The organism is Mucilaginibacter terrigena (assembly GCF_004168255.1).
Taxonomy (GTDB): Bacteria; Bacteroidota; Bacteroidia; order Sphingobacteriales; family Sphingobacteriaceae; genus Mucilaginibacter; species Mucilaginibacter terrigena.
Genome location: NZ_SEWG01000004.1, coordinates 115,344 through 172,674, shown reverse-complemented (window position 1 = coordinate 172,674; position 57,331 = coordinate 115,344). Strand labels below are relative to the sequence as shown.

The following is a 57,331-nucleotide window of genomic DNA, read 5'->3' as shown; positions in this document are numbered from 1 at the left end:
TTGATAAGTTTCGGTAGCGTGATCGATGCGGCAATAGTAATGTTGCAAGCCATTGCTTACTACCATCAATTGCACCTTGTGCACCATATTATAGCGTGCAGCCTGGTCAAAGGTAGCCTGCGTAATGGCAACCGACGGGGCCTTGCATTCAACCAGTAAGATCTTTTTTCCTGATGAGTTAAAAACCACAATATCGGTACGTTTAGCCATGCCGTGCAGTTTTAAACCGCCTTCGAGCTTTATAAGCGAGCGGGGGTACTGCTTTTGGTTAATAAGATATTGAACAAAATGCTGGCGTACCCACTCCTCGGGGGTGATGATGATATTTTTCTTCCGCAGTTCGTCGAACACCGTAAGCTGCCCGTTTTGTTCGGTAAGCTTAAAAGGGTAGGGTGGTAAATTGAGCGGGAGTAGTAGATCCATGTTATTAAAGTCAAAAGTAAAAATACAAAAGTCAAAACAAGGTGCGGCTGTAATTATCTTTAAGTTTATTAGTCGACAAGCAGGACTTTTTACTTTTAAGTTTTTCGCGTTATTATTTTTCGTTTTAGTGCTCAAGAGTGCTTCGCAATTTCTACTTTTGACTTAAAGATGGCCGCTCCTGATATTATAAAAGACCTTAAGAACCATAAGTTTAAACCCCTGTATTTACTGCACGGAGAGGAGCCTTATTATATCGACCTGGTGAGCGATTATATCGAGAACAACCTTTTATCCGACGCGGAGAAGGGTTTTAACCAAACTATACTATACGGCAAGGATACGGATATTATGACCGCCATTAACGCCGCCAAGCGCTACCCCATGATGAGCGATTACCAGGTGGTGATGGTAAAAGAAGCGCAGGATATGAAATGGGGCCGGGATGATGACGACAAAAAAAGCATCAACCCCATACTTAGCTATCTGGAAAACCCGCTGCCAAGCACCATTATGGTATTTTGCTACAAATACGGGAAGTTTGATAAACGTAAAAAGACTTACAAAGCGATTGAAAAGAACGGGTTGATATTTGAATCGGCGGCGTTATACGATAGCAAGATACCCGGCTGGATAGAAAGCTATATAGCCGAAAAAAAATACAAAATAAACCCGCAGGCATCGGTCATGCTGTCAGAATATTTGGGGAATGATCTTTCTAAAATTGCCAACGAACTGGACAAGCTGATACTGAATATCAGCGCCGGGCAGGAGATAACCCTGCAGCTGATACAGGATAACATAGGCATCAGTAAGGAGTATAATGTTTTTGAACTACAGGGAGCTTTGACGAAAAAGGACGCCTACAAGGTTAACCAGATAGTGAACTATTTTGAAGCCAACCCTAAGGCCAACCCTATTGTGCTGGTGCTGGGCAATCTCAATAATTTTTTCAGCAAGGTGCTGGCCTATCATTATGTGAAAGATAAAACACCGCAAAATCTAGCAAGGGAACTTGGTGTTAGCCCATACTTTTTAAAGGATTATGAGCAGGCAGCGCGTGGTTACAATCTTGGCAAAACCTTCCAGGTGATAAGCTACCTGCGCGAATACGATCTAAAAAGCAAAGGCGTTGAATCAAACACCGGCCATGGTGGTTTGATGAAGGAACTGATGTTTAAAATATTGTACTAAAGCCAAAGGCCTACTTTAACGTTTTTTCTACCCGGGTATTGATATCCTTTATGATATGATCCAGCTCAACAGCGCTTAGTTTAAGCATTTTTAAGGGCTGCTCTAAATGCTCTTCATCATGCGGCGCGCATTCTAAAGAATTAATGATACCTAATATATTGGCCAGCGGCTTTCGTATCAAATGCGAGTTGATATAGGCTATCTGATCAAGGCTTTTGTTTTTAAGGTTTATCTGCTCCTCGCCATGTTTTTGTCCGCTAATATCCTGAAAGTATACCGCCAGTCCATCACTGCCGGGGTAAACCGTAAAGCACACCCATTTATTTAACTGCGGGATATGTTCTTCAAACTTTATCGTTTCTTTATGATCTAACGAGTAATTAAACCGTTTAAAAACGTTTAGCTCGCGATAGTAAGGGTATAACTGCCATAACGTTTTGTGCAGTACCGCGGCCCTGTCTGTAGCCAGTATGCGCTCTGCTTCTTTATTCCAGTAAGTTATCCGCAGTTTGCGGTCGAGCGTTATAAAGCCATCAGTGATGCTTTCCAGGGTCTCGTTAATTTTATCTAAGGCCTCGGTAAGCTTTATATCCTTATGCTTTTGCAGGGTGATGTCATTAATAATAACCATGCGGCAACGGCACCCATAATAGGTAACGTTGTACGATGTAATGTTTACATAAATTACGCTTCCATCCTTTTTAACGTGCGTAAGGTCCTTTTTTATGGTTTGGCTGTGCTTTATACGCTTGATAAGAGCAAGCATATCCTGCTGCTCGTGCACCGGCCGGATGTTCGATAGTGTTATTTGGTTTAAAAACTCCTCGCGGCAGTAGCCATAATGTTTTATAGCGGCATCATTTACCTCTTTAAACTGAAGCGTATCAACCTCCACGATCCACATTGGGTTGGGATTGTGATGAAACAACACATTAAAGCTGGCATCATCATTATTGATCTGTAAAGGCATACTTGTATACGTTCAAGGCAAATGGTATACTACAATTATATATATTATCGTATTAAGATTAGCTACAAAATAGTTTTTCGTAAGAAGAAAAATAGATGTTTAAACGCGTTTAATAATTAATTTTAGTTTTTCGCCGTATTTTGTCACCTTTACCGCGTCCGGAGAAAATAGCAAATTCAACCACTCCGTACATAGTTTTTATATGAACCATTGGCTTGTAAAATCCGAACCGTTTAAATATAGCTGGGATAAATTCAACAAAGAGGGCCGTACCTTTTGGGATGGTGTGCGCAACTACCAGGCCCGTAATAACCTAAGGCTGATGAAGGAAGACGACCTGGTAATGTGGTACCACAGCAACGAAGGGAAAGAAATTGTAGGCATAGCCAAAGTTGTAAAAGAGTTTTACCAGGACCCAACAACCGAGGACCCTAATTGGGTTGTTGTAGACCTTGCACCTGTAGAGCCGCTTAAAAAGCCCGTAACCCTCGAACAAATTAAAGCCGATGAACGCCTTAAAGATATTGGCCTGGTAAGACAAGGCCGCCTATCTGTAATGGGGATGACGCGCGAAGAATTTGACCGGATACTGGAATTGGCAGGGGAGTAATTAATGATTTAACCACAAAGCGCTTAAAGATTATATTTTATATCACAAGGTCACGGAGCTTACTTCGTGACCTTTGTGCTTTCGCTTGGCGCTCTTTATAGCTAATTATTTAACAGCCGTTTATACAGTCCGTAATTCTCATCATCAAAACAAATAAATATCACTTCTTCCATATCCCGGTTAGTATGTAAAAAGGCATCAACGGTTTTTACCGCTATCGATGCCGCTTTATCTTTAGGGAAACGGTAAACCCCGGTGCTGATATTTGGGAAAGCGATGGCTTTGATCACATTACCCGCAGCAATTTTAAGGCTGTTGCTGTAACAATTGGCCAGCAGTTCTTCTTCGTTGTGCTTACCGCCGTTCCAAACAGGGCCAACGGTATGTATCACGTACCGGGCGGGTAGTTTGCCGCCCGTGGTTATTACCGCGTTGCCGGTTTTGCAGCCGCCCTGCCGGTTAACAATCTGTTTGCATTCTTCCAATATCTGCTTGCCGCCGGCACGGTGTATGGCACCATCAACACCCCCACCACCCATCAGGCTGCTGTTTGCGGCGTTTACAATAGCATCAACCTGTAGTTTGGTGATATCGCCTTGCTGTAGTTTTATACGATCATCCATAAATAAATAACGGATAGGGTAGTAAAGATGTTTTTGAGGCTATTTGGTTACGCCAAAAAACAATGCCTTTAGCTCGGTAGCATCATCAGGTTTCATTTTGCCGCCTAATATCAGCCTTAGCTGGCGGCGGCGAAGCGCACCTTCATATAGTTCAACTTCTTCGTCGGTTTCGGGCAGCATAGGTGGCACGGGTATGGTACGGCCGTTTTGGTCTAAAGCTACAAATGTATAATAGGCCTCGTTACTTTTAACTTTCGTACCGGATGGTATGTTTTGCGCATATACATCCAGCCGCACCTCGACAGAGGTAGTAAATGCGCGCGAAACCTTAGCCTCGATGGTAATTACATCACCAAGTTTTATAGGGTGCTGAAAGGAAACATTATCAACAGACGCAGTTACCACTATACGGTTGCAGTGTTTTTGTGCCGATATAGCTGCCGCGATATCCATCCAGTGTAATAAACGGCCTCCCATTAAATTGTTAAGGGTGTTGGTATCGTTAGGTAATACCAGCTCGTTCATAATGGTGAATGATTCTTTGGATGATTTTCCTTTCATGCTGCAAAGATAAACTTTAACAGGAAAGTATCGACCGTAAAAGTTTGTAAGCCAATATTGCTATTGCCTTGCCGTAGTTAATAGATTATAACCCACCAATTGCTCGTAGCGGGCCCCGGTTTGGCGGTAGTAAACCAGCAACTGGTATTCGTTCTCGGTTTCAAAATAATTGCCTTCAAGTGCGGTATCGTCGGGCTTTTTGGTGGCGTTGCTCACCCAAACGTACTGGTAATCGTAAACCCCCTGTTTCAACAGCAGATCGGTGTACCAGCGGCCGCGGTCGTCATACGTGAGCCTGCTGTTAGCGTCGAGCTTATAATCATTAAACTGCCCTACAATATAGGCCGTACCATCGGCCTGCGATTTATTGGCTGCCAAACTGAAATACATATGCGCGTAGTCGGCATCGCGGCGCGGGTCGTTGCCATCCTGGTTAAGGATGAAAAACTTACCATCAATATCATACAGCAAAGTATAATTGGGCAGGTCGCGGTTTGGGTCGCCAAGCAGTACAACCGTATTGGCGGTATCTTTATAGATCTTTGAGATCCGTTCCGAGTTGAGTTTTAATGTACGTGTGTCAAAATGCCTGAACTCGTTACGGCCTGCAAAATCGTTAATGTTAACATCGTTATAAACAAGCTGCGTGCCACGTATGTAGGTTGGTTTATTGTTCATGATCCCGGTTTCGGGCCTTGCATTTTGCATCAGGAAAGCGCGGATATCGGTGGTTGGGTTTTGAACGGCTAACCCTGTATAGTCGATATTGAAATTTACCTTTTGGTTTGTGCGCCTTGCCGAAACCGTGTTAGACGCGGTGATATTGGCGCTTACCGATACGCGTTTGCCCACCACATAAAGCCTGCGGGTAAGTATCAGTTTAGTTGGGTCGCCATCCTCATAAACCTTTAAAATGTAATTGCCTGATATTTTAGGCGCGATGTTACGGTTTGGGATCTTAACCTCGTAGTGGGTGTATTTTTGGAACGTACCCGATGAATAAGTGTAATCGTTCAGGCGGTCGTCGGTAAAGCTTTCCAGGTACTCGGCAGGCGACAGGCTGGAAGGGTTCCAATTGGCATCGCAGTGCTGCAGGGTGTAATTAAAAGTACGGCTTGCACCGCTCAGGTCATCAAAACCCAGGGTAACAGTTTCGCGCCCGCCCAACTCAATAACCGGGAACGAAGCCGTTTTTTTTGAATTATAAAACTCAACGCTTTTTATCTCGTGGCGATAAACGCTGTTATCAAAGGGTGGAGTTTGGGCGAAACAGGATATGCTTACAAAAATGCAAAGCAGTAAAAAGCAGAAACGGGTTTTCATCAACACAAGGTAGAAAAAAGTCACGTTATGCCGAATTTATTTCATTTACCGCGGTTTAGCGCAACTGAAAGCTCGCGGCAGCAATGATATTTGCTTAAAGGCAACTGCTACTGCAACTGCCTCCTAAAAAACTTTTTATTCTACGCTTCCAGTTCCATGATCTGCTCGGCAAGGGCCTCCCAGCGACTTTGATTTTCCCTAAGCTCCAGCTTTTTAAGTTGATAGTTATCGCTGATCTGCTTTAGCTTTTCGGCTTGGTTGTAGATGGTGTCGTCGGCCAGTTGGGTTTCCAGCTGTTTTACTTCTTTTTCTAAAGCCGAAATATGCTCTTCCATTTTGCTCAGGTCTTGGTTAAGCTTTTTTAGCTGCTGGTGTTTGTTGTCGCTTTGCGGCTGTTTAACCGGCTCGGGCTTTTTCTCTTCCTTTTTTGGCTGAGGGGCAGGCGCAGCCACTTTAGGGTCAAGTTTTCGCTTTGCGTTCCATTCGTCGTACTCGGCATAGGTGCCGGGGTATTGTTTTATCTTTTGGTCTTCGATGAACCAGATCTTGTTGGCTACATTATCCAGGAAATACCTGTCGTGCGATACTACGATCACCGTGCCTTCGTACTGCTGCAGGGCCTGTATCAATATATTAACCGATGCCATATCCAGGTGGTTGGTAGGCTCATCCAGTACCAAAAAGTTTGCATCAGCAGTTAATGCTTTTGCCAGCGCTACACGCGATTTTTCGCCACCCGATAGTACTTTGATCTTTTTGAAAACATCATCGCCGGTGAACAAAAACGAACCTAATATCGAGCGCAACTCGGTATCGGTATGTTTTGGGGCGAAGGCCTGGAGTTCCTGTAGTATCTGATGTTCTAAATGAAGGCTCTCTAACTGGTGTTGGGCAAAAAAGGTTTGTGTAACATTATGCCCTGTAACGGCAGTACCTTTAAACTCCTTATCAGCGCCGGCTACGATACGCAGTAGGGTCGATTTACCTTTACCGTTGGCACCTATCAGGGCAATCTTATCACCTTTTTCTATGATCGCTTCGGCATCTTCTAAAATATCAATTGAGGGATATTTTTTGGTGATATGCTCTAAAGTAGACACGTGGCGGCCCGATTGCTTGCTGAAACGGAAGCTGAAGTTAACCTCCGGGTTATCATCGTCCACATCTTCAACACGCTCCAGTTTATCAAGCATTTTTATACGCGATTGCGCCATTTTTGCTTTTGATGCCTTGGCGCGGAAACGCTCGATCAAACGTTCCTCTTGTTTTATTTTCGATTGCTGGTTCTTAAATTCTCCACGCTGAACTTCGGCCCTTAAGGCTTTCTCTTCCAGGTAAAAAGTATAATTGCCGGCATAAACATTCAGTTTACCTTTACGCGATTCCACCGTGCGATTTATCACCTTATCTAAAAACCATCTATCGTGCGATACGATGATGATAGCGCCGCTAAACGCCTTCAGGTAATCTTCCAGCCACTGTATCGATGGTAAGTCGAGGTGGTTGGTAGGCTCATCCAATAATAGGATATCGGGCGCCTGTAAAAGAATTTTGGCAAGCATTACACGCATGCGCCAGCCCCCGCTAAAGGTGCTTAATTTACGTGCGCAATCAGCCTCGCTAAAACCAAGGCCGGCTAAAATTTCGTGTGCTTTATATTCAATATTATAACCGTCAAGCAGTTCAAACTCGTGCTGTTTATCGCTTAGTTTGTGCAGCAGCTCTTCGCTGTAATCTGTTTCCAGTTTTTTAAGCAAAACCTCAATTTCATCGTGCAGCTGGTTTTGGCGCTCAAACGCTTCCATGGCAACATGTACGATGTTTTTATCGGACGAGTAGGATAGCAGGTCCTGGTTAAGGTAGCCCATGGTAAGGTCCTTAGCCATTGAAATGGTACCCGATGTAGGTGTGTAATCGCCCACAATGATCTTTAACAGCGTAGTTTTACCCGTACCGTTAGCGCCTATCAGGCCAATTTTTTCACCTGGTTTTATATGCCAGTTGGCTTCATCATACAAGGCACGCGCACCAATCTCGAACGTAAGGTTATTTATAGCTATCATTTCGGGCGCAAAGATACGCTTTTGGGCTGAAAGGCTAAAGCTCAAAGCTGAAAGCTTTACAAAGGGAAGATACCAAGCTTTTAGCTTTAGTCTATTAGCTTTCGGCTTATTTCACCGTTTCCATCCACCCCTGTGCCATCAGTTTTGCGCCGGCAAGGCTGGGGTGCACGCCATCCAGTGTCCAGTAGGTGGCGGGCGCTTGTTTAAGGGCGTTATCAAATATGGTTTGATATGGGATAAACGGGAGGTTGTATTGATTGGCAATATCACGCGCTGCCTTACGGAAAAGGTCAAACGTTGGGTACCATTTGGCATCAACCGCACGGGTGCCTGTCATGGCAAATGGCTCGCCGATAATTATTTTTATGCCTGGCAGGGCTGTCTTGGTTCTCTCAATCAGTTTTCTGTAATCGGTAATGTAAGTATCTATGGTGCCGGTATAGCCGCCGCCAAGGGTATGCCAAAAATCGTTAACACCAACATGGATGCTTAGCACAGTTGGTTTTAGGGCAAGGGTGTCGGTATCCCACCTTTCGGCCAGTTGGTATACTTTGTTGCCGCCTACACCTTTGTTGTATATTTTCAGGTTTTTGGCCGCGTGTTTTTCCAGCAATTCGGCAGCGGTTAATAAAACGTAGCTGTTGCCCAAAGCGCTGTTATCGTTAGGTTCGGTTTTATTACGGTCGCGGCCCCAGTCGGTAATGGAATCACCCTGAAAAAGTATTACATCATTATCGTTCAACTGTACCTTTTTACTGCCAAAGCTGTTGGCCGAAGCTGATACGATCTGCGGGATGCTGATAGCCGCGACCGCACCCACGGCGGTAGTTTTTATAAAATTGCGGCGGGAGTTTTTGTTAGTATCTTTCATAAATTAGGTTATAAATATCCGTCTTAATGACGGTTAATTGGTAAGCCAAAATACAATATTCTTATCTAAGTTTAAGCTTAATTATTAAAAACGGTAAATTCGCGCCATGTATCAATTGCTTAAACCCCTGTTGTTTCAGTTCGACCCCGAGAACGTGCATTATTTTGTAACCCGCAACCTTCAACGTTTTAACCGTTTCCCGGGCGGCCCGGCATTAAGTAAAGCCATTTGGGGCAGCAGCGATAAACGGCTGGAACGCGTGGTTTTTGGCCTGAAGTTTAAAAACCCGGTTGGCCTTGCCGCCGGTTTTGATAAAAATGCCGAGCTGATAAGTGAAATGGGTAACCTGGGCTTTGGTTTTGTGGAGGTGGGTACGGTAACCCCCTTGCCACAGCCGGGTAACGATAAACCACGCATGTTTCGCCTGCCGGCAGATGGGGCGCTGATAAACCGTATGGGTTTTAATAACCATGGTGTTGATATAGCTGCCGAACGTATTGCAGCTTACCGCAAAAGCCTAAAGCCGGGGCAGCAGGCTCTTATAGTTGGTGGTAACATAGGCAAAAATAAGGTAACCCCTAATGAGGATGCTGTAAACGATTATATCAAATGCTTCGACAGGCTTTTTGACGTGGTAGATTATTTTGTGGTTAACGTAAGCTCGCCCAATACCCCCGGCCTGCGCGAGTTGCAGGAAAAAGAACCGCTGATGCATATTTTAAACACGCTGCAGCAACGTAATAGCAAGAACGGTATAAGCAGGCCTATCCTGTTAAAAATAGCGCCCGACCTTACCAATGAGCAGTTAAATGATATTGCCGATATTGTGAAACAAACAGGCATAGCAGGTATTATTGCTACCAATACAACTATCAGTCGCGAGGGCCTTACCTCGGCACATAAAGGGGAAACCGGCGGGTTAAGCGGCAGGCCGTTAACCAAACGGTCTACCGAGGTGATCAGCTATCTGCACAGAGTATCAGGGGGCTCGTTCCCTATCATCGGCGTGGGTGGCATTCATTCGGCTGAAGATGCGGTTGAAAAATTAAATGCGGGCGCATCATTGGTGCAGTTATATACCGGATTTATTTATGAGGGGCCGGGATTGATAGGGAGGATAAATAAGAGAATATTGCAGCGATAGGATTGACCCGCCCTGTGTCATTTCGATGAGCAGTGGGCGGGAAAGTGAGGAGGCGCGAAGAAAAATCTTATACGCCATGCTTTCACTCGTCGTATAAGATTTTTTGCTATCGATCAAGAGGCAGTTTCTCCTCGCACCTCGTCCGAAATGACAATTTAATCAACAAAAAAAGGCGTATCAATACATTGATACGCCTTTTTAATTTCTTAAAAAGAAGGATTATTTGCCTGAAGCAGCAATAGCTAAAACAGCATTGTTTTTTGCTATCTGGCTATCTTTTTTCTCTGCAGAACGGTCACCTAACTCAATGTTGGTAGCCAATTTTAAAAACTGAACTTCTAAACGTGAAGTAGTTTTGTTCCTTCTATCTTTTCTTTTTAAACGAGTAACGCCCATGACTTTTTATTTAAATGTTTTTAACCTTGAGGTCGGGAGCGGATTCGAACCGCTGTAGGAGGTTTTGCAGACCTCTGCCTAGCCACTCGGCCACCCGACCAATTTTAAGGATTGCAAAAATAGTAATTATTTGTTGCCAATCAATTTTTATTTGTACGATTTTGCCGCCAACTGCGAGCAGCATATGGCCGTAGCTATGGCCACATTCAAAGATTCGGCCCTGCCAACGCGCGGAATAGTAATGGCTTTTGTCACTAATTGCTGAATATCAGGCCTTATGCCATTACCCTCGTTACCCATAATAATTAAACCTTCGGTGCCAAAATTGGTGGTATAAATATTTTCGCCATTTAATAAAGCCCCGAAAACAGGCAGCTTTGCGACCGAAATAAGGCCAGGCAAATTGGTATAAGTGACATTTACCCGCGCCAACGAACCCATAGTGGCCTGTACTACCTTGGGGTTGTAGGCATCAACGGAATCTTCCGAGCAAATAATGGTGCTGATACCAAACCAATCGGCCGTGCGAATGATGGTACCCATATTGCCGGGGTCCTGCACGCCATCCAACACCAAACTAAACTTATTTTTTAGCGTTGTGTAGTTTAAGCCGCCCCATTGGGGTATATTAACCGTGGCAATTGCATCGGCCGGGCTTTTTAGGGCGCTTATTTTTTGCAGGTCGTTTAAAGAAATCTCCTGAAAGTTTATTTTTCGGGATAATTTAAGCAATTTTGGGGCTGTATCAGGCGTATGATATATGGTATGGATTTGATAATCAGAATCGGCAAATTCAGTTATCGATTTGTAACCCTCTACCATAAACAAACCATGTTCCCTGCGAAACTTTTTATGTTGTAAGGACGTTAGTAAACTGATCTGAGATTTTGAAAGCATATAATACACCCGGGAATATCCGTCTTGCAATATTAAGTATTTTAGTGGTTATTATTGGTGCCGGCTGTAGTGTTACACGCGGACTTACCGATAACCAGGCTATTGTGCGCAAAGTTACCATCAAAGGTATCGACAAGGAATTTTCGGAAACAGCTATCAACTACGTAGATAAAGAACAGCAGCCCAACAACTGGCTTAACCTTCAGTTTTATTATTTATTTAGTAGCAAAGGTAAGCGTAAAATAGGCGAACCACCGGCTATACTTGATAGCAATTTAGTAGAGTTTTCGCGCCTGCAAATACAAAAATACCTGATAAACAAAGGCTTTTTAAAGGCAAAGGTTACCGATTCCATAGTGGTAAAAAAGAAAAAAGCCAGGCTGTTTTTTACCGCTACCGAAGGCCCGCTTTTTAAAATACGTAACTTTAGAGATAGCATTGCCGACCCAAAAGTGCAGGAATTGTACCGTGATACGCGTAAGCAGTATACGCATTTAAATGTTGGCAGCCGGTTTGACACAGACAGCCTTGCCTATGACCGCGACCAGTTTTACCAGGTAATGAAACGGAACGGCTATTACGATTTTTTCCGCCAGTACATTAATTACCTGCCCGATTCCAGCTTTAACAAAAGTGTGGTTGATGTGGTGATGACCATTGATAACCCCGAAGGCAAAGCCGAACACCCTGTATATACCATTAACAATACATTAATAACCATTGCCCGCAGCAACGGCCGCACCACAGGCAAGGCAGATACCATTCAGGTTGATTCGCAGTTTAGGTTTGTCGACTTTTCGGGCAGGTTTAAGCCCCGCACGGTTACCAGCTATATTTTTCAACGCAAAGGGGAATTATATGATATTGATAAGCAAACATTAACCACGTCGCGCCTGTCGGAATTGAATGTGTTCAGGAACGTGCCCAACCCAACCTACGAAAAGCTATCAGACAGTACCAACCGGCTAAACACCAAAATTGATATCGTCCCCCTTAAACGCATGACAGACCGCGTAGAGGCGGAGTTTTTGTTTAACCAGGGGCGTTTTGGCTATAACCTGGGCAATACATTTACAAACCGTAATATATTTAAACAGGCGGCTATACTGCAGGTAAAGCTTAACTGGAGCATCTTATTTGATAACGGTAACTCGGCCGTTAACGAAGGGATACAAAACCAGGATTTCAGGACCGGTGTAAGCGTGATCTACCCAAGGTTACTGCTGCCCTTTAAATTCCCTAACCTGGCTAAGTTTGGCGTACCGCATACAACGTTCTCTACCAACTTCCAGATGTTTTATCAAAAGGGATTGGTTGAACGTAAGAGTTTTATCAACTCAGTTACCTACGATTTTTTTGAAACTACACGTAAACAGCACTCGGTAACACCTATAAATATCGAATTCTCGAGCGGCAGCATCGATCCTGTTGCCAGGATCGAGCTTTTAAAGCAAAACCGTTTTTCGTATGTAAAGCTTATCGGGCGTACCACTTTTACATCCGGAAGCCAGTATACCTTTCAGTATAATGCCCAGGAGTTAAACTCGTACAAAAACTTCATTTATTTTAGGGGCGGGCTTGATCTGGGCGGCGGTACACTTAGCTTAATAAGTAAGCTGATAGGTGCACCACGAGATTCGCTGGGGCAGCGCACAATATTTGGTTATGCATTTGCACAGTACATAAAAACCGAAATAGATTACCGCTGGTACCGCAGTTTAGGCGGCGAAAAGCAGTTTATCTTAAGGTTTAACCCGGGTATTGGCGTGCCTTACGGCAATAGTAACCAGCTGATATTTGAAAAGAATTTTTACACCGGGGGCGCAAACGATATACGTGCCTGGCTGCCGCGCACCCTTGGCCCAGGGCAGTTTAACCGGGCAAGTTATGGTGTTGGCGGCGCAGCCGATACTGCCCGCGCGAGGCTGAAATACCTTGACCAGTTTGGCGAAATAAAAATTGTTGCCAATGCCGAATACCGGTATAAATTGGCCGATAACTTTTTTGGCGCCAAGCTAAAAGGCGCGTTTTTTGTAGATGCGGGTAATGTATGGCGGCTGCATAAGCAGGCAGATAATCCTAATGGCGAATTCAGGTTTAATAACCTGCTGCAATCAACAGCTATAGGTATTGGTACAGGCTTGCGCTTTGATCTTAATTTCTTTATATTCAGGCTGGATGCCGCCTTTAAGTTTAAAGATCCGCAGTTTAATGGGTCAGACCAATGGGTATTTGTTAAACACTTTGGTGAACTGTTTAGCGATGGGCCGTTCAAAAGATCGTACCGGGTAACTAATGGCGAAAACTACGGTTTTATGCAGCTTAACTTTGGGATAGGGCTGCCGTTTTAAGCGCTTCGCTTACGTGATTAGAGATTAGTTAATCAGAGGTTAGGCTTTGTAAAGTTTTAATAAAGTAAAAAATAGCTAAAAAAAACAATCCATAAAGGATTCTTCTATAACCTCTAACCTACCTAAGAAAACATCCCCTTCAACCCGTCAATAATACTCTGAAAAAATGTTGGGATACTTAATCCGCTGCTGTGATTAAAGTAGAGGAATATACAGAAAATGATGAGCGCGATGATGATAAACCTTTTAAACAGGTAACCAAGTAAAATAAGCCCCAAAGGGATGGATATCAATACTATCCAGCTGATCTTTACAGGTGTAAGCTTGCTATCGTGCCGGTAGATATAATAGAGCATAGAGTGCGTTCCGCTATCATTCTCGTGCCGCGTGTAAACAAAGCTCGATTTTTCTATTTTATGACGATAAAACGCTACCCCTTTATCAAAATTAAGCTGCTCGGTAAAGCCGTTAACCGTAAACGTGAACAACCCGGTAACGTTTTCCTGGGTTATACCAGCGGTATCTACCGCTTTAATGGCTACTTCGTCTTTAGCAAACGGGTTTTCTGTTACTACAAAATGATTGATGGCTATGGTATCCGCTAAGGCGAATGTTACGGCAATAATAACGAAGGCGCAGGTAAGGAATAATTTTTTCATTTCGGGCACAATAAACGTGCAATAAAAATAGTGTTTTTCTTATTTGTTAAGTACACAAATACTAATGTTTAACAACGTAGCAAAAAGCACCCATGCAATGTAAGGCACCAGCAGCCATGCAGCCGGCTTGTTGATACGTGCAAACCAGGCTATATTTAAAATAATGGTTACCAGCAAAGCAATGATAATTATCAGCCCTCCCAATACCTGGTGCATGCCAAAAAACACTATCGACCACGAAAAATTAAGGGCCAGCTGCGTAAAATAAATAATAACCGCTGTTTTATATTTAGGCCTGCTATCGCGATGTTTCCAGATGATATAGGCTGATATGGCTATCAAAAGGTAAAGTGTACTCCATGCTACAGGGAAAAGCCAGTTAGGCGGCGTAAAAGATGGCTTGCGTAATGTTTGGTACCAGCCGGTAATTTCTGGCCGGGTAAATAACGAGGCAACAATACCAATGGTGAAGGTAATGGCGATGCTTACCAGCAGTGGGAGTAATTGAAATTTATTATTTAATGGCTTACTGCTCATGTTTTATATAACCTATGCAAGTTATAAAATGTTTAACCATATAATTCACTGTTTTGCAGGGTGTTTTAACCCTTTTATAATTAACCCTTTTATAATTAACCCTTTAATAAAAACAGCCGGGCAAAACCCGGCTGTTCAAATATGCGAGATACCCGATTTATTCTTACAAATTCCCTCGTAATTCCTGCTCGCGTTCTATAGCTTCAAATAAAGCTTTAAAATTACCCGCGCCAAATGATTTTGCACCCTTACGTTGTATGATCTCGAAGAACAGGGTAGGGCGGTCTTCCACCGGTTTGGTGAAGATCTGTAGTAAATAGCCCTCATCATCGCGGTCAACCAGGATGCCTAATTTTTTAAGCGGTTCCAGGTCTTCGTCTATTTTACCTACGCGGGCAGTTAACTCATCGTAATAAGTGGTTGGCACGGTTAAGAACTCGATGCCGCGGCTTTGCAGGTCGGTAACGGTTTTAACGATATCGGCAGTGGCCAATGCCAGATGCTGTACGCCTTCATCTTCATAATACTCCAGGTATTCTTCTATCTGGCTTTTCTTTTTTCCTTCGGCAGGTTCGTTTATCGGGAACTTCACATAACCATTGCCGTTGCTCATTACCTTGCTCATCAGTGCGGAGTATTCGGTCGAGATCATTTTATCGTCAAAGGTCAGGATGTTACGGAAACCCATGATATCCTCATAAAAATTAACCCATTGGTCCATTTTATGCCAACCCACGTTACCTACGCAATGGTCTACATACAACAGGCCCGAAACTGGCGGTTGATAGGTAGTTTGCATAGCCTTATAACCCGGCAAAAACGGCCCGCTGTAGTTTTTACGTTCTATAAAAAGGTGGACGGTTTCGCCGTACAATTTGATGCCGCTGGTACGTACTTCGCCGTGCTCATCGGTAATGGTTTGCGGCTTCTGGTATGGTTCGGCACCACGTTTTGTTGTTTGTGCAAAAGCATCGTAAGCGTCATCAACCCAAAGGGCCAATACCTTTACGCCATCGCCATGTTTTTTAATATGCTCGGCAATGGGGTGGTCGGAGTGCAGCGGCGTTGTTAGTACAATGCGTATTTTGCCCTGCTGCAATACATACGAAGCACGGTCGCGTACGCCTGTTTCGGGGCCGGCATAAGCCAGGTCCTGGAAACCGAAAGCGGTTTTATAGTAATGCGCGGCCTGCTTGGCATTGCCTACATAAAATTCAACATAATCGGTACCGTTAAGCGGTAAAAAATCTGTTGTAATTGGTTTTGTATCTAATGTTAATGTTTCCATGTTGTTGGTTGTAATTGTTGTAAGGGTTGTAAATGTTTTAATGGTTGTGATTACTGAATTTGAACGTTTAAAACGTTTTCAACTACTGTAACCTTTCAACACTAAATAACCCAGCTTTTATAATAACTCTCGTCTTCAATTTGGATCGCATCTTCGGTCAGCATCAGCGGGCGGAAGGGGTCTATCATCACGGCCAGTTCATCGGTAAATTCCTTGCCGATGGATTTTTCGACCGAGCCCGGCGCGGGGCCGTGCGGTATACCGCCGGGGTGCAGGGTTATCTGCCCTTTTACCACGCTTTTGCGGCTCATAAAATCGCCATCTACATAGTATAAAACCTCGTCGCTGTCCACATTACTGTGGTTGTAGGGGGCGGGAATTGATAATGGGTGATAGTCAAACTTCCTCGGCACAAAAGAGCAGATCACAAAGTTGTTGCCCTCGAAGGTCTGGTGCACCGGTGGCGGTTGGTGTACGCGCCCGGTTATCGGTTCAAAATCATGTATAGAAAATGCCCATGGGTAATGGAAGCCGTCCCAGCCGATAAAATCGAAGGGGTGGGTGCCGTAGGTGTATGGATAGATAAGCCCCTGTTTTTTGATCAGGATCTTGAAATCGCCCGTTTGGTCGATAGTTTCCAGGTCGGTGGGGCGCTTTATATCACGTTCGCAGTAGGGCGAATGCTCCATTAATTGCCCGTAAGCATTGCGGTAGCGTTTTGGCGACCGGATAGGGCTGAAACTCTCTACAATAAACAGGCGGTTATCCGGCGTATCAAACTCCAGCTGGTAGATGGTACCACGGGGTATCACCAGGTAATCGCCGTACTCAAATTTTATTTTACCAAAGCCGGTTTTTAGAGTACCCGTACCCTCGTGGATAAAGATCACCTCGTCGGCCTGGCTGTTCTTGTAAAAATAGTCGGTCATGCTTTTGCGCGGGGCGGCAAGCGATATGTGCAGGTCGGCGTTCACCAACACCGGCTTGCGGCTTTTCAGGTAATCGTCTTCGGGCTTTATATTAAAACCTATCAGACTGGTATGTTTAAGGTGCTTTTCGCGTGCTATTTTGGGCTCGACAGAATACGGTTCGCCCAGTTCTTTTACAATAGTAGGCGGGTAGGCGTGGTAAACCAACGAGTACAGGCTGGAAAAACCTTCGGTTGATACCAGTTCCTCGGCATATAAAGTACCATCCGGCTTACGAAATTGCGTGTGCCGCTTATGCGGGATGGTCCCTAAAGTATGGTAAATAGGCATTTTAAATTGGTTTAAATGTTGGAATGTATCGAAGTTGAAATGTTGAAACGTTTTAAGGTTGAAAAGTTGAACTTTTGACTTATCGTTTTAGAAATCAAACATTTGAAAATTCAGAATAGTTTTAATCCGACAGACAGGAATAACATTCCAACCTTTCAACATTAAAACTTTACAACAAAAATTAGAATTGCGCCAAGGCGATCTTAGAGAGCACAGCATCCCTGAAAGAAGACGAATTACTCATAGAAGTAAGCCCGAGGGAAAAGTAAAACTGTTTTTTAATGCTCATCATTAATATCAAAATTACGCTATCTAAATTTAATATGCAAGCATAGTTTTTAATGAGTGGTTGAATATTGGCTTTCAACGATTTTCTGGTCGATAAATGAGGGCAAATGTTCACGTTCACGTTTGCACATTCAGGCTAATTTTTATAAATTATTGATGGTCAATTATTTGTAAATAAAATACTGACAAAATGGCGCCACCACTTGTATCAAATTTAATTATATAGGTGCAAGGAATGTTAGCTATCCGGATAACTGTTCATCAATCAACTATTTTGCTACTTTTGATTTCCAATAAACCAATTATAATTAAGAGCGTTTTGTGCCGATAGATCGTTTGCGAGGTTCGTACACAAAATGAAATCACTAAACCAATAAACCACTAATTATATTATATGAAATTAGTATCCTACAAAACCGAAGACCGGGAACATTTAGGCATCTACATAAACGGGCATATCTTCAATCTGCACTCGTGCGATAAGCTGATCCCCGACAATATGAATGAATTTTTATGGGGCGGCGATGAACTGATGGACCGCGCTAAAAAGGTGAACGAGTCCATCAGGTCTGCTAAAATCCAGGCCAAAGAGGAGTTGTTTTACGAGCTGATGGCACCCGTACCGCACCCCACATCGTGCCGCGACGGGTACGCTTTCCGCCAGCATGTTGCCGCCGCGCGCCGTAACCGCAAGGTGGATATGATAGCCGAGTTTGACCAGTACCCCATATTTTACTTTACTAACCACAACGCCATACAAGGCCCCGGCGAAATTGAATGCATGCCCGACCATTTCCAGAAACTTGATTTTGAACTGGAAGTAGCTGTGGTGCTCAACAAAAAAGGCCGTAATATAAAAGCAGCTGATGCGGACAGTTTTATTGCGGGTTACATGATCATGAACGACATGAGCGCCCGTACCCTTCAAATGGAAGAAATGCTGCTGAACCTCGGCCCGGCCAAAGGAAAAGATTTTTCGACCGTAATTGGCCCCTGGCTGGTTACCCCCGATGAATTGGAACAGTATAAAACTTCGCCAAAAGAGGGACACACCGGCGTTACTTACAACCTGGAAATGAAGTGCGTGGTAAACGGTAAACAGGTAAGCAGCGGCAATATGGCCGATATGGACTGGACCTTTGCCGAGATCATTGAACGCTGTGCGTATGGCTGCGATGTGCTGCCGGGTGATGTAATAGGCTCGGGTACGGTAGGTACAGGCTGCTTTTTGGAGCTTAACGGAACAGGCTTGCTAAACGACCCTAATTACCAAACCCAATGGTTACAGCCAAACGACCTGGTTGAAATGGAGATAACCGGACTGGGTATGCTGGGCAATATTATTAAAAAAAGTAAAGATGATTTTTCAATTTTAGGATTGAAGAAGTTGTAAAGTTTGAAAGTTGAAATGTTGGAAGGTTGAAATGTTGATTGTCTATGCCCAAAATTGATAAGTTCGAAGATTTAGAGATATGGAAGATTGCAGTGGCAATTGCTGTTCAGGTTTATATTTTATGCGACTCTGAGCCTTTAAAATCAGATTGGGGAATGAAAGACCAGATTAGACGGGCAGCATGTTCAATGTCGGACAATATCGCCGAAGGATTTGAATATAATAACAATCCTGATTTTATTAGATTCCTTAATTATGCCAAGGGTTCGTCTGGAGAATTTAGGAATAAACTAACAATTTTAATTTCAGCAGGGAAGATAGAACAGTCGACATTTGATGATTTATACAGTAAGAGTTTGGAGTTTTCCGGTAAAACGAAAACTTTGATTGCCTATTTAAAAGAGTTTGAGGCAAACAAGAAGAAAAAATAACATTTCAACCTTACAACATTTCAACTTTACAACACCTCACCATGCTAACCCTCGATATAAAAGACCTTTCCCCGCTACAGATCCAGGCCTACCTTAACCATGCGGTGGCGCCCAGGCCTATTTGCCTGGCATCAACAGTAGATAAGGATGGCAATGTAAACCTTAGTCCGTTTAGTTTTTTTAACGTTTTTAGCGTTAACCCGCCGGTATGCGTATTCTCGCCAAGCCGCAGGGTGAGGGATAATACCACCAAGCATACGCTGGAGAACTTGAAACAGGTGCCCGAAGTTGTGATCAATATTGTTAATTACGATATGGTGCAGCAGGTTTCCTTATCAAGCGTAGAGTACCCGGCAGGGGTAAACGAATTTATTAAAGCAGGCTTAACCGAACAACCATCCGTATTGGTAAAGCCACCCCGCGTGGCCGAATCGCCGGTGCAACTGGAGTGTGTGGTAAGGGATATCATTAGCCTGGCTGATACGCCCGGCGCAGGTAACCTGGTCATTGCCGAGATCAAATATATTCACATCAAGGAAGATATTTTAAATGAGAACGGCACCATCGATCAGGAGAAAATTGACCTGGTAGCCCGCCTGGGTGCCGACTGGTACTGCCGTGTTACCGCCGATAACCTGTTTAAGGTGGCAAAGCCGGTTACTACCGTAGGTATTGGGGTAGATGCCATTCCGTATGCTATCCGCAGTTCTAAAGTGCTTACAGGCAATAACCTGGGGCAATTAGGCAACGTTGAGGTACTGCCGACGGACGAAGAGATTGAAGCCTACGCCCAAAGCGATGAGATGAAGGAGATCTTCGATGCCACCATCGGCGACAGCCAAACCCGCGAACTGCAACTGCATTTAAAGGCGAAACAATTGCTGGATGATGGTTTGGTAATGGAGGCATGGATGGTGCTGTTAAGCCCCCTCTAAATCTCCCCCGTTAGGGGAGACTTTTAGTATAATATTAGTATTTATACCCTGCTCTCCCTTCAGGGGGCTGGAGGAAACAATTTCCCTTCCCGATCATTATCCCTTTAATGATAGTTAACTACACAGAACAAGGCTGGGAAATAATAACGCAACGGGCGCATGGCTTGCTGGCCGCTCAAATTGCTATGCAGTGGCGCAAAAAGGATCGCCCCGAGCGCTGGACAGAAACCCTTATTGCCATTGCCGACCACGACGATGCCCAAACAGAACTGGAAGCTGACGACTTGCTTACCACGCAAGGTGGCCCCGTTGATTTTAGTATGAAAAAATTTGAGGCGGAACATTGCCAGCGCCTGCACAATTTTTCGGTATCTAAAAGCCGCTACATTGCCTTGCTTACATCGGTACACATGAGTTTTTTGCACAAAGGGGAGGGGGAGACAAAACCCGGGGTAAGATCCTTCCTGGCAGAACAGGAAAAACTGCAAAAGCAATGGATGAAAGAACTTGGCATCACCCAAAAAGAGATTGACCATGCCTACGGTTTGATGGAATGGTGCGATGCCTTTTCGTTATTACTCGCCCAGCACGAGGTGCAGCCCGAAAACCGCACTATAGAAGTGAGCCGGGGGCCCGATGATAAGCAGTATAAACTGATGCGAAAAGATAACGGCACACTCACCATAAAGCCATGGCCTTTTGAAGATGTTAGCTTTACTTTAAGTTTAGAAAGCAGAACACTTGCTACACTGAAATTTAAAAGCAATGATCAATTTAAAAAAGAATTGGCCGGTGCACAGGTTACAGAAAAGATTTGGCGGTTAGAGAAATAGGAGTATTTACTTAAAACTGTACTGCTGCCTATTAACACCAACCAGGGGCGGAATATGCGTTTTCTCGAACAATTCGTAACCAGGCTGCATCATTTTCCAAAATAAATAATAGGGCGAGCCGGCAAATTTCTTCAAATGTTCATTATCAAGCTTAAACGGAAATATTGCCAGTCCTATATCTTTTTGGCCGGTTTCAAGCGCTTTATAAACCAGGGTGTAAATTTCTTCGATGGATGGGTTTGTCATGGCGTAACAGCCGATAGATGCGCAACGGCCATGGATCATGATGGCATCACCTGTGTAGCCTTTTAGTTTTTCTAACTTGTTGGGGTAGCCGATATTGATGGAAAGATGGTAGTTGCTTACCGGGTTTAGCTGGTTAGCTCCTATACTATAAAAACCTTCCGGGCTTTTACCATCACCTTTGCGTGTTTTGGTACCCAGATCGCCCGAGTAGTAGCAAATGTTATAACGTTTAAACAATTCGTATTTATTGCCTTTTTTGGCCCATACTTCCAGTTGGTCCAGTTGTTTAATGATGCGGATATACAGGCGGTATTTTTTGTCGAAGCCCCGGTCATTTAATTCTTGCTGCAGTTTTGGCCATATAGCAGTACGGGCCGTGCTTGCCCGTTTGCTATCGGGCAGATCGATAGGTTTTATTACCGGCGCGAACATTAAGAGCAGTATAAAAAATAGCTTAGGCATCTATCAAATAATTGGTTTGATAAATATACCTAAATATTTAGTTTGAAAACAACAGTAAACAAGAAAATATCATGGTAAGCCTGTCGAACCATTAACAAGTCATACAAGTCTTCGACAAGCTCAGACTGACATAGGCTGTTGCAGAGTAGAAAAATTAGTTTGAAAATAAAAATTTAAAAAGTGTCATGCTGAACGATAGTGAAGCATCTGATCCCGAAGATGCATTTCGGCGAGAGATCCTTCACTATCGTTCAGGATGACAACAGGTTTTCAGATGGACAAGCTTCTTATATCCCCAACACTTGTTTCAACTTCACATACCCTGTTTTACTAACCGGGATCTTGGCGCCCGATTTCAGGATGGCCAGGTGGCTGTCTTTTTCGTACGGGTCTAAGCGGGTTATTTGCTGTATGGCGATAATATAGGAGCGGTGCACCCGCACAAAATAACGTGGGTCCAAAGTCTTCTCGAAGAAGGCCATCGTCTTGTTTTTCAGGAAGGCGCCTTCGGCGGTGATCACGCTTACATAATCATCGTCGGCTTGCAGGTATTCAACATCCTGCACGGCTATAATTTTTACTTTGGTGCCGGTTTTTACCACAATGCGTTCGTTTTGCGCGGGCGATTGCGCGGCTTCGTCAAGCAAGGGGTTTGTTTTGGTTACCGGGGTAGGGCCGGCCGGTGCCTGTGCTAAAAGTTTTTCTATGGCTTTGGTAAAACGCTCTTTACTGAAGGGTTTTAAAAGATAATCAACCGCGTGAGCTTCAAATGCTTTTATGGCGTATTCATCAAACGCGGTGGCAAATATTACAGCAGGCGGGTTATCAACCAGTTCCAGCATCTCGAAACCGTTAATTTTTGGCATTTGCACATCCAGGAATATCAGGTCGGGCTGGTGCTGTTGTATGGCTTTAAGGCCTTCAAAGCCGTCGCCGCATTCCTGCAAAACCTCTATCTGGGGGAAAGCCTGCAAATATTCCTGTACAACCATACGGGCCAAAGGCTCGTCGTCGATAATTAAAGCGCTGATCATAACTGCGGTATTTTTATTATGGTTGTAAATATATTATCATTTGCGTGAGTTTCCATCAAATCGTTACGGGCAAATATCAAATAAAGGCGGCGTTGTACCCCGCTTAAGCCAAAACCGGTGCCTTTACGCGGGCGGCTGGTTTTTGGGTCGTAAGGGTTTTGTATCATGATAATAAGGTACTGCTCTTCCGTTTCGGCACGGATGCTCACGGTAACCTCGCCTGTGGTATCATACAAACCAAACTTTATAGCATTCTCTACCAGGGGCTGCAACAGCATGGATGGCAGCGTGGCCTCGCCGCATTTTTCGTCGCAGCTTATCTCGGTTTGCAGGCGGTGGCCAAAGCGTACTTTCTCAATCTCCAGGTATAAATTCAAATGCGTCAGTTCATCGTTCAGCGGTACCAAAAGCTGATCGTCTTTTTTAAGGGTACCGCGTAAAAAATCAGAGAGCTGGTGGATCATTTTGCGGGCCAGCTCGGGCTTAAAGCCAATAAGCGCGTTGATAGAGTTTAGGCTGTTAAATAAAAAGTGTGGCTGTAATTGCTGCCTAAGATTATAAAGCTCGGCATCACGGGCAAGTTTTTCGGCTTCGGTTTTGCGCTCGACGGTTTTTTTGTGATCCAGCTGCGAGTACCACAGCGCGCTGATCATGGCCATCCACCCGATGGCTAAAAACAGGGTAAAAAACCTGATAACCAACGATTGCTGCAGAAAGTTAAAGTACACCTGCCCCATGTTAAACAGCGGCAATATGTAACGGCAACCGGCAATACAGGCGGCAGCAAGCGCGGCACACCATATAAGCAGGTATATGTAGCTTTCTTTGTCGGGCTGGTAATAACGCAGGTTGTTGTTGATAAGCCAGCACGCGCCCGATAACAGCACAGCGCTCATCAGGCTGTCGGTAACGGCCGTCATCCAGGGGAAACCGAAGCTATGGATAATGTAGCCTTGCAGGCCGGCCCATGCCAACCCGCAGACTGCAAAAGCCCCAAGTAATTTCGATTGCGATATTTGTGATGACGCCAAAGCTTTTTATTTATGGTGATGGTTTAGTTTTTTGCACCCAACAGGGCGCTTTTATGGTGTGCCCAGGCAATGTAAAGGTCGGGGTCGGGTGCTTCGTGTATGTTATAGTATAGTTCGGTACCATCTGTTAAGCCGCTTAAAGCGTTCAGTTCGGCAACATCAATAAACTGCCATTTAACGGTTTGCTTTTGTACGTTAACAAAGCTATCCTGGTTGGCGTGGCCAATATTGCTTGCTTTTTCATAAGCTTCAATTTCGGTACCGGCATTTATCAGCCGCAGTTGTTCGTCAAACTGCGCGTTATGGTCGCCATTGCCGCTTATCACCCTGAAAACTAATTTTGCTACATACCAATTCATAACATGTTCTCCCTTAATTATATTTATAAATAATAAGTTGGATTAAAATTAATAGCTGCGGATATCAACACCGGCAAACACCGATACACCTTTAAGTACTAAAACTTTATCGGTAGTATTAACCTGCGCGTGTTTAATGCGTTTATCATCTACACCCGCAAATACGGCGGCCAGGTCTGGTACCACGTGCCAGTTAGATGGTACTATTATTTTTGTACCGCCAAACATTTGGGTAATGTCTATAATAACCCGCCCGTGGATATCTGCCTGCGTAAAATCAAGCTCGGTGCCGCCAAATATGTTGGTGATATCGCCGCCCCTGAAGTTTTTTGACAGAATGGTTTTATTAACGCCGCCAAATATGGCTGTAGCGTTCAGGAAATCCTCGGGCGAAGGCCTGTAATTGCCTGCCGGCTCGGTAGTGCTTTCGGCAGTATCTCCTTCTTCGGTATCAAAATTTGCCAAAGGTTTTTCTGTAGTAAACGGGTTAGCCTGGTATTTTTTGTCCCAGTAATCGTTGCCGGTATTAATGTTGGTGTGGCTGTTCTTTTTTGATATTATCCATAAACCAATACCTATAAGAGCTGCCGGCCATACAAAGCCGCTTGAGTTATGCAGGTTTGAAGTAAGCATAAAAATTACACCTAAACCTATCAGCATAACGCCCGATGGTTTTTGGAAATTGTTTTTGGCACCCACAACAAGGCCCCAAAATATAAGCCATAGCGGCCACAGGGATACCGAATCGGGAATGAAAAATACATTGAGTTGCTGTAAAAGCATAACGCCGCCTACTAACAGCAATAACAGCCCGGCCATTACTTTGCCTTTGGGTGTTTTGTTCTGGAGATCTATATTGTTTGACATGGTCTTCTTCTATTTTAAATTGTTAACCAAAACTAATGTAAGATTACACATATGCAAACCCAATATTGGCAATATGATTAAAGTAGTCGGTAAGGGGGGGAGAATTGTCGGTAAAAAATTAGGTTGGGGGATCTTTATAAATTTAGATATTTTAGAAAATCTAAATAATTGCAATGGAACACGAGTATAAGGTTGGTGTTTTTAGTAAGATATTATATGGGCTATTAACAGGCGGGATGATAGTGTTTTTTAGCTATTTAATTATCTCAAAGCCACCACATGATAGTAGTTTGTATGTTTTTATTTTAATCCCAATACTGGTTTGCTTGTGCGTACTCATCAATATATTCAAAAGTAAAGTGACTGTAACTGAAACAAGCATTACAAGGGCGCGCCTTTTTTACAGTAAAACTTTAAAATTTGACAATATTAAAGGGGTGAGAATTGAGTCTAAAATTATTATCATTGAACCAATAGATGTTTCTTATTCCCGAATAAACATCAGCAATTACGATGATCTTGCTAAATCTGAGGAATTAACAAAATGGCTGCGTGAAAAATTTACTGATCTGGATAAAGTAGATCTGGAAAAGGAAAAGGAGGCGCTGTTAAACGATAATTCTTTAGGTTATACCCCCGAGGAACGTGAAGCTAAAATCAGCAAGATGAGGCAAATCGCTGTAGCTTATAACATCTGGGGGTTAGTTATGTGCTTTATCTTAATATTTGTCAGGAATAGCTCTGTGTCTTTTTGGACCGGCGCCCTATACCCGCTTTTGGGCATAGCTATCATGAGGTTTAGCAATGGCCTTATAAAATTTGTAGGTGCAAGCCAAAGAAGCTTGCACATGGGTATAATTTTAGGGCTTACAATGTCTGTTATTAACGTTTTTATATTGGCAATTGCAGAATATGAGGTGCTTTCATTTGCCAATGCATGGCCAATTGTAGCGGGTGTTACGGTAGCCTTATTTATTTTGTTGTACAGCACAGGTATCAATAAAATCAAAGGCGTTGCTAAAGGGCAAATTGCTGCAATGGTGGTAATATCGTTTTTATATGGTTTTGCAAACACTATTGTTGTTAATTGCTTTTTCGACAGGTCGACACCCACTAATTTTACAACCACTGTGGCTGACGAATATATAAGCAGTGGCAAAGGCGCACATTACCACCTTAAATTAAACCCTTGGTTACCCGGACAGAATATTAGAGAGGTAGATGTTTCAGAAAAAAGTTATTATAAAACACCTGTTGGCAGCGCTGTTTTCATATACGGAAAAAAAGGTCTGCTCAACATTCCATGGTTTGATTTTGAACTCGACCCTACACCGCCGGTTCCTGCTGGCTTAAACAATGGAAACTCCCCAACCCCCAGATAATATCTGTTGAATCGATACCTACAACTTTCCTGTCGGGGAAGCAGCCTTGCAAAATATCCAGGGCTTTATCGTCGTGATGCGAACGGTAGGTAGGTACAACTACGGCGGCGTTTCCGATGTAGAAATTGGCGTACGATGCAGGTAAGCGCTGGCCGTCGTATATCACCGGTTCAGGCATGGGTAGCTCTACAATGTTTAGCTGCTTGCCGTTTATCAGTCGCATGGTTTTAAGGGTTTGCAGGTTTTCCTGCAGCAGGTGGTAGTTCTCGTCGTTTTTGTTTTCTTCAACCACGGTTACAACCGTATCGGCATTTACAAAGCGGGTGATATCATCAATATGGCCGTCGGTATCGTCGCCTACAATGCCGTCGCCCAGCCAAAGGATCTGCTCCACACCGTAGTAGTTTTGCAGGTAGCCTTCTATTTGCTGCTGGTTTAAATGCGGGTTGCGGTTTTTATTAAGCAGGCAGGCGGTAGTGGTGAGCAAGGTACCCGCGCCGTTAAAATCAACCGAGCCGCCTTCCATCACAATACCGGGATGATACACCGGCAGGTTAAAGTGGTTGGCAATTTTTGTCGGGATAACATCATCCAGATCATATGGAGGGTATTTATCGCCCCAGGCGTTATAATTCCAATCTACAATTACCTTTTCTTTTGTGTTATAATTAACAAGGAACGCCGGGCCATGGTCGCGGCACCAGGCATCGTTAGTTGGAAAATCATAAAATTCAACTTTTTTTAGATCGACCCCTGCTGATAACAACTGCTGTTTGGCAAACGCCGCCATTTGCTCATCAGCAACGTTTATACGAACGATTTGCCCCTCAGAAATCACCTTAATAAACTCGCAGTACTTCGGGTAGATAAGTGGCAACTTGCCCGGCCATGACGCTTCTTTGTGCGGCCAGCTAAGCCACATGGCTTCTTGACGTGCCCATTCAGCAGGGAAGTGGAAGCCTTTTAAGTCGGCGAAGTTCATAGTTGATGGTTGATAGTTCATGGTAGAGCAATATAAAGATATGTCATTGCGAGGAGCGTAGTGACGTGGCAATCTCGTCGCGTTCAATATGCGAGCGACGAGGTTGCCACGCTATCGCTCGCAATGACATGTGTGATTAATCGTTATCCAGTAAACGCTTCGTTATGGGCTGGTAGCTGTCAATTCTTCTGTCCCGCAAAAACGGCCAGTGGCTGCGGTAATAATCAGACTGATCAAGGTCAAGCTCTTTAACCACCACTTCTTCCTGTTCAACTGTTGTTTGGTGTAACACCTCTCCAAACGGATCGGCGAAGAACGAGCCTCCCCAGAATTTTACGCCGGCTTCTTCGCCAACACGGTTAACGCTTACCACGTGTACCCCATTGGCAACAGCATGGCCGCGTTGGATGGTTTGCCAGGCATTATATTGTTTAATGTTGGTGGCCTCATCCTGCGTGGTTGCCCAGCCGATGGCGGTTGGGTAAAACAGGATCTCGGCACCCATTAAGGCGGTAATACGCGCAGCTTCGGGGTACCACTGGTCCCAGCAGATGAGCACGCCTATGGTAGCAAATTTGGTTTTGAAAACCTTGTAGCCCAGGTCGCCGGGGGTGAAGTAAAATTTCTCGTAAAAGCCCGGGTCATCGGGGATATGCATTTTGCGGTATTTGCCCAGGTAGCTGCCATCGGCATCTAAAACGGCGGTGGTATTGTGGTAAACGCCTTGCGCGCGTTTTTCAAATAACGATGCGATGATAACTACACCCAGTTCGCCGGCTACTTTTTGCAAAGCATCAGTTGAGGGGCCGGGGATAGGTTCGGCCAGTTTAAAGTTATCGTAATCTTCCTCATCGCAAAAATACAGCGATGTAAAAAGCTCCTGCAGGCAAACAATCTGCGCGCCTTTGGCGGCAGCTTCGCGTACTTTAACAATAGCCTTATCCAGGTTTTCCTGCTTATTTGCCGTGCAGGTCATTTGCACTATACCAACTTTTACCTTACTCATATCTGATAGAAATTTGCGCAAAAATACTTTATTTTAGTGATTAGAGAATAGTGATTAGAGAATAGTGGGAATTAGAGATTAGTGATTAGTTAATCAGAGATTAGTTGAGTCGCTGCCGGTTAATCCGTAATTAGTTGGAATTACATTGTGCTAACTAATCTCTAATCACAAATCTCAAATTACCAACAACAACTAATCTCTGATCACAAATCAACTAATCACTAATTTATTACCTTTGCACCCGAATGAAAGACTTAGCACAAGCCGAGGAGGACGAAGCACAGGAACTGGTTGCCCCAAAAACATGGAAACAGCGTTTATGGAGCATTACCAAGGTGTTGCTTAAATTTGCGGTTACCTCTGTTCTGCTCTACTTTGTTTTCAGGAAAGTGCCTTTAGAGAAGGTTAAATTCCGCTTACTGCATGCCAATTACTGGTGGATGTTTGCCGCTATGCTTTGCTTTTTCGGTTCCATAGTGATCTCCTCGTGGCGTTTATCCAGCTTCTTTAAATCTATCAAACTAAAACTCGACCCACGGTTCAATTTCAGGCTGTACCTTTTGGGGCTGTTCTACAACTTCCTGTTGCCGGGTGGTATTGGGGGCGATGGCTACAAGATATTTTTACTAAAAAAGAATTATAAGCTGCCCGCGAAAAAGGTTTTCTGGGCTATCATGTTCGACAGGCTGAGCGGCCTTTGGGCTATAGGTTTGATCATTGTGGCGCTTATTTTCCTGATACCTCAGATAGATATCCACATTGGTATCCCGCTAAGCATATTCATTGGGGCTTCGGCCATTTATTATTTTGTGGCCTATAAATTTTTCAGGGAGTACACCCATTATTTTTGGCAAGCGCACTTAAAGGCGGTAGGGGTACAAAGCCTGCAACTGGTAGCCATTGTTTTTATTATGATAGGGCAGGATTTCGAGGGCAAGTATTCGCCTTACCTGCTTTCCTTTTTAATTTCGGCGCTGGCTACTATTATTCCCATCAGTATAGGCGGCGCAGGCATCCGCGAGACCGTTTTTTTACAGCTTACCAAGGTTTTCCCGATGGACGAAAGCCTGGCAACCTTCCTGCCCGGTACGTTCTATATCATTTCGTTGCTGGTAGCGTTACTGGGTGTTTATTACGTTATCCGCCCAAGCCGTTTAGAAGATGGTTTGCCCAAAACAGAAGATAATTCTGAAAATCAATCTATTTAAAATATTTAATTTTTCAGCGCTTTTCTATACCCCAATAAAAGGTAATATTTCTGCAATTTATCTGATACAATCGCTGTTTAGCTAAACCTAATTTCCTAATTTTGGTTAATTATAAACCCGAAAGCTAAGGAATGAGCGATTTTAATGATTTTAATAACCCGCAGGTTGCGGCATTGCCCAGTCATTTAAAACAATTTATTGTAGACCAGCATTACGGCCATTACACCCCGGTTGATCATGCCGTTTGGCGGTACGTTATGCGCCAAAATTATAGTTATTTAAAAGATGTAGCTTACTATCCGTACATCCCCGGTTTGCAAAAAGCTGGCCTTACCATCGAGAAAATTCCCGACCTGCAGGACATGAATAACGCGCTGGCCAAAATTGGCTGGGGCGCGGTTACGGTGGATGGTTTTATACCCCCTGCCGCTTTTATGGAGTACCAGGCTTACCGCGTACTGGTTATTGCTGCCGATATCCGCCAGTTAAACCATATCGAATATACACCAGCGCCCGATATCATCCATGAGTCGGCTGGCCATGCGCCTATTATCGCCGATAAGGATTACCACGAATACCTCAGTTATTTTGGGTCGATAGGGGCGAAGGCCATGTTCAGCTCGCAGGACTTTGAATTATACGAGGCTATCCGTGCCTTATCAATACTAAAGGAAATGCCCGACGCCGACCCCGAAGAAATACAAAGGGCCGATGAACTGGTTGCCTGGTACCAGGACAACATGGGCGAACCATCTGAAATGGCTCTGCTGAGCCGCCTGCACTGGTGGACGGTAGAATACGGGCTGATAGGCACGCTGGACAACCCGAAGATCTATGGCGCAGGGCTGCTCTCGTCTATAGGCGAAAGCGCCAGCTGTATGATGGAGGAGGTGAAAAAGCTGCCTTATACCATCGATGCGGTTAAATACAGTTACGATATCACCAAAACGCAGCCGCAGCTATTTGTAACCCCAACTTTCCAAAACCTGATAGACGTGCTCGAAGAGTTCGCCGATACCATGTCGTTTCGCCGTGGCGGTACTTATGGGATACAAAAGGCTATCGACAGCAAGAATACCTGTACCGCGGTTTACAGTTCGGGCTTACAGATTTCAGGTACGTTCACTGAATTTAAAACGGAGGGAAACGGCCAACCAACATTTATAAAAACCACGGGCGGAACATCTTTGGCGGTTGGTAACAAGCAATTAAAAGGTCACGGCAAAAAGTATCATAAAGACGGTTTCAGCTCGCCCGTTGGCAGGCTGAAGGGGTACGATAAGCCGCTGGAAGATTTTACTGCCAATGAGCTGACGGCTGCCGGAATTGAAACCGGCAAAGACGTTTCCCTGATTTTTGAAAGTGGCATTACCGTTGCCGGCAAACTAACTAAAATCAGCACCGAAAATGGCAAAATTATCCTTTTCAAAATCGAAAAATGTACGGTTTTGGACGAAAAAGGATCCATTTTGTTTGACCCTGCCTGGGGTATTTACGACATGGCCGTGGGCGGAACCATCACTTCGGTATTTTGTGGCGCGGCCGATAAGGATGCTTTCCTGGAGATCGCATACAAATCAAACACAGGCACGCACCACCCCGAATACGACCAAAGGACCAAAGAACTGCACAAGCTTTACCAGCAGGTACGCGACCGCAGGCATACCGGCGGCGACCTGGGCTTTTTAGGTAATGTATGGATGGTGCTCCAAAAATTCCATCACGACGACTGGCTTTGTGCTTTAGAGATCTTAGAACTTTTAGAGCACGAGGACGCAGAACCTGCCTTAGCAACCGAGATAAAGCAATTTCTGGAACAAAAGGCAGCAACAGAGCCGGAATATAAAAAACTAATAAACGATGGCCTGTACCTGATCAAACACCCGGTAGAGGAGAGGTTGATAATTTAATTTATTAGTTGTAATTTAGGGTATGACAACGCTGATAATACAAGTAGAGGATGAGGATACAGAATCTTTAAAGAAGATATTGCATGATATCCCCTATGTTAAAAATATCGCTGTTGAAAACAATACCAACTTAAACGAGCCATCAACTCAATACGCGCGTATTAATTCAATTTTAGATAAGGCTAAAGGAAAAAACCTTTTCAAGGATATTAAAGACCCCGTTGAATGGCAACGCGAGATAAGAAAGGAATGGGATCGTGATTTTTGATACCAACATCTTAATTTATCTATCAAATTACACCCTTACATTACCAAATATCATTTTAAATCAAGCTTCAATTTCAGTTATAACTAAGATCGAAGCTTTGGGGTATGCATTTAAAAATAAGGCAGAGCACGAGCTTTTGGTCGATCTATGTGATGTGATACCCGTTATTCCATTAACAGACGCTATCGCAGAAGCCACAATCGATATTCGTAAAAAACATCGCATAAAACTCCCTGACGCAATAATTTATGCTACAGCGGCAGTCCAAAACTTACCTTTGCTAACTAATAACATTGCCGATTTCAAATCACTCGGCAATAAAGTGGAATTAATAGATCCATTTACACTATGAACATCATTATAACAGGCGCCAGCAGCGGTGTAGGATTTGAAGCTGTATTAGAATTAATATTATCAGGCAAGCATAAAGTGATGGCCCTGGCGCGTTCGCAGGATAAACTTACCCGTTTGCTTGAAATTGCCAAAGGCCTTAACCCCGAGTGCGAACTGTATGCCATAGCTTTTGATATTGTGCACGATGATTACGCCGGCTTGCAGCAATTTATTACCGCCAATTTTGATAGCCGCGTAGATGTGCTTGTGAATAACGCGGGCGTGCTTATCAATAAACCATTTACCCAACTGCTTGAAAGCGATTTTGTAGAAATGCTGCAAAGCAACTATATAGGCCATGTGCGCATCATCCAAAGCCTGCTGCAGTTTATGGGCGAGGGCTCGCATATCCTTAATATTGGCAGTATGGGCGGTTTCCAGGGCAGCGCCAAGTTTAACGGTCTGTCGGCATACTCGGCAAGTAAAGCTGCCTTGCACACGCTAACCGAATGCCTGGCGCAAGAATTGGTTGAGCAAGGCATCAAAGTGAACTGCCTGGCACTGGGGTCCGCACAAACCGAAATGCTGGAACAAGCCTTCCCCGGTTACGAGTCACCTGTTATGGCATTTGAAATGGGTAAATATATCGCCGATTTCGCCGTAACCGGTCACCGCTTTTTTAACGGTAAAGTATTGCCGGTTGCGGTATCAACGCCGTAATTAACAATAGAATTCCGTCCATGGGAGGGGTGCGATGGAAGATGTAGGGCCAGGGAGGGGTTTCCAACTTGCTACTTACAACTTCATTAAACCCCTTCCTCCTCCTTCCCAAGGGAAAGAATCGCACGCCCCGTCCGCTTTTTGCTTACTCTTTATTCCCCATTTTCATAAATTCATTCACAACAACTTCTGTTACATAGCGCTTTACGCCGTCCTTGTCGTTGTAATTGCGGGATGCCAGTTTGCCTTCAATAATAACCGAATCGCCTTTTTTTAAATAAGTTTCGGCCAAGGTGGCCTGCGCGCCCCAAAGCACAATATTATGCCATTGGGTATCGGATATTTTTTCGCCTTTGTCGTTCTTGTAGCTTTCGTTGGTAGCGATAGATAAACGCACCATTTTGCGGTTATTATCAAAAGTCCTTACATCTGGGTCCATGCCCACGTTACCAATTAGCCTTACGCTGTTTTTAATAGTTGCCATTTTGCATTGTGTTTATTTTAATAATTATGAACGGTACAAATTTGCAGAGAGAACTAAAGATTAGTCGGTTACTAATTAGTTATAAGCGCTTGTATCCGTTTGCAAGCGTTTGCAAACGGATAAATAATTATGTATCTTTAAGGTATGACAGCCGAAAGAAAATGCCTGGATTGCGGTACAACCCTGCATGGCCGCGCGGATAAAAAGTTTTGTAACGACCTGTGCCGCAATAATTACAACAACCAGCTTAACAGCAATAGCTATAATTTGGTGCGTAACATCAATAATATCTTACGCCGTAACAGGCGGATTATAGAGGAACTGAACCCATCGGGCAAAACCAAAACCAACCGCGAGAAAATGCTGGTGAACGGCTTCGATTTCGACTATTTTACCAGCAGTTTTAAAACCCAGGCAGGCGCGCGTTACTTTTTCTGTTACGAATATGGTTACCTGCCACTTGATAATGACGAAGTGCTATTGGTGAAAAGTAAAAAGGAAAACGACAAATTTGCGGATGAAGCCCAGCGCAATTAGCGGGTGATATTGTTGATAGCAGCTAATTTGCAGGTAAATAAATACGGCATCGGGGTAAATGACAAAACTGTGAAACGCAATGTTGGTTTCTTTTCCATATTTGCCTAAACACAATTAATATGTCACATCTATTTTCTCCCATAAAAATAAAAAGTATCGAATTTAAAAACCGCATTGTGGTATCGCCCATGTGCCAATATTCCAGCGTAGATGGGTTTGCCAATAACTGGCACCTGGTGCATTTAGGCAGCCGGGCGGTTGGAGGCGCGGGCCTGGTAATTACCGAAGCAGCTGCAGTATCGCCCGAGGGCCGTATAACCTTTGCCGATTTGGGGATCTACAAAGACGAACACATCGCGAAGCTGAAAGAAATAACAACCTTTATTGAAAACCACGGCGCAGTCGCAGGTATACAGCTGGCACATGCCGGCCGTAAAGCAAGCCACACCGAACCTTGGAACGGCGGCAAACAATTACAATCTACCGACGATAATGGCTGGGAAACTTTTGCGCCAAGCGCCATACCCTTTAGCAGCAGCGAAACCGCCCCAACTGAATTAGACAAAGCTGGCATAGCTAAAGTAATAACTGATTTTAAAGCCGCTACCGTACGGTCAATTGCAGCCGGTTTTAAGGTGATTGAATTGCATGGTGCCCATGGTTATCTGATCAATGAATTCCTGTCGCCGCATAGCAACAAACGCACAGATGAATACGGCGGCTCGTTCGAGAACCGTATCCGCCTGCTGCTGGAAATTATCTATGCCGTAAATGAAGTTTGGCCTGCGGATTATCCAATGTTTGTAAGGCTGTCGACAACAGAATGGACGGAAGGCGCGTGGACGATAGACGATTCTGTCGCGTTAGCAAAAATATTAAAAGAAAAAGGTGTGGACCTGGTAGACTGTTCTACCGGTGGTAATGTTGCCGGCGCGCAGATCCCGCTTAAGCCGGGTTACCAGGTTGAATTTGCCGAAGCGATTAAAAAGAACGCTGATATATTAACCGGTGCGGTAGGTTTGATAACCGAAGCCAAACAAGCAGACGAGATCATCCAAAACGGGCTGGCCGACCTGGTAATTATGGCCCGCGAGTTTCTTCGCGACCCGCACTTCCCGCTACGCGCAGCGCACGAGTTGGGGCAGGAAGTTAAATGGCCGGTACAGTACGAGCGGGCAAAATGGTAGGAGCCTCTCCCCAGCCCTCTCCGAAGGAGAGGGAGGAAAAGCAAAAACCATATTGCGCAGCAGAGAGGGTCGACCAGCGAAGCGTTCCCGATAGTTATCGGGGCGGGGTGAGTTAAATAACCATGATGATATTTATGAATACTTAACACAGATAATTTTTATTCAACCCAACATATCGCTATTTTAGCAAAAACTCAGAAAAACATAAAACTATGAAACGCACAGCAAACGCACATTGGAACGGTACCCTGCAAGAAGGTAAGGGCGAAATTACCACACAAAGCACTATCCTTAACAAAACACAATACTCTTTTAAAACCCGCTTTGCGGATGGTGTAGGCACGAATCCCGAAGAACTGATTGCCGCCGCACACGCAGGCTGCTTCACCATGGCAGTAGGCGCAGCTTTAACGCAACAGGGCATTACCCCCGGCGACCTGACTACCGACGCCATCCTTGACCTGGATATGCAGGCTTTGGAAATTAAAGGCATCCACCTGGAACTTAAGGCATCTGTTATTGACGGTGTTGACGAGGCGAAATTTAAAGAAGTAGCAGAAGGCGCGAAATCGGGCTGTATAGTATCAAAAGCGCTGAGCGTACCTATTACGTTGAACGTTACTTACGCTTAATCACAGCAATAAATATCCGTACAGATAGCGATGGTGCAAACCATCGCTATTTTTGTTTGTAGGTATGGTATATAGCAACCGCCATGTTCAATACCTCCCGTTCCCGTATTTCGCTTACGCTTACATTTGCCCTGGTCATTACCGGTTTTTTGATCTTTCTTTTCTTTTATATCAAGCACGAATTTACTACCACCCGCACCCAGGTTACCGAAGATGCCATGGTAAGTAAAGTAATTGCCATGGGTAAACTGGAACTGGTTAAATACGCCATGAAGGATGTGGTTGAAAAAAAGGAACTGCATACTATCCTGCCCGATTCAAGGGTGCTGTTTGTAGCGGTGGGCGAGGTAACAGCATGCATCGACCTTACCAAAGTTAAAAAGCAAGACATTACGCAACGCAAGGATACGGTTGAAATAACGCTGCCCCGGCCCGAGGTTTGCTACGTTAAGCTGGATCATGGGAAGTCGCGGGTGTACGATGTATCGGGTGTTTGGTTTGCCGATAAAAGCAAAGAAATGGTAGAGGATGTATATAAACTGGCCGAAAAAAAGATGCTGGCCACTGCTACTGAAATGAACTTGCTGGCCAAAGCCCGCGAAAACGCCGGGCTTATATTCAGGCCGTTTTTAGAGAATATATCAGGTAAAAAAGTGGTTATAAAATTCAAGTGATATTGGCATAACTAAAATTTTAATTTTATGTAATATATTTATAGGATTATAATCTAAAGGTATAATCCAATTAAGTATGACCCTGAAAATTACAAAACTTTTGACCCTGACTGCAGTTGGCGTAGCCGCCACCTTGTGCGCAGTTGCCCAGCCCCGGCTGCCCGAAGGCTACTTTTATAAAAAGTTACCAAACGGCCTGGATGTTGTTGTTATCGAGAACAGCAAAGTACCACTAACCACTATCGAAATTGCTGTAAAGAATGGCGCCTACACCGAAGGGCCCGAATACAGCGGCTTGTCGCACCTTTTCGAGCACATGTTTTTTAAAGCTAACAAAGATTACCCTGACCAGGAGAAATTTTTGAAACGCACGCAGGAACTCGGCGCCATCTGGAATGGTACCACAGGCAACGAACGTGTAAACTATTATTTCACCATTGGTAAAGATAGCCTTAACGCAGGCCTTAAGCTGATGAACGCCTCGGTACGTTTCCCAATTTACCGCGAAGAAGATATGAAGAAGGAGCGCCCTGTTGTCGACGGCGAGTTCCAGCGCAATGAGAGTAGTCCGGGTTTCCAGTTATATTACGATGTAAGTAAAAACCTTTGGGGCGATCTGATAACCCGCAAAATGCCTATCGGGATCCACGAAGTGATCAATACAGCTACGCCCGAAAAAATGATGGTGATAAAAGGGAAATATTATGTTCCTAATAACAGCCTGCTTATTATTTGCGGTGATGTTAAGCACGAGGATGGTTTTAAACAGGTAGAAACTATTTTTGGCGATTGGGCCAACAGTGGATTCAATCCGCACGAAAAATACCCTATCCCTGCGTTTAAACCAGTTGAAAAGAGCGTAGCATTTGTAAAAGAGATGTCGATAGCGCGCACGCCTTTTATGATGTTTGCATGGCAAGGCCCTGCTTATATGACAGATTCGGCCTCGACAGTAGCAGCTGATGTTTTTTCGACCATATTAGACCTTAATTCATCAAAATTACAACAATCGCTTGTTGATAAAGGCCTTGCTTCGTCGGCCGGCATAAGCTACGGTACAAGCCATTATACCGGCATGGTTTCGGTGTTTGTGGTACCTAACCCATCTAAATTAAAAGAGTGCTACGACGAGATCCAAAACCAAATGGGCCAGTGGGGCAAAGCCGATTATTACACTGATGAACAGTTAACAGATGCCAAAGCCATATTATTGCGCAACCACAGCCGCGAACTGGAAAAACCATCTTCGCTGCCATCGCAATTAAGCTTCCAGTGGTGCAGTACATCGTTTAACTACTATACCGATCTTACTGATAATTACCAAAAGGTTAGCCGGGCAGATATTGCCAAATATATGAATACCTATATAGTTGGTAAACCCATGGTATCTGGTATAATATTAACACCCGAGGCAAGCAAACAGGCAAATGTGGCTTCGTTTTTTGTAGCTAAATAATTAAATTGAAATTAAGATGAAGAAATATATATATCTATTATTAGTTGCAGCTGCCACGGCAGGCGCCAACCCTGCCTTTGCCCAGCAAAAGGCATACGAGATGATGGTTGACGGTGTAAAGGTTATTGTACAACCAAGCGGCAACGATATTGTTGAGATACAAACAGTTATAAAGGGCGGTGTGCAAAACTACCCGGTAACCAAAATCGGTATCGAATCGATGGCAATTAGCGCCCTAACCGAATGCGGTACCTTAAAGCATACCAAAAACGAGTTTAAAAATCAGCTGAATAAAATTAGCGCAGCTGTTTACGGCGGAAGCAACAAAAACTTCTCGGTTTTAAAGCTAAACTGTATAAAAAGCGACCTTGATGTTGCCTGGCCATTATACGTTGAGGCTATTACCATCCCTAAGTTTGATGCTAAAGAGTTTGAGCGCATTAAACAGGATGCCATAACCGACCTGAAAGCTCAGGACTCGGACCCGGATAATGCTATTGATAAATATGCCGATAAAGTAGCGTTTGCGGGCCGCGATTATGCGAAAGACCCCAACGGTACGCCCGAAATAATACAAAAACTTACTGCCGAAGAAACCAAGGCTTATTACCACTCTGTTTTAACAAAATCGCGGATGCTGATAGTAGTGGTTGCCGATCTTGACCGCGCAGCTATCGAAGCCAAAGTAAAAGGCATGCTTACCGGCATAAAACAAGGTGCACCTTTTGAATTGAAAAAATCGTTCTTCAGAGCTTACAAGAACACTTTCTCGGCCGAAAGCCGCGAACTGGCTACCAACTATGTAGAAGGTATAACCAGCGGCCCGGCACCAGGCACGCCCGATTTCGACGCCTTTAACGTAGCTATGCGTATTTTTTACGATAAGCACTTTTTGGATGTACGTACTAATAATGGTTTGTCATATGCCCCTTCGGCATGGTTTAGCGTAGGCGCTACATCGGTTGCCAAATTTTCGGTATCAACTACCGAACCTGATAAATATATCAGGGTGTTTGATAAACTGGTAGACAGGATAAAAAGCCAGGGTTTTAATGCTGCCGAGGTTGCCGATATGAAGGTTACCTACCTGACAGGTTTTTACTATAAAAACGAAACCAACAGCGCGCAGGCATCTTCAATAGCATCGAACGAGGTGCTGCACAACAACTGGAAACGGTCTTTAACGCTTGCAGAGGATGTAAAGAAACTTACCCCTCAACAGATAAGCGATGCCTTCCGTAAATACATTGGCAACATTATTTGGGTGTACCAGGGCGATACCAAAAAGGTTAGCCCGTTATTATTCACCAACGGTACCCTAAATAAGGGTGATAATCCGGTGAGCCATTAGTAAGTTCATGGTTCATTGTTCATAGTTCATAGCCATCAGGTAGTCGATGGTCGATAGTCCATAGAGGTAACGAAAAAAAGAAGAAGGTCTGCAAACATAACGTTGCAGACCTTACTTTTTTACAATGAACTATGAACCATCAACTATCCTCCTTCTTCGGCAGCACAGCTTTTCGTTTACTGCGGCTGCGCAACATTTCGCCCATATGGCGTGTAGGTACATTATCGCCAAGCAGTTTTCCCCAAGGCTTAAGGTCATCTATGCGGTCAAATATGATCTTTAACACGGCCACAAAAGGGATGGACAAGAACATGCCCGATACGCCCCATAGTGCATTACCCAGCAGCACCACAATTATCGACATCAGCGCGTTTATCTGCACTTTTGATGATACAATGCGCGGCACCAGTATATTATTATCAATAAACTGAATTACTATATAAGCAATAATTACCCCCAACTGCGTGGAGTAGCCATCCTTGGTAACGGTTGCCATTAACACAGGTAAAGCAATGGCTATAATGCCCCCCAGGTAAGGTATAAGGTTTAATATAGCACCTATGCAGCCAATAAGTATGCCGTATTTTACGCCAAGCAAAACCAGCGCAGCCGAGTTCATAGCGGCTACGATGATCATCTCTATCAGCAAGCCAACTATATAGCTTTGAATAGCGCTTTTGGTTTCGCTTAACACATCGCTTACTTTCTTAGAGTTCTCTTCAGAAAAAACCTCGTATAAAAAATTAAGGATAAGCGGTTTGTAAAACAGCATCAGAAAAATATACACCGGCAGCAAAAATATAATGGCCAGGGTGCCCAATACGCCGTTAACCGTACGGCCAAGCATAGCCTGGCTGTTGTTCAGCGCGTCTTTAAGCATTTGTTCCTGCTTGGTAATCTGTACACCAAATGTGGCCTGTACCCAGTTTTTCAGGTCGGTAGTTATGGCTTCAAATTTTTTCTGCAGCATGGGCAGCGAATCGCCAAACTGGGCTATTTGCGTGCTCAGGAAATAAAACACGGTTGCTACGGCTATGATCATAACCAGCATCGCGATAGCAATAGAAAGCGCTTTAGGTACTTTATACCGCTGTAAACGGTTAACAAGCGGGTTAAGCAATACCGCCAAAAACGCCGCAAAGGCAAGCGGAACCAAAATATCTGCCAGTTGTATCATTACATACACCAGCAGCACAAGGCCAAACAATACGGCGGTGCTTTGGATATAAAAGGGCTGGTCTTTAATCTTAATAGACATGTAGTTGTGTTTTCATATATAAACCAAAAGGAGTGTAGGCTGTAATTGTTTTAGGGTTACAAAAAACGCCTCAATGCTAATATAAGCAATGAGGCGTGGAAAAAATATTTATAATTTTTTAATACTGGTTTAGCTGCAGGGACACGTTCGATTTGGTAAACGCAAAGGTTTTGGGTGCAAAGTAAGGTACAATAAAACTATTGCCAAACCATAAAATGGAAGGGCCTTCTGAATAGTCGGAATTACTGATGTGTTTTTTTGAAAGTAGTTCCATTTTATCCCATTTGCCGGTATTAATATCAAGGATGCCAAATACGCCAAGGTTTTTAGTGAGCCCTTTTTTTGTATTGGCTACCATGTAAAGTTTGTTTTTTATAACGTGGTAACCGGTTTGTAATGGCCTTGAAGGGTAATAGCTGTTTGATGGTAACACCTGCTGAAATTTCAGGTTAAGATCTTTATCAAAAACATTTATTATGGGGGCATATTCTAAATAGTATACGCCGCCACTGCTAACGCCGCTGGATACGGTAGCATTTGAGGCCACAGTTAAAATTACTTTTCCATCCACTTCGTTCATGTACTTAAGCCCCATACCGCCGCCGTAACCAAGGTCTACATCGTCAATGTCTTTGTTAACAGGTACAAAAGCCTTTTTAATAACTTTAAGGTTTGCCTTGTCTATTACCTGGGTAACGTATGATTTTTTGTTGGTTTCAAAATCAAGCTTGCCAATCCCTAGCTCCGTATCCTTATCAGGGTTGCGGTAAAGCAGGCTATAGTAAAGTATATTTTTGTCTTCGGCAGGCTGTAACAGTAAACTTTTACTTGGTATAACCGCCTTATCCTCCTTTAAAGATACAGGTACCGTTAACTGGTTAGACGGGACAGTTTTGCCTGCATCATACTTATAAACCTCGATGCTTGGTCCATTCAGCCAGCCTATAAACATATCGGCGTGCTTGTTCCAGGCCAGCGATATAAATATACCATTTGATTTGGCCGGCTTAAACGAACTTACCGAATCCAGTTTATCATTATACTCTATTACCTGCAGATTTTTAGTTTCGTTATATTCCTTTACATAACCGTTATAGGCGAAAAAACTAAAAATGGGTACGCCCACATGTATTTTGCGTTTAAAGCCGCTTTGCCTTACCGCCAGTTTAAAAAATTCTCCGTCGCCGGTGTACATCTGCGGAAATTCCACATACTCGTCCGTTGATTTATACACAACCTTATCGGCCAGTACTTTGCCTGTTGCAGGGTCAACCACATATGCTTTAAAAGTATTGTTGGTGCCTTTGAACATGCTGTGATCTGATGAGGCAAGGGCTATTATTTTGCCTTTTAATTTATCGGTTTTTATACCGTAGCCTGCTAATGATGTTTTCCATACAATTTGCATCTTGTCGTCAATGGCTATCAGGTCAAAGTTTTCGTCGTCGGTGCTTACCTGCATAACATTCAGGTGATCGTTAAACGCAAAGGTGTTGGTAGCTTTTATGCCTTTGGCAAAATCTTCGTTAACAGGGGCCTCGTTTTGCGCCGATGCCAACAGGGGTAAAAGCAGTGCAATAAAATAGGGGAGTAGAGATCTTCTCATGTGGTTTAGGTATAAAATAATAATATTGATTTGTGTTATTGTAGTTGATCGCTATTTGGCGTTGTGTCCGCAGCTTCACCGGCGGCCAGGGCAAAACCCAATTCGGTGCCCTCATGTAAAATGCTTTTGGCCCAAATTTCGCCATTGTATTTTTCAATCAGGTCCTTACAAAAAATAAGGCCCATACCGGTGCCGCTTTCGTTCATGGTGCCAATATGGCTGGTTACTTTACTTATAAACAGGCGGTTTAACTGCTCCGCGCTCATGCCAATGCCCTGGTCTGTAACCATAAAATACACTTTTTCGTTTTCCATACGCGCCGAAATTTCGATAGTACTGTCCACATACGAAAACTTAATGGCATTGGTTAAAAAGTTGTGTATCACTATCCTGATGGAGTTTGGATCGGCAAATGCCATATGCCCCGGGCCAACCTTGTTTACAGGTGTGATGTTTTTTAATTTAAACTGATCTTCAAGGTTTGCAAGTTCTGCCTTAACCAGGTCGCACAGGCAAAAGCTTTTGGTAGTATCCTCAATATTATCAACCTGGCTGTTTATCCAAAATAAAAGGGTATCTAAAAAGTCGGATGTGTGTTCCAGCTTGCCAAATACACCCGGCACCATGTCAATAAATTCGGTGTGTGTAATGTCCTTATCCGCCATTAACGAGAACATACCCCGTAAGGTACTTAAGGGCGCCCTAAGATCGTGAGCTAATATGCCTATCAAACGGTCTTTTAAAATATTGAGTTCGTTAAGTTTTTCGGTTTGTATCAATACCTCTTTGTTTTTTTCGGCTAACAGGGCGTTTGCTTTTAGCTGTTTGCGTTTAGCGTTATAATAAACAATAAGCATTGTGGTAATTACCACAATAATTATCGCCGCAATTATATTGGTGCGCCGCTGCTCGGCAATCTTTTGTACAAGTGCCTCCTCTTTCTGGCTTGTTTTGCGCTGGTTGTTTTCAAACTCGATAGCCATATTGTACGACAGAAGCTTTTGCAGGCTCTCATCGTTTTTAAGGCTATCCTTTAATGTTAAATACAGTTGGTTTTGCGCGTAAGCTTCCTCAAATTGTTTTAAGCCGGCCAGGGCTTTGCTTAGTTGCAGGGTAGCCTCGGCACGGGTGTTCAGGCTTTGCAGGTTATTAGCTGTATGCTGGGCAAGCAAAGCGTATTTATAAGCCTCGTCGTACTTTTTTTCGAGACTATATATAAGCGCAAGGCCAACATAGGCGTACGCTTTGTTATATTGTATTTTGTTTTTTGATGCCGATTGAAGCGACATATTGAGGTAATACAGGGCCGAATCGGGTTTTGAGGTGTAATAATGATAAAGGCCCAGATCGTAATAGATGAGGCTTATGCCTTCCTCGTCTCCAAGATCGTGGTAAATGGCCGACGCGCGTTTAAAGTAACCTATTGCTTTAGGATAATTTTTTTGCGACATCATCACCTCGCCAATATTTTGATAGCAGGTGCTTATACCTTGCTTATCGTTTAACTTCAGCCATATTTTGTTGGCCTTGTCAAAATAATCCAAAGCTTTTGAGTACAGTTCCAGGTGCTGCATTACCACACCTATGTTGCAATAATTATCGGCAGCGGCAAGCTGTTCGTTAAGCCTTGCCTGTATAATTAGCGCTTTAAAATAATAATCGAGCGCTTTGCTGAATTTACCTTTATTGTCGTAGGTGATGCCCATAAGCCCGTAGCAATCGGCAATGTCTATTTCTTTACGAAGTTTAATGCGTATTGCAAGCGCCTGTTCAAAAAAATGGATAGCGGTATCGTAATTACCCAAAAAATCCTGCACGCGGCCTAAGCCCATATAAGCCTCGCTAATGCCAAACTGGTTATTTATTTGCTTGTATAAGTGCAGCGCTATCTTGTAATTGGTATTGGCGGTGGTATAATCGCCTTTAAAGGAGTTTACCAGGGCAATATTTACATAAGCCGCTGCAATACCTTTTTGATAATTGATCTTTTTTGCAATGCCTATGGCCAGGTCCGAATAGTAAATTGTACTGTCGGGGGCCGACTCGTAACAGTTATCGGCAAGTTTATTTAAGTTATTAACCGTGATGGTATCATTGGCCTTTATGTGTCCGTTTGCCGCAAAAACCCGATTTTTAAGGCTGTCGATACCCTTTGGCGCAGCGGCAGCAAACGCAGTTACACACGCCAGGTAAATGAAAATTATGAAAGGATAGATGCGTTTCAACCTTAGGTTACAAATATTTGTCTAAGGTATAAAGTTTATTACGGTTAACTGAAACATTCAACTCTCAGTAATAAATTTATATCCTGTATAAATAATACCGGTTAAAGTAAAACCAAAAACGCCGGTTAAAAACCGGCGTTGGTATTATTTTTCGTTTTGCAGGCTACCCCAAAAGGTTCTTCCAGCTTACCAAACCGCCTATTATCTTTTCCAGGTCATCGGCAGCAACACGTTCCTGCGCCATGGTATCGCGGTGGCGAATAGTTACGGTGTTATCCTCCAGGGTTTGATGATCTACCGTGATACAGAAAGGTGTACCGATAGCATCCTGGCGGCGATAGCGTTTACCAATGGCGTCTTTCTCCTCGTACTGGATGTTGAAATCAAGTTTCAATTTATCCATTATCTCGCGGGCTTTCTCCGGCAGGCCATCCTTTTTGGTAAGCGGGAAAATAGCCGCCTTAACCGGTGCAAGGCAAGGGTGCAGGCGTAGCACAGTGCGGCTATCCTGTCTTTCTTCGGTGCTCAGGTCTTCTTCCTCGTAAGCGTTTATCATGGTAAGCAGGAACATCCTGTCTAACCCTATCGAAGTTTCGATAACGTAAGGGATGTAGTTACCGTATGGCTTGCCGTCCTCGCCCAGTTCAGGGTCGAAGTACTGCATTTTTTTGCGCGAGAATTTCTCGTGCTGGCTCAGGTCAAAATCGGTACGGCTGTGGATGCCTTCCACCTCCTTAAATCCGAATGGGAAATCAAACTCGATATCGTAAGCAGCATCTGCATAGTGTGCCAGCTTGGTATGTTCGTGGTAGCGGTATTTAGCTGCATCGGTGCCTAAGGCAAGGTGCCATTTTAAACGTGCTGCCTTCCATTTTTCAAACCATTCCTTTTGTGTGCCGGGGCGTACAAAGTATTGCATCTCCATCTGTTCAAACTCGCGCATGCGGATGATGAACTGGCGGGCAATAACCTCGTTACGGAAAGCTTTACCAATTTGGGCGATACCAAACGGAATTTTCATCCTGCCCGATTTTTGCACATTTAAGTAATTTACAAATATCCCCTGCGCTGTCTCGGGGCGTAGATATACCACATCGGCATCATCGGCCACGGCACCCATCTGGGTGCTGAACATCAGGTTAAACTGGCGTACATCTGTCCAGTTGGCGGTGCCGCTCAACGGGCATTTTATATTTTGTTCGATGATGAGCTCGCGCAGGCGGGGCAAGTCTTCGGCCTTTAGGGCGTTGTCCATTTCTATCTGCAATTCCTCAGCTTCGCTGGTTTTGCCTTCCTCGTCCAGTTTGGCAATGCGGTCTTCCAGTAACTGGTCGGCACGGTAGCGTTTGTTGCTATCCTTGTTATCTATCATCGGGTCGCTGAAGCCATCAACGTGGCCGCTTGCTTTCCAGATGGTTGGGTGCATAAATATGGCCGAATCTATCCCGACTATGTTATCGTGCATTTGCACCATGGCTTTCCACCAGTAGGTTTTGATGTTGTTTTTTAATTCCGACCCGTTTTGGCCGTAATCATAAACAGCGCTAAGGCCATCATATATTTCGCTCGATTGGAAAACAAAACCATATTCTTTACAGTGCGATATAACGTTTTTAAAAAGTTCGTCGGTTGAGTTGCTCATAATAGGGGCAAAGATATATTTTTTGATTTCGAATTTCGGATTTTCAATTTCGAATTTAATTTAATTATTCGTGCCGGCGCAAGCGTTAAATCTCAAATCTAATATCTCAAATCTCACATCTAAAATCTATTTTTACCGCATGAGTATCCGGGCAGAGGCACTGACAAAAGTTTACGGGCAGCAAAAGGCGGTTGATAGTATCAACTTTATGGCAGATACAGGCGTGCTGGGTTTTTTAGGCCCAAATGGCGCCGGCAAAAGCACCACCATGAAAATGCTTACCTGCTTTATCCCCCAAACATCGGGCACGGCATCTGTATGCGGGTTTGATATTAACAAACAACCGCTGGATGTAAAGCGCAATATTGGTTACCTGCCCGAGAGCAACCCGCTTTATACGGATATGTATGTAAAGGAGTCGCTGGCGTTTGTGGCGGGCATCCATGGCATGCACGAACCAGCTAAACGCATTGCCGAGGTTATTGAACAAACCGGGCTTGGTCCCGAGCAGCATAAAAAAATTGGCCAGCTATCAAAAGGTTATCGCCAGCGCGTTGGCCTGGCGCAGGCCATATTGCACAACCCGCAGGTGCTGATACTGGATGAGCCCACCTCGGGGCTCGACCCTAACCAGTTGGTTGGCATCAGGCAGCTAATTACCGAACTGGGCAAAACAAAAACCATTGTTTTATCTACACACATTATGCAGGAGGTTGAGGCCGTTTGCAATAAGGTGATCATTATTAATAAGGGGATAATTGCAGCCAACGATACACTGAAGAGTTTAAGGGACAAAAATAAGGGGCAATCGCTCGAAAGTATTTTTATCGGGCTAACGAATAAGTAACATTCCCGGGCTGACTTTAATTGCCACAAAGTCAGTGTTTTACTATTTTTTTAAATTTTTTGTGTAACGAACTTTGCTGATGGGCGTCAATATATCCGAAAGCGGCAAAGTATGGGCTACCAGCAATGCCGTACTTAAATTCACACAATTTATAAAAACAATGAAAAAAGTACTATTATTATTAACCGCTGTATGCGGCCTGTCTGCAAGTTCATTTGCTCAATCAAGCGATGGCGGTAAATTCAGCATCGGTGTTGAAGCCGGTTTACCTGTTGGTGATCTTAAAAACGTTTCAAACTTTATTATCGGTGGTTCATTAAAATATGATCACCCAATTGCCGAAGGTACCTTTATTACCGGTTCTGCAGGTTTCAGCAGCATTCAGGGTAAAGAAGCCACCACGCCGTTTGGCACGGTTAAGGTTGGTAACACCAGCGTTGTGCCTGTAAAAGCAGGTATTAAATATTTCCTTGCCGAAAACTTTTACGGTGAGGCACAGGCAGGTGCCGCTTTCTTTACACAAAGCGGTGGCGGTACTGCATTTGCATACGCCCCTGGTATAGGATATTCGTTTGGTGGTGGCTTAGATGCAGGTGTGCGTTACGAGGCTTGGACTAAAAACGGATCGACACTTAGCCAGGTTGGTTTGCGTGTAGGTTACAGCTTCTAATATTTATTAACATAGTATTGAAAAAGCCCCAATTCGGGGCTTTTTCTGTTTAGAACTTTTTTAAGCCGCTCAGTTTGTTTTTTTGGAAAATATTTTACATTTGTTACTATTAATCAACCTTATACAATTTAAATTATGAAAAAATTATTATTGTTATTAGCAATTGTAGGTGGTATTTCATTTACAGCATCTGCACAATCAGACAAAGCTCGTTTTAGCATTGGCTTTGAAGGCGGCCTGCCTATTGGCAGCACCAGCGATGTTTACAATGTTGGTTTGGGCGGATCATTAAAGTATGAAATGCCAATTGGAAGCGGAACTATGTTCACCATATCTGGTGGGTATACTTCATTTAAAGTTAAAGATGTATTTGGCGGTGGTTCGGTTGGGTTTGTTCCTGCAAAAGCCGGTATCAAATATTTCTTCAGCGATGGTTTTTATGGCGAAGGCCAGGTAGGTGCTGCATTTAGCACCGAGAGCGGCGGCGGTACTGCATTTGCTTATGCCCCTGGTATCGGTTACGCGCTTGAAGGCGGTTTTGATATAGGCGTGCGTTACGAAGCATGGTCAAAAAATGGTACTATCAGCCAAATAGGTGTGCGTATAGCTTACGGTTTCTAAAAAAAGTTAAACACATAAGTAAACAGGCCCGGGAAGTATTTTCTCGGGCCTGTTTGTTTTACCTTTTATATGTTATGGTGTTTTTACACCTGTTAATTTGCATTCGAGTACTTTATTTTGGTGTATTATTATTGTATTTTCGGCCGGTAACCACTCATCAGGAAATGAAAAAACTGCTGGCTTTATTATTTGTGTTATTTTCGGTTAGCGCATCTGCGCAAACAGCGCCCACCAAAGCTTTTGGCGTTGGCCTGGAGCTTGGCGTGCCCGCAAATAGTGTGTTTAACATAGGCTTTGGCGGCTCGGGCAAGGCCGAAGTTCCTTTGGTTTCGGCATTAAGTTTTACGGTTACCGGTGGGTACACCAGCTTTCATTATAAAAGTGCTTTAATAGGCAGTTCAACAATGCAGCCTCCGGTAGGTTATATCCCATTAAAAGCGGGTGTTAAATACTATTTTAGCCCCGGGTTTTATGCCGAAGGTGAAGCCGGGAATGCTTTTCAAACCAATTACACAAAAGAGAATCTGTTTATCATCGCCATTGGCCCCGGCTTCATCGCGTCAACAGGCGAACATAGCGGTATAGATATCGGTTTCAGGTACGAAAACTGGGGCAGCGGCCGTTTAAGGCAAACAGCCATACGGGTGGCGTATAGGTTTGGGTTTTAGAGGTTGGAAGGGTTGCAGTTGTTGTAAAGGTTGTAAAAGTGGAAGATTTATAAAGGTTAATTTAAACAGACAAAATAGCGTGACATGATGAACAGTTTTGAGGATCTGGAGGTTTGGCAAAAATGCAGGGCTTACCGGATTGAACTGTTTCAACTGTTGAAAACCTTTCCCTAAAAACGAAGAATATCGGTTGATAGATCAATTGAGAAGAGCATCCAGATCGGTAACAGCTAATATCGCCGAAGGGCATGGCAGGTTTCATTACCTGGATAACCTTAAATTTTGCAGAAATGCGCGGGGATCACTTAATGAAACATTAGACCATTTAATATGTGCCTGTGATGAAGAAATATTGAATGAAGAGCATTTAAAAAAATTAAGAATATCATACGGCGAATGTTTTAGGCTATTAAATGGCTATATCGCATTCCTTAAAAAGAAAAACGAAGAATACAAAAGTTGACAGGATACAAACCCTAACAACCTTTACAACAACTACAACCTTTATAACCCTTACAACTTTTACAACCAGTGTACAGTATCCTCAAAAAAGAAATAACAACCTACTTCAGTTCGCTGGTGGCTTACATTACCATCGGGGTTTTCCTGCTGGTTTTGGGCCTGTTTTTATGGGTGTTCCCCGATACCAGCATACTGGCTTATGGCTATGCCGGGCTGGATAGCTTGTTTAGCACAGCGCCGTACCTGTTCATGTTTTTGGTGCCCGCCATTACCATGCGCTCACTGGCCGAAGAAAGGAGGGAGGGTACCTTCGAAATATTACTTACCCGGCCGCTAACAGATATACAGATAGTATTGGGTAAATACCTCGCCGGGGTAGTTATAGTGCTATTCGCGTTGGTACCCACACTGGTTTATTATTTCAGCGTATATACACTGGGAACACCGCAGGGAAATATTGATACAGGGGCGGTAATTGGTTCCTACATTGGGTTGTTCCTGCTTGGCGCATCGTTCGCGGCTATAGGTTTGTTTGCATCATCGGTAAGCAAAAACCAGGTTATAGCGTTTACCATAGCTGTTTTCTTGTGTTTCTTTTTTTACAGCGGGTTCGATTCGCTGAGCACTATTTTATCCCTGCAAAACCTGGGGCTGCAAAGCTTGGGCATTACAGAGCATTACGAATCGATAAGTCGTGGTGTGCTGGATACCCGCGACCTTATCTATTTTATTGTTTTAGCCACGCTATTTATCTGGCTTACGCTTTTTGTGCTGAACAGGCAGGCCGGCAAAAAATTTGCAAATACCGTGTTTTTGAGCACACTTGGGATTATGTTCTCGTTAAGTATAATATCGGGCAAGTTGTTCACCCGGTTCGATTTTACAAAAGAAAAACGTTTCACCATATCGCCCGTTAGCCGCGCGGTAATGGAGGGGCTACCGCAAACGGTTAATGTTATAGTATATCTGCAGGGTAATGATTTCCCGGGGGGGATGAAAAGGCTGCAAACATCGGTAAAAGACATGCTCACCGATCTGCAGGCGTACAGCCACAGCAAGCTGCAATATGAGTTTACCGACCCCCTCAAAGGCCTGTCGAACGAGCAGCAAAAGCAAGCGTACGACGATTTGGAAGCCAAGGGCATAGAAGCGCAAAACCTGAGCGTTAAAACCGACGACGGGGTTTCGCAAAAAGTGATATTCCCGTTTGCACTGGTAACATATGGCGATAAAAGCATCCCGGTTAAGCTACTGCAATCGCAAAGCAACATGAATTTATCGCCCGATGAGGTACTGAATAATTCTATCCAGAATTTAGAGTATGCTTTTACATCGGCCATTAAAAAAATAACAACCGGCGGCAAACAGCGTGTTGGCTTCACCGAAGGGCATAACGAGCTTACCGATCTGCAACTAACGGATGCTATGCGATCGTTAGCTGACGGGTATTTGGTTGGCCGGGTTAATTTAACCAGCATACCGTTTGATAGCCTTACCAAAGTGAGCCTGCTGGTGATACCAAAGCCCGATAAGGCATTTACCGAACTTGAAAAATTTAAGCTGGACCAATACATTATGCGTGGCGGCCGCGTGCTTTGGGCAATTGACCAGGTAAGCGCCGAACTGGATAGCCTGCGCGGGCGTGGTGGCGAGCAGCTTGCCTTTAACAAACAGCTGAATTTGGACGACCAGCTTTTTGAGTATGGCATACGCATCAATTACGATCTGATAGCTGATATGAATTGCTCGGCTATCCCGGTAACTACGGGCAATGCGGGCGGGCAGCCGCAAATACAGTTGCTGCAATGGCTGTATTACCCGGTCTACCTGCCATTTGCCAAACACCCCATTGTGAAAAACCTTGATGGTATTACCAGCCAGTTTGCCAGTACCATTGATTTGCTTGACACAAAAAATGTAGAAAAAACCATCCTGCTTACCACATCACCATATAATAAAAAGATAAGTACCCCTCATATGCTTTCGTTGCAGGCCCTGCAGGACGAGCCTAACCCAAAGGATTTTCAGAGCGCGCCAAAAATTACCGGGGTGTTACTTGAAGGCACTTTTAAGTCTGATTTTAGGAACCGGCCGGTTCCTGAGGGGCTAAACGAAAAAATATCGCCTTTAAGCCAAAGCAAACCAACAAAAATGATAGTGTTGAGCGATGGCGACATACTGCGCAACCAGGTTGGAACCGATGGCTCGCCCTACCCGCTGGGGTACGACCGCTACACCCGGCAAACCTATGGCAACAAAAACCTGCTGCTAAACATGGCCGACTATATGACTGATGATTCGGGACTGATTTCGCTGCGGTCGAAAGAGATCCAGATCCGCTTGCTAAACCGCGCCCGCATTCGTGAGGAGAAGGTGTTTTGGCAGTTGGTAAACAATATTGTGCCTATAGGTATAGTGTTAATATTTGCTATTTTTCAACATTATATCCGCAAGCGAAAGTATGCTCATTAAATTTTATACTTTTGGTAGATAAACGTTAATAATATCATGAGATTTATTGTTTCCACATCAACACTACTCAAGCAATTACAGTCGGTAAGTGGCGCGTTAAGCAACAGCACCGTATTGCCTATACTGGAGAACTTTTTGTTCGAGATCAAAGAAGGGAACTTAACCATTTCTGCTACCGACCTGCAAACCAGCATGACCACCTCTTTATCTGTTGAGGCAAAAGAGAACGGCCGCATAGCCATACCATCGCGTATACTGCTGGATACCCTGAAATCGTTACCGGAGCAGCCTGTGGCTTTCTCTGTAGATGACAGTACCTTTGCCATTGAAATAAGCGCCGGCGACGGTAAATACAAGCTTAGCGGCGAAAACGGCGAGGATTTCCCTAAGATCCCGGTTGTTGAAAATGCATCGTCAGTAAACCTGCCGGCATCTGTATTGGGCGAGGCCATTAATAAAACCATATTCGCGGTTAGCAATGATGAACTGCGCCCTGCCATGACGGGCGTATTTTGCCAGCTTAGCAGCCAGCACCTTACCTTTGTAGCTACCGATGCCCACAAGCTGGTACGTTACCGCCGCAAGGATGCCAAGGCCGATAGCACCACATCGTTCATATTACCAAAAAAGGCTTTAACGCTACTAAAATCAGCTTTACCTGCCGATGATGTAAATGTATCTGTAGAATATAACAGCACAAGCGCGTTCTTTAAATTTGGCAACATTAACTTGGTTTGCCGTTTGATTGACGAGCGGTACCCCGATTACGAAGCGGTTATCCCGAAGGAAAACCCTAATAAACTGGCCATAGACCGTTTGGCATTTTTAGGCTCGCTTAGTCGCGTGGCTATTTATGCTAATAAAACTACCCACCAGGTAAGGTTAAAAATAAACGGCAGCGAGCTGAACATATCATCAGAAGATATTGATTTTGCCAACGAAGCGCACGAGCGCCTGAGCTGCCAGTACGAAGGCGACGATATGGAAATTGGTTTTAACGCCCGTTTCCTGATAGAGATGCTGAAAAATTTAAGCTGCGAAGAAGTGTCGTTAGAGATGTCGACCCCTAACCGCGCAGGCCTGCTGCTGCCACAGGGCGGCGACGAGAACGAAGATGTACTGATGCTGGTTATGCCGGTAATGCTTAATAGCTATGCATAATTAGAGATTAGAGATCAGTTAATTGGAGATTAGTTTAATTCATGCTCCTAATCTCTGATCACCAATCTCTGATCACCCAAAAAAGTCCGGCTATCAGCCGGACTTTTTTGTTCACCTTATAACAAAAGCTGTTATAATTGAGTTATATAGCATCTGCTTAATTATGATGAAATTAAAGATACTTGTTTTTATTGCCTTTACAGGCCTGGTAGGGCTGGCAGCCTGCAAAAAAGGGGATGATGCGCCAATAGCTACTAAAACCACCCTTATCAATTTTATAAACGCGTCTACAGATACATTGAATTTTTATGTAAACGGCACCAGGTTAAATACCTTATCGTCATCCTACCCAATCGCATCAACAGGGTACATACAAACACCGCTTGGAGAACAAAATTACCAGGTAAAAAAAATGGGTTCGCCTACGGCTTTATTTGATTTGCCTTTACCCGTAAATTCTGCCAACATATATTCGTTCTTCGTAACAGACGGAACGCTCGAAAATACTTTTACTACAGCGGATAGCCTGTATACCCTGCCCGATTCGGTAACCACCATACGTTTTGCGCATACTTCGCCCAATCTTGGTGATGTGGATGTAACTGTTGGCGATACGGTGAAGTTTAATGCAAGGGCGTTTAAAACGGCAACTATATTTTTAGCGGTTAACCCGGGTGTTAAACGCATACGCGTTTATAAAGCAGGTACATCAGACTTGTTGAGCGATGAACAGCGCACCCTGCAACCGCGCAGGGCGTATACCCTTTTTACAAAAGGAACGTTAACTGCGGCAGGCAGCACAGCATCAGGTACAGGTTTAATTATAAATAAGTAACAAATGGCTAATACAAATAAAAGTAGCATATTACTGGGCTTGTGTTTATTTATAGCGGGTGTAATGGTTATACCTATGCTTGCTTCGTGCGGTAAAAACGGCGTAAGTGCAAGCAGCGGCTTAAATGCAAGGCTGCAGATGGTAAATTTAAGCCCCGATGTACAGCCGTTTAAATTGTATGCCCAGTACATAAAGCAAAGTGAAAATGCCTATTCTTATCCAAACAATTCGAATTACTTTTTGGTCAACACCGTTGATACCCCATTACAGATACGGACCGCGCAAATAGTAAACGGCGTAAACCCTGTTAACCTGCTAACTTTACCGGGGTCTTTAAAGCCAAATATACCCTACACATGGTTTGTTACGGGCCTGCTATCCGATAGTTCACTTACCTCGATACTAACAGTAGATACAGCCAGTTTGCCCGCTAACGGGCGCGGTAAAATAAGGTTTATAAATGCATCGCCTAACAGTCCGTCATTAATTTTAACCGCTAACGATACCATTGCTTTTAAAAATGTTGCTTACAAGGCCCAAACAGACTTTATAGAGCTAACGGCGGGCAGCTATAATTTAAATGTTAGCGCCGCCAATGCGCCTAAAATTGTATTATCCGGTAAACCAAATTTTAGTGTGTTGGATGGTAAGCTGTACACCATGTATTTCTACGGCCTCTCAAACAGGGCCGATAGCGCTACCTACGGAACAAACATTATATTGAACTCGTTACCGCCGGGTACAAAATATTAAGGTTGGGTATCTGTTTTATCTTTCTATTTTTGCTAAAATTTTAAAAGCCTTGGAATTAATACACAGCCTCATCGACTTTATATTACACATTGATAAGCATTTGGTACAAATTACCAGTCAATACCAAAGCTGGACCTACCTGATACTTTTCATGATCATTTTTGCCGAAACCGGTTTTGTGGTAACCCCGTTCCTGCCAGGCGATTCGTTGCTGTTTGCTGCCGGCGCGCTGATAGCAGGGGGCCAATCGGGGCTTGATGTAAACCTGTTGTGCATCATATTGATGATAGCCGCCTTTACCGGTAACACGGTTAATTACCTGTTGGGTAAGTTTTTAGGAGAGCGTGTATTTAAAGAGAAAAACAAGATATTGAAGCTGAGCTACTATTTGCAAACCAAAGCCTTTTTTGATAAGCATGGTGGCAAAGCGGTTATATTTAGCCGTTTTGTGCCCATAATACGCACTATAGCGCCATTTGTAGCCGGGGTGGGGCACATGCCGTTTACCCGCTACAGCCTGTACAATGTTATAGGCGGTGTAGCCTGGATAGTTATCTTTTTATACGGTGGTTACCTGTTTGGGAATGTGCCGTTTTTTAAGAATAACTTTTCACTGGTAGCCATCATCATCATTTTGGTTTCGATACTGCCGCCAATATTTGCCATTATAAAAAGTAAAACCTCAAAAAAGAAACCTGTTAATCAGTAGTATCCTGATGATGGGTTCAATCGTTTGAAACCACCAGGTCCCCGTTTTTATAGGTGTGCATTTTATTATTAAATTCTTTAGTATTGTTGTACCTGCGCCATTGTTTTAATGTGATACGCGTTGGGCCTTCCTCAACCATCATGTCGAGGAAAAATATTTCAAAAGTTTTCGTGTCGACATAAAAATCATACCGGGTGCGGAACATATCCATATTACCCAATCCCACCTTAACCCAATAATATTTAAAACCCTTTTCGGCGGTTAGGTCGCTCATCATTTCGGGCTTAGATGCCTTTGCGTTTTTCATAAAAGATTTAACCTCGGGCAAGGCAGCTATTTTACTTAAAGCTATACGCTCGCTTTTGTTGTTCTGGCAATAGGTTATAGTCGGGATCGCAAATAAAATCAACAGGCAAAAAAGATATTTCACAGTATTTAAGGTTTATCTAAAACTAACATTTTCCCGGCTTTGTACAAAGTTTCTTCTTTATCTATTCTTTGTCTTTCATCCTTCGTCAAATGTCGCGAAACCAACTTATCCAGGTCAGGCTGCCCGGCATCAACCCATGCCGAAAACCAAAAGCTGCCCACGCTTAAAATGCTTGCCCGCATTTGCCGCCGCACCATTCCTCTTAGCAGTTTATGGTAAGCCCGGCTGTAAGCTACCGAGTAAACCTTTACCTTGCGGTTGCCGCGCTGTTCCATGGCGTACTTTTGAGCAGCCGGGAAGGTTTTGTTCAACATTCGCTCTACCCGCAACACGGTATCAACACATTTAAACGAGTTGCGGCTTATTTTAAAAGCCTCGGCCAGCGGGTTGCTGATGTACTTTGCCTTGCCCACATAATAATTATAACTATTGCCGAAAAGTTCGGGCAGGCGGCTTTCCCAAAGCGCGTGGATGCCTTGCTGGTTGGTAAGCTGCCCATCGTGGTTTTGGGTGAGGTGTAGCGGCGTATGCGCATCTGATATGTAATGCGCCAGGTTAGATGATGTTATTAATATACTTGTAGTATCGTGCGCCTTAAAGGCCTTTACCAGCCAGTAATAGTTGGATGCGATGGCCCAGGGCACGGTGCCGTATTTGTTAAGCGTATCTGTCGAGTACTTTGCAGCGGCATCAACCCAGTGCTGCGGCATATCGCGGAAGGGCTGCTTTCCGTAATGGTCGGCGTCGAAGAAGTGGTGCGGAGCTTCGGTGCTGTCTACATAGCGCTTTTTATCGGCGCTAATGGCGTGTTCGGTTATAAAGCCGATGTTGGCCCTGTAAAAGCCTGTCATTCCCTTAGGCAGCGTAAAAACCGCCAGCCTGTTAATGCGGTAATGCGCGAAGAACCCCCACGAAGCGCAAAGGGTGATAACACATAAACCCGATAAAACTAAGGCCAGGCACCGTTTCATGAGGTAAATATGCTTATATAAAAGCTAAAAGCAGAATGCCTAAAGCTCAAAGCAAAATTATCGGGCTTTAATAATTAATGGCTTACGCGCCCAACATATACATTGGTATCGTACTGTATGGTGATAAGGCCTTTATGCTGATACTTGTCAAAAATCGCTTTAAGATCGGTTATCATGGGCTGATAGCCTGCATCATCAATAGTTGGCATATAGGAAGATGAAGACAGGCGCCCTTTTAACCCGTCGAAATCAAAGATCTGCTCGTTATAAAATGTTTCCAAACGGTACGGCTGCGGCGCGAAAAATTTGGCGATGTGTTCGGCATCGATATTACGGTGGTCTACCTGTGCATAATCTTTGCCATGTTTAATGATGAGTTCGTCATACTCCTTTTCAAATGCAGAGCTGGTTTTTCTTTCGTTCCATATCAGGGCAACCATACCACCCGGTTTCAGGATGCGTTCAAACTCGGCCTTTGTTTTTTTAGCGTCGAACCAGTGGAAGGCCTGCCCGGCAATAACCGCGTCAATGCTGCCGTTGGCCAGGCCGGTTTCTTCTGCCGTACCGTTTTGTGCTTTAAAGCCGGGCCAGTTACCCAAAAGCTCTATCGCCTTATCGCGCATAGGCTGGTTGGGTTCAACGGCAATTACGCGGTAGCCGGCATCTAAAAACAACTGCGTTGATATCCCGGTGCCCGCGCCGATATCGGCTATAAGCTTATCGGTAGTAAGGTTAAAGTCCTGCTGCAAAAAATCAATAATGAGGGTAGGGTAGCCGGGGCGATATTTTACGTAATTGTTTACCCGTTTGCTAAAGCGGGAGGTGC

At 44.0% G+C, this 57,331-nt stretch carries 57 protein-coding genes, 1 tRNA gene and 1 pseudogene (2 of these 59 only partly in view); 30 read left to right on the top strand and 29 right to left on the bottom strand.

Annotation, left to right across the window (positions count from 1 at the left end):
• Nucleotides 1-423, bottom strand: partial view of a type I restriction enzyme HsdR N-terminal domain-containing protein gene (locus tag EWM62_RS10930; RefSeq protein WP_129876703.1) — the 5' portion only. The gene continues 36 nt to the left of window position 1, outside the view; 423 of the gene's 459 nt are visible here — the first part of the coding sequence; the start codon lies at nt 421-423; the stop codon falls past the left edge of the window.
• A 168-nt stretch (nt 424-591) separates the two neighbouring features.
• On the opposite strand from EWM62_RS10930, the gene holA reads away from it, so the two are divergent.
• A complete protein-coding gene (holA, locus tag EWM62_RS10925) occupies nt 592-1,614 on the top strand; it encodes a DNA polymerase III subunit delta (protein ID WP_129876702.1) in 1,023 nt (340 codons plus the stop codon).
• Nucleotides 1,615-1,624: 10 nt separating this feature from the next.
• Here holA and EWM62_RS10920 read toward each other — a convergent pair whose 3' ends face one another.
• Nucleotides 1,625-2,584, bottom strand: a complete 960-nt coding sequence (locus tag EWM62_RS10920) for a PAS domain-containing protein (RefSeq protein WP_129876701.1) — start codon at nt 2,582-2,584, stop codon at nt 1,625-1,627.
• Between the two features lie 202 nt (nt 2,585-2,786).
• On the opposite strand from EWM62_RS10920, the gene EWM62_RS10915 reads away from it, so the two are divergent.
• Nucleotides 2,787-3,194: an EVE domain-containing protein gene (locus EWM62_RS10915; protein WP_129876700.1), complete on the top strand. Its 408-nt coding sequence runs from the start codon at nt 2,787-2,789 to the stop codon at nt 3,192-3,194.
• Nucleotides 3,195-3,295: 101 nt separating this feature from the next.
• On the opposite strand, the gene EWM62_RS10910 is transcribed toward EWM62_RS10915, so the two are convergent.
• The 5 genes from EWM62_RS10910 to EWM62_RS10890 form a co-directional block, all read right to left on the bottom strand.
• Entirely contained in the window at nt 3,296-3,817 is a 522-nt protein-coding gene (locus EWM62_RS10910) for an O-acetyl-ADP-ribose deacetylase (protein WP_129876699.1), read from the bottom strand.
• 39 nt (nt 3,818-3,856) lie between these two features.
• Nucleotides 3,857-4,378 (bottom strand): acyl-CoA thioesterase, encoded by a 522-nt coding sequence (locus EWM62_RS10905; RefSeq protein ID WP_129876698.1) that lies wholly within the window; start codon nt 4,376-4,378, stop codon nt 3,857-3,859.
• Nucleotides 4,379-4,438: 60 nt separating this feature from the next.
• Nucleotides 4,439-5,701 carry a type IX secretion system plug protein gene (locus EWM62_RS10900; protein ID WP_238989331.1) on the bottom strand — a complete coding sequence of 421 codons (1,263 nt, stop codon included), beginning with the start codon at nt 5,699-5,701 and terminating at the stop codon, nt 4,439-4,441.
• Between the two features lie 140 nt (nt 5,702-5,841).
• Nucleotides 5,842-7,764, bottom strand: a complete 1,923-nt coding sequence (gene abc-f / locus EWM62_RS10895) for a ribosomal protection-like ABC-F family protein (RefSeq protein ID WP_129877044.1) — start codon at nt 7,762-7,764, stop codon at nt 5,842-5,844.
• Between the two features lie 106 nt (nt 7,765-7,870).
• A complete protein-coding gene (locus EWM62_RS10890; RefSeq protein ID WP_129876697.1) occupies nt 7,871-8,635 on the bottom strand; it encodes an SGNH/GDSL hydrolase family protein in 765 nt (254 codons plus the stop codon).
• A gap of 106 nt (nt 8,636-8,741) precedes the next feature.
• On the opposite strand from EWM62_RS10890, the gene EWM62_RS10885 reads away from it, so the two are divergent.
• A complete protein-coding gene (locus tag EWM62_RS10885) occupies nt 8,742-9,779 on the top strand; it encodes a quinone-dependent dihydroorotate dehydrogenase (protein WP_129876696.1) in 1,038 nt (345 codons plus the stop codon).
• Between the two features lie 219 nt (nt 9,780-9,998).
• On the opposite strand, the gene EWM62_RS10880 is transcribed toward EWM62_RS10885, so the two are convergent.
• The 3 genes from EWM62_RS10880 to EWM62_RS10870 all read right to left on the bottom strand — a co-directional run bounded on the left by EWM62_RS10880 (nt 9,999) and on the right by EWM62_RS10870 (nt 11,072).
• The gene (locus tag EWM62_RS10880; RefSeq protein ID WP_129876695.1) at nt 9,999-10,175 is read right to left on the bottom strand and encodes a spore protein; all 177 of its coding nucleotides are present in this window, start codon (nt 10,173-10,175) and stop codon (nt 9,999-10,001) included.
• 29 nt (nt 10,176-10,204) lie between these two features.
• Nucleotides 10,205-10,275: transfer RNA gene (locus EWM62_RS10875), tRNA-Cys, on the bottom strand.
• 47 nt (nt 10,276-10,322) lie between these two features.
• Nucleotides 10,323-11,072, bottom strand: a complete 750-nt coding sequence (locus EWM62_RS10870) for a TrmH family RNA methyltransferase (protein ID WP_129876694.1) — start codon at nt 11,070-11,072, stop codon at nt 10,323-10,325.
• On the opposite strand from EWM62_RS10870, the gene tamL reads away from it, so the two are divergent.
• Nucleotides 11,063-13,423, top strand: coding sequence for a translocation and assembly module lipoprotein TamL (tamL, locus tag EWM62_RS10865; protein ID WP_129876693.1), 2,361 nt, complete (start codon nt 11,063-11,065; stop codon nt 13,421-13,423). The genes EWM62_RS10870 and tamL overlap by 10 nt on opposite strands.
• A 122-nt stretch (nt 13,424-13,545) precedes the next feature.
• Here the strand turns inward: tamL and EWM62_RS10860 are convergent, their stop codons facing one another.
• The 4 genes from EWM62_RS10860 to EWM62_RS10845 all read right to left on the bottom strand — a co-directional run bounded on the left by EWM62_RS10860 (nt 13,546) and on the right by EWM62_RS10845 (nt 17,166).
• Nucleotides 13,546-14,082 carry a hypothetical protein gene (locus tag EWM62_RS10860; RefSeq protein WP_129876692.1) on the bottom strand — a complete coding sequence of 179 codons (537 nt, stop codon included), beginning with the start codon at nt 14,080-14,082 and terminating at the stop codon, nt 13,546-13,548.
• Between the two features lie 39 nt (nt 14,083-14,121).
• Nucleotides 14,122-14,619 carry a TspO/MBR family protein gene (locus EWM62_RS10855; RefSeq protein WP_129876691.1) on the bottom strand — a complete coding sequence of 166 codons (498 nt, stop codon included), beginning with the start codon at nt 14,617-14,619 and terminating at the stop codon, nt 14,122-14,124.
• 163 nt (nt 14,620-14,782) lie between these two features.
• Nucleotides 14,783-15,907 (bottom strand): 4-hydroxyphenylpyruvate dioxygenase, encoded by a 1,125-nt coding sequence (hppD, locus tag EWM62_RS10850; protein ID WP_129876690.1) that lies wholly within the window; start codon nt 15,905-15,907, stop codon nt 14,783-14,785.
• 101 nt (nt 15,908-16,008) lie between these two features.
• Entirely contained in the window at nt 16,009-17,166 is a 1,158-nt protein-coding gene (locus EWM62_RS10845; protein WP_129876689.1) for a homogentisate 1,2-dioxygenase, read from the bottom strand.
• Between the two features lie 682 nt (nt 17,167-17,848).
• Here EWM62_RS10845 and EWM62_RS10840 point away from each other — a divergent pair.
• The 4 genes from EWM62_RS10840 to EWM62_RS10825 all read left to right on the top strand — a co-directional run bounded on the left by EWM62_RS10840 (nt 17,849) and on the right by EWM62_RS10825 (nt 21,046).
• On the top strand, nt 17,849-18,847 hold the full coding sequence (locus tag EWM62_RS10840; protein ID WP_129876688.1) for a fumarylacetoacetate hydrolase family protein: 999 nt from the start codon (nt 17,849-17,851) through the stop codon (nt 18,845-18,847).
• A gap of 44 nt (nt 18,848-18,891) precedes the next feature.
• Entirely contained in the window at nt 18,892-19,278 is a 387-nt protein-coding gene (locus EWM62_RS10835) for a four helix bundle protein (RefSeq protein WP_129876687.1), read from the top strand.
• Between the two features lie 41 nt (nt 19,279-19,319).
• The gene (locus EWM62_RS10830; RefSeq protein ID WP_129876686.1) at nt 19,320-20,213 is read left to right on the top strand and encodes a flavin reductase family protein; all 894 of its coding nucleotides are present in this window, start codon (nt 19,320-19,322) and stop codon (nt 20,211-20,213) included.
• Nucleotides 20,214-20,320: 107 nt separating this feature from the next.
• Nucleotides 20,321-21,046, top strand: coding sequence for a DUF3891 family protein (locus tag EWM62_RS10825; protein ID WP_129876685.1), 726 nt, complete (start codon nt 20,321-20,323; stop codon nt 21,044-21,046).
• A 6-nt stretch (nt 21,047-21,052) separates the two neighbouring features.
• Here EWM62_RS10825 and EWM62_RS10820 read toward each other — a convergent pair whose 3' ends face one another.
• The 5 genes from EWM62_RS10820 to EWM62_RS10800 form a co-directional block, all read right to left on the bottom strand.
• Entirely contained in the window at nt 21,053-21,754 is a 702-nt protein-coding gene (locus EWM62_RS10820; RefSeq protein ID WP_129876684.1) for a L,D-transpeptidase family protein, read from the bottom strand.
• Between the two features lie 287 nt (nt 21,755-22,041).
• Nucleotides 22,042-22,788 (bottom strand): LytR/AlgR family response regulator transcription factor, encoded by a 747-nt coding sequence (locus EWM62_RS10815; RefSeq protein ID WP_129876683.1) that lies wholly within the window; start codon nt 22,786-22,788, stop codon nt 22,042-22,044.
• Entirely contained in the window at nt 22,785-23,819 is a 1,035-nt protein-coding gene (locus tag EWM62_RS10810; RefSeq protein ID WP_238989330.1) for a sensor histidine kinase, read from the bottom strand. Before EWM62_RS10810 ends, EWM62_RS10815 begins: the two co-directional genes overlap by 4 nt.
• A 23-nt stretch (nt 23,820-23,842) precedes the next feature.
• On the bottom strand, nt 23,843-24,178 hold the full coding sequence (locus EWM62_RS10805) for a DUF4288 domain-containing protein (protein ID WP_129876682.1): 336 nt from the start codon (nt 24,176-24,178) through the stop codon (nt 23,843-23,845).
• Between the two features lie 48 nt (nt 24,179-24,226).
• Nucleotides 24,227-25,045 carry a LiaF transmembrane domain-containing protein gene (locus EWM62_RS10800; RefSeq protein WP_129876681.1) on the bottom strand — a complete coding sequence of 273 codons (819 nt, stop codon included), beginning with the start codon at nt 25,043-25,045 and terminating at the stop codon, nt 24,227-24,229.
• 173 nt (nt 25,046-25,218) lie between these two features.
• On the opposite strand from EWM62_RS10800, the gene EWM62_RS10795 reads away from it, so the two are divergent.
• Entirely contained in the window at nt 25,219-26,427 is a 1,209-nt protein-coding gene (locus tag EWM62_RS10795) for a hypothetical protein (protein WP_129876680.1), read from the top strand.
• Here EWM62_RS10795 and EWM62_RS10790 read toward each other — a convergent pair.
• Entirely contained in the window at nt 26,372-27,409 is a 1,038-nt protein-coding gene (locus EWM62_RS10790) for an agmatine deiminase family protein (protein ID WP_238989329.1), read from the bottom strand. The genes EWM62_RS10795 and EWM62_RS10790 overlap by 56 nt on opposite strands.
• A gap of 136 nt (nt 27,410-27,545) precedes the next feature.
• Nucleotides 27,546-28,415, bottom strand: coding sequence for a carbon-nitrogen hydrolase (locus tag EWM62_RS10785; RefSeq protein WP_129876678.1), 870 nt, complete (start codon nt 28,413-28,415; stop codon nt 27,546-27,548).
• 245 nt (nt 28,416-28,660) lie between these two features.
• On the opposite strand from EWM62_RS10785, the gene EWM62_RS10780 reads away from it, so the two are divergent.
• The 5 genes from EWM62_RS10780 (at nt 28,661) to EWM62_RS10760 (ending at nt 32,854) form a co-directional block, all read left to right on the top strand.
• Nucleotides 28,661-29,623 carry a lysylphosphatidylglycerol synthase transmembrane domain-containing protein gene (locus EWM62_RS10780; protein ID WP_129876677.1) on the top strand — a complete coding sequence of 321 codons (963 nt, stop codon included), beginning with the start codon at nt 28,661-28,663 and terminating at the stop codon, nt 29,621-29,623.
• A 131-nt stretch (nt 29,624-29,754) separates the two neighbouring features.
• Nucleotides 29,755-31,533 (top strand): aromatic amino acid hydroxylase, encoded by a 1,779-nt coding sequence (locus EWM62_RS10775; RefSeq protein ID WP_129876676.1) that lies wholly within the window; start codon nt 29,755-29,757, stop codon nt 31,531-31,533.
• A 22-nt stretch (nt 31,534-31,555) separates the two neighbouring features.
• Complete coding sequence (locus tag EWM62_RS10770) at nt 31,556-31,801, top strand: hypothetical protein (protein ID WP_129876675.1); 246 nt, start codon at nt 31,556-31,558, stop codon at nt 31,799-31,801.
• Entirely contained in the window at nt 31,791-32,153 is a 363-nt protein-coding gene (locus tag EWM62_RS10765) for a type II toxin-antitoxin system VapC family toxin (RefSeq protein ID WP_162499828.1), read from the top strand. Before EWM62_RS10770 ends, EWM62_RS10765 begins: the two co-directional genes overlap by 11 nt.
• A complete protein-coding gene (locus tag EWM62_RS10760) occupies nt 32,150-32,854 on the top strand; it encodes an SDR family NAD(P)-dependent oxidoreductase (protein WP_129876673.1) in 705 nt (234 codons plus the stop codon). The genes EWM62_RS10765 and EWM62_RS10760 overlap by 4 nt, the downstream gene beginning before the upstream one ends.
• A gap of 145 nt (nt 32,855-32,999) precedes the next feature.
• On the opposite strand, the gene EWM62_RS10755 is transcribed toward EWM62_RS10760, so the two are convergent.
• Nucleotides 33,000-33,338: a single-stranded DNA-binding protein gene (locus EWM62_RS10755; RefSeq protein ID WP_129876672.1), complete on the bottom strand. Its 339-nt coding sequence runs from the start codon at nt 33,336-33,338 to the stop codon at nt 33,000-33,002.
• Between the two features lie 144 nt (nt 33,339-33,482).
• On the opposite strand from EWM62_RS10755, the gene EWM62_RS10750 reads away from it, so the two are divergent.
• The 6 genes from EWM62_RS10750 (at nt 33,483) to EWM62_RS10725 (ending at nt 39,175) form a co-directional block, all read left to right on the top strand.
• The gene (locus EWM62_RS10750; protein WP_129876671.1) at nt 33,483-33,875 is read left to right on the top strand and encodes a hypothetical protein; all 393 of its coding nucleotides are present in this window, start codon (nt 33,483-33,485) and stop codon (nt 33,873-33,875) included.
• A gap of 119 nt (nt 33,876-33,994) precedes the next feature.
• The gene (gene namA, locus EWM62_RS10745) at nt 33,995-35,062 is read left to right on the top strand and encodes an NADPH dehydrogenase NamA (RefSeq protein WP_129876670.1); all 1,068 of its coding nucleotides are present in this window, start codon (nt 33,995-33,997) and stop codon (nt 35,060-35,062) included.
• A 212-nt stretch (nt 35,063-35,274) separates the two neighbouring features.
• A complete protein-coding gene (locus tag EWM62_RS10740; protein WP_129876669.1) occupies nt 35,275-35,694 on the top strand; it encodes an OsmC family protein in 420 nt (139 codons plus the stop codon).
• Between the two features lie 83 nt (nt 35,695-35,777).
• Complete coding sequence (locus EWM62_RS10735; protein ID WP_129876668.1) at nt 35,778-36,368, top strand: DUF4230 domain-containing protein; 591 nt, start codon at nt 35,778-35,780, stop codon at nt 36,366-36,368.
• Between the two features lie 100 nt (nt 36,369-36,468).
• Nucleotides 36,469-37,824, top strand: coding sequence for a M16 family metallopeptidase (locus EWM62_RS10730; protein WP_238989328.1), 1,356 nt, complete (start codon nt 36,469-36,471; stop codon nt 37,822-37,824).
• 16 nt (nt 37,825-37,840) lie between these two features.
• Nucleotides 37,841-39,175: a M16 family metallopeptidase gene (locus EWM62_RS10725; RefSeq protein ID WP_129876666.1), complete on the top strand. Its 1,335-nt coding sequence runs from the start codon at nt 37,841-37,843 to the stop codon at nt 39,173-39,175.
• Nucleotides 39,176-39,314: 139 nt separating this feature from the next.
• Here EWM62_RS10725 and EWM62_RS10720 read toward each other — a convergent pair whose 3' ends face one another.
• The 4 genes from EWM62_RS10720 to EWM62_RS10705 all read right to left on the bottom strand — a co-directional run bounded on the left by EWM62_RS10720 (nt 39,315) and on the right by EWM62_RS10705 (nt 45,906).
• A complete protein-coding gene (locus EWM62_RS10720) occupies nt 39,315-40,433 on the bottom strand; it encodes an AI-2E family transporter (protein ID WP_238989327.1) in 1,119 nt (372 codons plus the stop codon).
• Between the two features lie 118 nt (nt 40,434-40,551).
• Entirely contained in the window at nt 40,552-42,039 is a 1,488-nt protein-coding gene (locus EWM62_RS10715; RefSeq protein ID WP_129876665.1) for a hypothetical protein, read from the bottom strand.
• A 35-nt stretch (nt 42,040-42,074) separates the two neighbouring features.
• Nucleotides 42,075-44,264 carry a tetratricopeptide repeat-containing sensor histidine kinase gene (locus EWM62_RS10710; RefSeq protein WP_129876664.1) on the bottom strand — a complete coding sequence of 730 codons (2,190 nt, stop codon included), beginning with the start codon at nt 44,262-44,264 and terminating at the stop codon, nt 42,075-42,077.
• A 163-nt stretch (nt 44,265-44,427) separates the two neighbouring features.
• Nucleotides 44,428-45,906 (bottom strand): glycine--tRNA ligase, encoded by a 1,479-nt coding sequence (locus EWM62_RS10705; RefSeq protein WP_129876663.1) that lies wholly within the window; start codon nt 45,904-45,906, stop codon nt 44,428-44,430.
• 139 nt (nt 45,907-46,045) lie between these two features.
• Here EWM62_RS10705 and EWM62_RS10700 point away from each other — a divergent pair, with 139 nt between their 5' ends.
• From EWM62_RS10700 to EWM62_RS10655, 10 genes and pseudogenes are all read left to right on the top strand, one after another.
• A complete protein-coding gene (locus EWM62_RS10700) occupies nt 46,046-46,753 on the top strand; it encodes an ATP-binding cassette domain-containing protein (protein WP_129876662.1) in 708 nt (235 codons plus the stop codon).
• Nucleotides 46,754-46,913: 160 nt separating this feature from the next.
• Complete coding sequence (locus EWM62_RS10695) at nt 46,914-47,423, top strand: outer membrane beta-barrel protein (RefSeq protein ID WP_162499827.1); 510 nt, start codon at nt 46,914-46,916, stop codon at nt 47,421-47,423.
• 135 nt (nt 47,424-47,558) lie between these two features.
• Nucleotides 47,559-48,044, top strand: coding sequence for a hypothetical protein (locus EWM62_RS10690; RefSeq protein WP_129876660.1), 486 nt, complete (start codon nt 47,559-47,561; stop codon nt 48,042-48,044).
• 164 nt (nt 48,045-48,208) lie between these two features.
• Nucleotides 48,209-48,712 carry an outer membrane beta-barrel protein gene (locus EWM62_RS10685; protein WP_129876659.1) on the top strand — a complete coding sequence of 168 codons (504 nt, stop codon included), beginning with the start codon at nt 48,209-48,211 and terminating at the stop codon, nt 48,710-48,712.
• A 175-nt stretch (nt 48,713-48,887) separates the two neighbouring features.
• Nucleotides 48,888-49,175: pseudogene (locus EWM62_RS19790) on the top strand (four helix bundle protein); the annotation flags it as partial.
• A gap of 68 nt (nt 49,176-49,243) precedes the next feature.
• Nucleotides 49,244-51,646: a gliding motility-associated ABC transporter substrate-binding protein GldG gene (gldG, locus tag EWM62_RS10675; RefSeq protein ID WP_129876658.1), complete on the top strand. Its 2,403-nt coding sequence runs from the start codon at nt 49,244-49,246 to the stop codon at nt 51,644-51,646.
• A gap of 36 nt (nt 51,647-51,682) precedes the next feature.
• Nucleotides 51,683-52,807, top strand: a complete 1,125-nt coding sequence (gene dnaN, locus EWM62_RS10670) for a DNA polymerase III subunit beta (protein WP_129876657.1) — start codon at nt 51,683-51,685, stop codon at nt 52,805-52,807.
• 163 nt (nt 52,808-52,970) lie between these two features.
• A complete protein-coding gene (locus tag EWM62_RS10665) occupies nt 52,971-53,642 on the top strand; it encodes a DUF4397 domain-containing protein (RefSeq protein WP_129876656.1) in 672 nt (223 codons plus the stop codon).
• A 3-nt stretch (nt 53,643-53,645) separates the two neighbouring features.
• The gene (locus tag EWM62_RS10660) at nt 53,646-54,395 is read left to right on the top strand and encodes a DUF4397 domain-containing protein (protein WP_129876655.1); all 750 of its coding nucleotides are present in this window, start codon (nt 53,646-53,648) and stop codon (nt 54,393-54,395) included.
• A gap of 49 nt (nt 54,396-54,444) precedes the next feature.
• Nucleotides 54,445-55,104 carry a DedA family protein gene (locus tag EWM62_RS10655; protein WP_129876654.1) on the top strand — a complete coding sequence of 220 codons (660 nt, stop codon included), beginning with the start codon at nt 54,445-54,447 and terminating at the stop codon, nt 55,102-55,104.
• 16 nt (nt 55,105-55,120) lie between these two features.
• Here EWM62_RS10655 and EWM62_RS10650 read toward each other — a convergent pair whose 3' ends face one another.
• The 3 genes from EWM62_RS10650 to EWM62_RS10640 form a co-directional block, all read right to left on the bottom strand.
• Entirely contained in the window at nt 55,121-55,534 is a 414-nt protein-coding gene (locus tag EWM62_RS10650) for a hypothetical protein (protein ID WP_129876653.1), read from the bottom strand.
• A 5-nt stretch (nt 55,535-55,539) separates the two neighbouring features.
• Nucleotides 55,540-56,505, bottom strand: a complete 966-nt coding sequence (locus tag EWM62_RS10645; RefSeq protein WP_129876652.1) for a zinc dependent phospholipase C family protein — start codon at nt 56,503-56,505, stop codon at nt 55,540-55,542.
• Between the two features lie 74 nt (nt 56,506-56,579).
• On the bottom strand, nt 56,580-57,331 hold the 3' portion of the coding sequence (locus EWM62_RS10640; RefSeq protein WP_129876651.1) for a class I SAM-dependent methyltransferase. It continues 13 nt past the right edge of the window; only the last 752 of its 765 coding nucleotides appear in the window; its start codon lies beyond the right edge, outside the window; its stop codon occupies nt 56,580-56,582.

Excerpts from the sequence above, each read along its gene's own strand:
- holA (WP_129876702.1), top strand. The coding sequence starts at position 592 with ATGGCCGCTCCTGATATTATAAAAGACCTTAAGAACCATAAGTTTAAA.
- EWM62_RS10920 (WP_129876701.1), bottom strand. The coding sequence starts at position 2,584 with ATGCCTTTACAGATCAATAATGATGATGCCAGCTTTAATGTGTTGTTT.
- EWM62_RS10915 (WP_129876700.1), top strand. The coding sequence starts at position 2,787 with ATGAACCATTGGCTTGTAAAATCCGAACCGTTTAAATATAGCTGGGAT.
- EWM62_RS10910 (WP_129876699.1), bottom strand. The coding sequence starts at position 3,817 with ATGGATGATCGTATAAAACTACAGCAAGGCGATATCACCAAACTACAG.
- EWM62_RS10905 (WP_129876698.1), bottom strand. The coding sequence starts at position 4,378 with ATGAAAGGAAAATCATCCAAAGAATCATTCACCATTATGAACGAGCTG.
- EWM62_RS10900 (WP_238989331.1), bottom strand. The coding sequence starts at position 5,701 with ATGAAAACCCGTTTCTGCTTTTTACTGCTTTGCATTTTTGTAAGCATA.
- abc-f (WP_129877044.1), bottom strand. The coding sequence starts at position 7,764 with ATGATAGCTATAAATAACCTTACGTTCGAGATTGGTGCGCGTGCCTTG.
- EWM62_RS10890 (WP_129876697.1), bottom strand. The coding sequence starts at position 8,635 with ATGAAAGATACTAACAAAAACTCCCGCCGCAATTTTATAAAAACTACC.
- EWM62_RS10885 (WP_129876696.1), top strand. The coding sequence starts at position 8,742 with ATGTATCAATTGCTTAAACCCCTGTTGTTTCAGTTCGACCCCGAGAAC.
- EWM62_RS10880 (WP_129876695.1), bottom strand. The coding sequence starts at position 10,175 with ATGGGCGTTACTCGTTTAAAAAGAAAAGATAGAAGGAACAAAACTACT.
- EWM62_RS10870 (WP_129876694.1), bottom strand. The coding sequence starts at position 11,072 with ATGCTTTCAAAATCTCAGATCAGTTTACTAACGTCCTTACAACATAAA.
- EWM62_RS10860 (WP_129876692.1), bottom strand. The coding sequence starts at position 14,082 with ATGAAAAAATTATTCCTTACCTGCGCCTTCGTTATTATTGCCGTAACA.
- EWM62_RS10855 (WP_129876691.1), bottom strand. The coding sequence starts at position 14,619 with ATGAGCAGTAAGCCATTAAATAATAAATTTCAATTACTCCCACTGCTG.
- hppD (WP_129876690.1), bottom strand. The coding sequence starts at position 15,907 with ATGGAAACATTAACATTAGATACAAAACCAATTACAACAGATTTTTTA.
- EWM62_RS10845 (WP_129876689.1), bottom strand. The coding sequence starts at position 17,166 with ATGCCTATTTACCATACTTTAGGGACCATCCCGCATAAGCGGCACACG.
- EWM62_RS10840 (WP_129876688.1), top strand. The coding sequence starts at position 17,849 with ATGAAATTAGTATCCTACAAAACCGAAGACCGGGAACATTTAGGCATC.
- EWM62_RS10835 (WP_129876687.1), top strand. The coding sequence starts at position 18,892 with ATGCCCAAAATTGATAAGTTCGAAGATTTAGAGATATGGAAGATTGCA.
- EWM62_RS10830 (WP_129876686.1), top strand. The coding sequence starts at position 19,320 with ATGCTAACCCTCGATATAAAAGACCTTTCCCCGCTACAGATCCAGGCC.
- EWM62_RS10825 (WP_129876685.1), top strand. The coding sequence starts at position 20,321 with ATGATAGTTAACTACACAGAACAAGGCTGGGAAATAATAACGCAACGG.
- EWM62_RS10820 (WP_129876684.1), bottom strand. The coding sequence starts at position 21,754 with ATGCCTAAGCTATTTTTTATACTGCTCTTAATGTTCGCGCCGGTAATA.
- EWM62_RS10815 (WP_129876683.1), bottom strand. The coding sequence starts at position 22,788 with ATGATCAGCGCTTTAATTATCGACGACGAGCCTTTGGCCCGTATGGTT.
- EWM62_RS10805 (WP_129876682.1), bottom strand. The coding sequence starts at position 24,178 with ATGAATTGGTATGTAGCAAAATTAGTTTTCAGGGTGATAAGCGGCAAT.
- EWM62_RS10800 (WP_129876681.1), bottom strand. The coding sequence starts at position 25,045 with ATGTCAAACAATATAGATCTCCAGAACAAAACACCCAAAGGCAAAGTA.
- EWM62_RS10795 (WP_129876680.1), top strand. The coding sequence starts at position 25,219 with ATGGAACACGAGTATAAGGTTGGTGTTTTTAGTAAGATATTATATGGG.
- EWM62_RS10790 (WP_238989329.1), bottom strand. The coding sequence starts at position 27,409 with ATGAACTTCGCCGACTTAAAAGGCTTCCACTTCCCTGCTGAATGGGCA.
- EWM62_RS10785 (WP_129876678.1), bottom strand. The coding sequence starts at position 28,415 with ATGAGTAAGGTAAAAGTTGGTATAGTGCAAATGACCTGCACGGCAAAT.
- EWM62_RS10780 (WP_129876677.1), top strand. The coding sequence starts at position 28,661 with ATGAAAGACTTAGCACAAGCCGAGGAGGACGAAGCACAGGAACTGGTT.
- EWM62_RS10775 (WP_129876676.1), top strand. The coding sequence starts at position 29,755 with ATGAGCGATTTTAATGATTTTAATAACCCGCAGGTTGCGGCATTGCCC.
- EWM62_RS10770 (WP_129876675.1), top strand. The coding sequence starts at position 31,556 with ATGACAACGCTGATAATACAAGTAGAGGATGAGGATACAGAATCTTTA.
- EWM62_RS10760 (WP_129876673.1), top strand. The coding sequence starts at position 32,150 with ATGAACATCATTATAACAGGCGCCAGCAGCGGTGTAGGATTTGAAGCT.
- EWM62_RS10755 (WP_129876672.1), bottom strand. The coding sequence starts at position 33,338 with ATGGCAACTATTAAAAACAGCGTAAGGCTAATTGGTAACGTGGGCATG.
- EWM62_RS10750 (WP_129876671.1), top strand. The coding sequence starts at position 33,483 with ATGACAGCCGAAAGAAAATGCCTGGATTGCGGTACAACCCTGCATGGC.
- namA (WP_129876670.1), top strand. The coding sequence starts at position 33,995 with ATGTCACATCTATTTTCTCCCATAAAAATAAAAAGTATCGAATTTAAA.
- EWM62_RS10740 (WP_129876669.1), top strand. The coding sequence starts at position 35,275 with ATGAAACGCACAGCAAACGCACATTGGAACGGTACCCTGCAAGAAGGT.
- EWM62_RS10735 (WP_129876668.1), top strand. The coding sequence starts at position 35,778 with ATGTTCAATACCTCCCGTTCCCGTATTTCGCTTACGCTTACATTTGCC.
- EWM62_RS10725 (WP_129876666.1), top strand. The coding sequence starts at position 37,841 with ATGAAGAAATATATATATCTATTATTAGTTGCAGCTGCCACGGCAGGC.
- EWM62_RS10720 (WP_238989327.1), bottom strand. The coding sequence starts at position 40,433 with ATGTCTATTAAGATTAAAGACCAGCCCTTTTATATCCAAAGCACCGCC.
- EWM62_RS10715 (WP_129876665.1), bottom strand. The coding sequence starts at position 42,039 with ATGAGAAGATCTCTACTCCCCTATTTTATTGCACTGCTTTTACCCCTG.
- EWM62_RS10705 (WP_129876663.1), bottom strand. The coding sequence starts at position 45,906 with ATGAGCAACTCAACCGACGAACTTTTTAAAAACGTTATATCGCACTGT.
- EWM62_RS10700 (WP_129876662.1), top strand. The coding sequence starts at position 46,046 with ATGAGTATCCGGGCAGAGGCACTGACAAAAGTTTACGGGCAGCAAAAG.
- EWM62_RS10695 (WP_162499827.1), top strand. The coding sequence starts at position 46,914 with ATGAAAAAAGTACTATTATTATTAACCGCTGTATGCGGCCTGTCTGCA.
- EWM62_RS10690 (WP_129876660.1), top strand. The coding sequence starts at position 47,559 with ATGAAAAAATTATTATTGTTATTAGCAATTGTAGGTGGTATTTCATTT.
- EWM62_RS10685 (WP_129876659.1), top strand. The coding sequence starts at position 48,209 with ATGAAAAAACTGCTGGCTTTATTATTTGTGTTATTTTCGGTTAGCGCA.
- dnaN (WP_129876657.1), top strand. The coding sequence starts at position 51,683 with ATGAGATTTATTGTTTCCACATCAACACTACTCAAGCAATTACAGTCG.
- EWM62_RS10665 (WP_129876656.1), top strand. The coding sequence starts at position 52,971 with ATGATGAAATTAAAGATACTTGTTTTTATTGCCTTTACAGGCCTGGTA.
- EWM62_RS10660 (WP_129876655.1), top strand. The coding sequence starts at position 53,646 with ATGGCTAATACAAATAAAAGTAGCATATTACTGGGCTTGTGTTTATTT.
- EWM62_RS10645 (WP_129876652.1), bottom strand. The coding sequence starts at position 56,505 with ATGAAACGGTGCCTGGCCTTAGTTTTATCGGGTTTATGTGTTATCACC.